Raw genomic sequence first — 55980 nt, 5'->3', positions numbered from 1 at the left:
TTCTTCGCCAATCCTTTCAAACTCTCCAGATCGACGATGGTCAACCTTGTAGCTGTTGTTGATTAATCATGTCGAGGTGATCCATGGATAACTACCACATCACAAAAAAAGAAAACGCTTGGGAGCTTGTCAAAGAGGGCGCGCAACGTGCTTCCAAAACGGCATCTACGAAAGCGGAAATCACTGAAATAGCCAGCGAATTTCTGCAAGGTAAAACGGCCTCTCTGAAAATCCACAAAGAGGATGGGACGATTCAAGAGGAACGTACCTTTCCTCGTGCCGCCGACCCTAGGAAAACAAAAGGCTGAGTCGAATCCAAAAGAATGGGCGGCCGCGAAGAAGACTTTCGATCCTTATCAAGGAAGTCAGTTTTAGCAGCAGTTCGCTTTCCATCCACGCCTGCGCATGTCTAACCACAGGAACTCTTCAATGGTAATTGCATGTCTAGGATGGGGATCCCTGATTTGGAAACCTGGAGCATTACCGCTCGCAAGCAAATGGTTTTTGGATGGGCCCGATTTGCCCATCGAATTTGCGCGAGTCGGTGATGGGGGCGAGCTCGCAACGGCGATCTGCGCGAATGCGCATCCGTGCACCGTTCTCTGGGCAGTGTTGAATGTGAAAAACCTGGAAGAGGCATGCGAGGCCCTGCGTGTCCGAGAGCAAATTCCACAGGACAGGGAAGATGGAATCGGTATTTTTACCACCAGTAGCTCCCCAGTGGGAGTAATCGCCGAATGGGCACTCCTTCACCAATTGGACGCAGTTATCTGGACTTCGCTGCCGCCCAGATTCGAAGACATTGAAGGTTTGATCCCAACTGTTGATGACGCTGTTTCATATCTAGCTGGCTTGAGTGCAGATGCGCAGGAGCACGCGCGGGACTACGTTAGGCAGGTGCCGGCTCAGATCGATACCTCCTATCGAAGGGAAATCAATTCAAGGCTTGGGTGGCATCAATGAGTGCACAAAGCCAAGCTCAAATCGGCGCCATCTTTGATCAGCTGCTGGCTCTGCGAGAGAGCGTCAACCGTCTCCAGCACATGGAGGATGAAAGAGTAGGTACGCTTCGCGGCCACCAGACCGTGGATGTGGACGGCGCTTTCTTATTGGTTTTTCAGAAGCTTCAAGACAACATCGCCAATATGGAGGAGGCTTTAGCCACCATTGCGGAAGCCACAGGCGATGCACCGAAGTTCTAGCGGATCGTCATTGAGGCAAAATCACCTGCCATGACGCTTGTTCCCGCCAGCGCGTTTTCCACTACTTCGACCGAGGGTCACTTCTCACAGCCCTGCCAGATCTTTCTCAGGTGGAGCGTGCTCGTGAATGCCACCAACCTGCGCTGAACGAGCTGCCTCCTTGGCCTCTTTGAGCCTCTGCTCAGCATGCATAGGTGTATCGTCGTCCCATACCCGTGGATAGCCTAAAAGTGAGAGAGCCTCGGCTCGCTCTTCGATGAGCAAGCGCTCGGGATCACGAGTCACTTGGTAGGCTCTTCTTGGTGCGCATGGAATTTAAGTCATTGATGGTTCCGTAAGCATCGGCAGGCTTAGCCCTGCCGGAAGATAAATCTACCGCAATGCATTTAGCCTTATCTGTATATGTTGTAGATGTAGCTGTGGGGGCATTTGTCCAGCTCCTAGCTAGACGGTACAGCTGAAGCCTTAACAATGGATTCCTCCTTAGGAGCCATTGAAGTGGCTTGGTTGACGTGCGCAGTGTGATCAGTACCTCCACTGATATCCGTCATAAAACGTTGTGCATTTTCTACAGAGTAAAAAAGTCCAAATATCATGACAAAGTAAATTCCCATTATTAGTAAAAATGCTTCAGCCAGGGCTGATTTGCAGTTTTTTATGAGATAGATGCATTTCAGACGATTCTTGCGCTTTTGATTTTCTCCATCTAGGGTTTTAAGAAAGGGATCGAGCCCGTCGGCCGCCCCGTCTCTAAATTCTTTAAAGAATGTCTTTATATTTGCGTGTGCAGCAAGATAGAGGAGAAGGAACATGACAAAGCAGATCGCTCCCATAGGAATAGCATCCTTATAATTCTGCTTTAAAATGAGTATTTTGAATTTTCCTCCAGCTATCCAGACCAGTACCATCAGGAAAAACTGAATTGACGTATTACGAAGGAACTCTAGAAAATGCTTGCGCCCCGAGTTTAATATCCACATTTTCAGCTCCATGCTGGTAATTACGAAACTCGTGTATTGAGAGGTAAAGCTGAGGGCCTTGCTTGTTTTTTTTGGCCAAACTCACTCTCGTTTTCTCGGCCGTTGAGCATGTAATAGCACTCCCATAGCACTCGATAGTCAGAGAAAAAGGATTCGAGATCTTTGTGGATTTGCCGCGCCCAAGAGAGGCGGTCAGAGCTTGGCGAGAGAAATGCTATTGTATCGTTAATGGTAGTCCGCAGGTGAAATACGTTGTTTCGGAATTTACGCAAATCATCGTAGTTCTTATTTATGACGCTGTTTAGGGTGTTGCATTTTGAAATCAACTCTTGGTATTCATCAGGTCTTTCCTTATTTAGCAATCTGTGCATATTCAGTTTCTTGTAGCCCTCGCACGTCACGGCTAGGAATCCGAGCCAAGAGCTCATGTATATTCTGAAATTTATTTCATCAGTCCTGCTAAGCTTTTTATTTTTATTCCATTTTTTAATCAGCGCATCGTAGTGTTTTAGCATCAAATTAGCTGCGTAAAAATAGTGTATTTGGAGCGTCAGAACTTTATCCTGTTCTCTATGAGGGAGTAGATCTCCTTCCTCTCGACTGTCAATAATTGAAGTATATTCTAGGGGTTGACTTGCAAGGCGATACAGGGCGGAGTCCAGGGGGATTATTAATTTTTTTTTGATCGAGTCTTGAAAACACTCGTGGAACTCTTCATCTGTTGAGAATCCGTAGGTCTCCTGCCTTTCCTTGGCGAACCGTATAATACGCCAAGCGTCTAGCCCAGAAATTTCTCCATATCTGCCGAAATCGAAATCTACTGTGCCGTTTGGTAAATCCACGCTGCATCCGCATCCATGTTTAAAATAGTTGATGCCGCTATCTAAATTTGAGATGTGCGACAGATCAGTATCCATCCATTCTATTGAGGTACGGGGAAGGGGGATTCCCGATTTCTTAATTGACGTCAAAGCTGTTCGGACAGCTTCTAGGTAATCGCTAATCAAATTGGAAAGTCGTTCGTCCATGATGCCTCGAAATAAAAGTAACTAAGGAAGTAGTAACGCTTGAGAAAGTTTATCGTAGTGCAATAGCTGTCTTTAAGTGATCACAGATCTAATAAAGAATGAGCGAAAAATCTTAGGTGTTCCAGTATTTCTGGACGGTAGTTCGCGCAATTCCGAGCGTTTCCGCGATAGTCCTCTTGTCTAGACCCTGAGCTTTGAGATTTCTGATGGCATCCGCATTTAAGGGCTGCCTAGGCTTCCCTTGGGAGCGCTTGATGAGCTTTCCATCACAGAACTGCTCCTCCACCAACTCCCATCCTCCGGACATCTCGAATTCCCTAATTCGCAAGGCGGTACGCTGCAAAGCTTCCGAAGGGAGTTCGTCACCCTGAGCGGCAATGGCGAGAGTGACTACCGTCAAAAGGTCGAGGCCTAAGTATTCAGCTATCTCGTCCAGTTTCTCCAGTGTCGGCGTCGTCCTAGCCTGCTCAAGCTTTCCTACATTCGTTCTGTGTGTTGCGCCCGCCAGATCCTCGTAACTCAGCCCTTGGTGTGCGCGGGCTCCGCGTAATGCCCCCGCCAGCGCTTCCTTCAAATTCATGAGTTGGATCCCCAAAAGCGAGGATAGAGCCATGGAGAGGACGTTACGATAAACAGCCTATAGTGATATTATCGTGCCATTCGATCAGCTCAACCCGGCTGCGAAGTCAAAACGGTGCTGTGTCAGGAGTGGAGTTTGTCATGCATGAAGGGAGAACCGGCGCATGGCGCGGCAATGACGCGTTCGTTATGTAGGGCTTCATCCGCATGGGTTGCTCTGACCGTTGTTTGAGATTGGCGTTATTTTTAAAGTGAACCAGGGATAGTTGATAATGAAATTTGAGTGCGCAAAGTTTTCTGGAAAAGTTGATAGCATAGGTTTCGCCAGGCCCATGAGAGGTGGTTACAGACTGACGCTAAAAATAGACGGAGAAGTTATTCCAAATTTGGTTGTGCCTAGCAAGTTTTATGAAGAGCTGGAGGTTGGTCAGCAAGTAACTTTGTTCGGGATGTTCAGGAACAGCAAGAAGAAAGAAAAAAATGAAGGAGTGCTGTATGGAATGAAAGCTGAAGGTGGAAGAGCAAAGTTTGCCACTGACATGAGGTTTGGAGTTCCAGCGATACTTGCATTCTATGCATGTCTGGCGTTTTGTTTGATGTTCGTCGTCGGGTGGGCGGCGTCGCTTGCACTCGTAGCCGGGTTCAGCAGTGAATATAATCCTGGCGCAATGATGCATACCACTACGGTCTTCGCCTTCGTTGAGGCATCTTTGGCCGGCTTATTCTTTCTCTGGCGAGCCTGGGTGATTTTCAGTAAGACATCTAATCCTGAGGCTTGGGAAACTATTACGCCCGCCGTACTATCGAGTCGATTCAGTAAGTTTCACAAGTCGTGACGGTCTAGTTATGACGATAGGTGTGCCGCCTAACCTACAAGCTTTTGAAATCTCAGCGCAAGCGGAGCGCGCAGGCGTGCAGGATGAGCGCCCGAAGGGCCGAGACGCGGTTTGCCGTGTCTCGGTTCACGCCAGCCATCCGCCGAAGGCGGCACGCCACAACCACCGTCCAGACATGTCAAAAGGATGCTGAAATGACCTGCGATTTACTCAGCGAGCGTGAAAGAACTAGGAGAAGGGTTCTGTGGGCGCTTGCAAGCCTCCACCCCGGTGATTCAAATGCATCCGACCTCCTTGCCATCCTCAATGGTCTCGATGACCAAGAGCGAAACGACATCCCCTGTAGCGATAAGCCACTCGAACTCATTGAGGTTCGTAAATCTGTCTCGGTAAGGCGTCACAACTCCGGAATCGACATCATCTTGGAGCGCGATATCCCGCAGCCCTGGCGAGAACGCTTTCTGCAAGCGAACATCGGATCGACCAGGTTGATTGATGGGCCGTACGCTTCAGACTGGGATAAATTCCTGACTGAATGGGAGCGTGAGATGCAGCATCTGAAAAATCACCGAGCTGCACAGGCTCCTACCAGCTAGAGCGGCTGGTTCGAGCTATGGCGGCGCAAGCACACCAGTAGGTGATACCGCTGAAAATCGCAGGCCCAAACAGGAGCAGCAAGGTGGAACGGCCTTCTTTTTTCATTGATTTTGAAGCCTCTGGAATAGCGCCTGACAGCTATCCTGTCGAAGTCGCTGTCGTGTCGAGTGAGACCTCCTTCAGCTCGCTTATCAAGCCAGTCCGGTACTGGACGCACTGGTCATTCGATGCGCAAGACATGCATGGTCTCACTCAGGATCATTTGCTTAAGGAAGGTGATACCCCAGACGCTGTAGCGAGAAATATGAATCAGCTGTTTTCAGGCCAAGTGCTTTGCAGCGACTCACCTCAAGACTGTTTTTGGCTCGATATGCTTTTCGAGGCCGCAGATCTGATGCCCACCTTCGAGATGAAGCCTTTGGAGGTTTTTGTGGGCCGGGAGGCTGCCAGTGAAATCTACCGGCGACTGCCGACAGCCAGGCACCACCGAGCTCTAAATGACGCAACTGCTTTGATGAACACCTGCCGTGTTTTTTTCGAAGCTTGAACTATCAGAGGGGGGATACCCGCCCTCAGCTATGCGAAAGCGATGAGTACATTGAGCTTTGTTGAAGCTCAGCTTGTGCGACCGCTCGAACCGAAGGCAGGTGATCACGTGCCTAGTAGGCATGGCAAGCGGAGCGCGCAGGCGTGTGGGATGGATGCCCGAAGGGCCGAGATGCCGGCGTTTGCGTCAAGGCTCGGTTTACGACAGCCCATCCCCGAAGGGGCACGGCCTAACCCCAGTCGCGGGAACAGAGGCCAAGACCATACTGCGAGGATTTTCCGATGGGAATGACAGACGATGACGACACTGTCTACTGCGACGTCCAGATGTCTTTAGCGCAGGGCCGCGAGCTGCTCCAACTGGTTAGCGCATTGAGGGAGTCAAAAGCCCATTCGACTCTCGACAGGGTTTTCGAGCGCATGCAAGACGAGCTCAGCGCATCGATTGATATCGTCGAAAATCCACCGACCTGGGGCCCATGGGGCCGACGCACCATTTAGCACTTGCACCACACTCCATCCAGACTTGCGACAACCCTATCTGAAAGTTTGCGAACGCAGCCACGCTTCCACTTTTTGCCATCGGCCAACCCCGGAAAGCTTTGACCTTCCTGTATCTAGAATCTCAAGCAGTCGCTGTCTCTCCGCACGAGAGGGAAACCAATCATCAATCTCGACGCTGCAGTGGTTGGACTCGCTCAATGCCCATCTCACGATCATGTCCGCAGCGGCTCTGTAGTGATCTGCCATGAACAGACGATAGCCATCCACAGACCAGCCGCGCTCCGCCAGCTCATCGGTCACGTCGATAATGCCAAGGTCACCAAAGTAGGCTCTGGTGTCAGGATAATGGATACCTGCCAACGACACCTTAGCCACCCCCGATTCCCGATCAAAATACGAAAGGAAATGCCATCCCCCTGTGGTGCTTCCATGATGTGGAAAATTGATGGCGGCCTTGCCTGTTATGTAGTTTTCGCGGGATGCGCGTTTGAGGTCAAAGTCGAACAAAGGCTGCTTCATGTAAGTTTCCGTATGGCCGGCGATCACACTGAGTAACAACAGAGCCCATTTTCCGTATTCATTTGTCCAGATTTACTCATATTCCGGCAAAAGTTGTGTCAATGAGCTTTCATCAATGGCGGGTGGAGCTTCACTTGAGGTTCTGATCGGATATCGGGGAATGTGCAATGCCAGTTATTTTGCAGGGCTCAACATGGAAAAAATGGGATCTCCACGTCCACACCCCAGAGTCATTGGTTCATCACTACCCCGGTGAAAAGGAGGCTGCGTGGGAGGCTTTCCTATCTGATCTAGAGGCATTGCCACCCGAGTTCAAAGTCCTAGGAATCAATGACTATCTGTTCGTCGATGGTTACGCCCGCGTTTTGGATGAGCGGCGGAAGGGTCGTCTTGCGAATATTGAGCTTGTTCTTCCTGTCGTGGAGCTACGACTAGATAAGTTTGGCGGAGTTCTAGAGCAAAGCGAGGAGGGATATAGGCCCTCGAATTGGAGTCGTATTAACCTCCATGTCGTTTTCGATCAGGTCGAACCACAGCTCATTCGTGAGCAATTTATGCCTGCCATTTCTCAGGGGTACTCCCTCGTTCCTGGATCCCCTGGCGACCGTTGGGCTGGAGTCATTACTAGGGAAAATCTGATTGAGCTTGGGGAGCGTGTAGTTGCCTCAATGCCAGAGGCTATGCGGGGCAGGGCTCCCTCACCATTAAAGGTCGGCTTCAACAATCTCAATGTTAGCTTTGAAGCTGTTCGGGCAGCTCTCAAGACGCAGCACTTTGATGGCAAGCACATCATTGCGATGGGCAAGAGCGAGTGGGACAGTCTGCGCTGGAATGATCATACGATCGCGGACAAGAAAACGATCATTAACGAAGCAGATCTAGTTTTCACTGCTGCAGCCAATCCCGAGGCTTACGTGAGGGCTCATGATGGGTTAAAGGCTGCTCAGGTCAACGCGCGCCTCCTTGACTGCTCAGATGCGCACTCGCTTAGCACATCGGGTGACAAAGACCGTGTTGGAAACTGTTTCACTTGGATCAAGGCTGACTCCACATTCCAGGGGCTCGTTCAAGCGATCCATGAGTTCGATGATCGCGTGTACGTCGGTGATGCCCCGCCTAAGCGAATGAAGGTTGAACAGAATAGAACCAAATTCATAAGCTCAATAAAAGTGGGGAAGGTCACAGACTCGGGCCTTGCCGAACCATGGTTCGACTTGGACATCCCGCTCAACCCTGATTTGGTGGCAATCATCGGTAACAAGGGCAGTGGTAAAAGCGCTCTATCCGATGTCATCGCGTTGGTTGGCAACACAAAGCACTACGCGAAGTTTTCATTCCTAAAAAACACCCGGTTCCGTAGCCCAAAGCGCAGATTTTCGGAACATTTCTTGGGAACCTTGACTTGGCTAGATGGCTCCGTAATGGAGAAAACCTTGCAGGAAGATCCTGAGCAAAGCAGCGTCGAGCGGGTTAAGTATCTTCCGCAAAGCTACTTAGAAGACTTGTGCAATGAATTGGGTGAGGGTGGATCCACAACGTTTGATGCAGAGCTGCGAAAAATCATTTACTCCCACGTTCCCGAGGAGGAGCGGCTTGGCAAAGCGTCCATGGATGAGCTCTTAGATTTCAAGGTTGCAGAAATTGAGCAGGCTCGTAAAGGCGTTAAAGAAAGCATCAGCAAGATCAATGCAGAAATCATTGAGGCAGAACGCAGATCGACAAATGATTTCTTGAGGTCGCTGCATGAGTTAATGGTGGCCAAGCAGGGAGAAATCGCTGCGCTGGAGGAGGCCAAGCCCCAGCCGGTGCTCGACCCGAGTGCTTCACCTGAAGCTCTGGCTGAGTCGAAGCAAGCCGTTCAGCAAGTTGATGTTCTCGAAGATGAGGTTCGAAAGATTGAGGCTGAGGAGACGGCGCTCAAGAACACGAGAGCTACGGCACTTAAAAGAGAAGCGATCGCCAAGAGAGTCTCCACCGCTCTTACTAATTACCGTAAGCAGCATGCGACCTTCGTTGCTGAACTGAAAGACTTACTCGCCGATCTTGATGCAGAGTTGCCAATTGATTCCTTGGTGCAGTTAAAGGTCGATTCAGGGCCGATTGAAGCCATCGTTGTAGCGGCACAAACGCAGGTAGCTGCGATCGATGCCGATTTGAAAAATGAAGATCAAGGTAGTATTTCGCAGCGAAGATCTCTTACGACGGCCCAGTTGGTTGAGGCCAAGGGCATGCTTGGAGAGGCGCAGCGACTTTATGTTCTCTACAAAGAAAATCTAGCGAATTGGGAGCGCGCCAAGGCAGAACTGATTGGGTCACCTGATAAGTCAGGTAGCCTTTTGCAACTGCAGGCTGAAATAGCATCTTTGGCGCTCTTGCCAGAGCAGCAAGCGAGGCTTCGTGCCGAACGCTCAGAGAAGACTCGTGAGATGCATGGTTTGATTCAGGCAATGGTTGATGAATACGGCAGGCTTTATCTCCCTGTGCAACGATTCGTTAATTCGGATGAGCAGCGAGAGCTCAATTTACCTCTGGATTTTCAAGTTCGGATCGAAGAAAAAGGTTTTTCCGAGCAGCTATTAAGGCGCATCAACCAAAGGGTTAGAGGTTCTTTCATGGGCGTCGACGAGAGCTCCCAGAGGTTGCGTAATCTGCTGCTTGCTTCCAATTTCGAGACCCCGGATGAGGCAGTTGCCTTCGCAGACATGATTGATGATCTGCTTCATTTCGATCGTCGAGAAGGAATACCTGAGAGGGCAATTCTCCTGACCGACCAACTCGCACGAACCGTCACTGCGCAGGATCTTCTGGATTACCTGTACTGCCTGGACTATCTGGCTCCTCGATATTCTTTGACCTACGAAGGGCAGGAAATCGGTCAGCTTTCACCTGGCGAACGTGGGCTGCTGCTTCTGGTTTTTTACCTTTTGGTCGATGAGGATGACATACCGATTGTCATCGACCAGCCCGAAGAGAACCTGGATAACCAGACCATTTTTCGCGTTCTGGTTAAGTGCATCAAGCGAGCTAAAGAACGCCGGCAAGTAATCATGGTGACGCATAACCCTAACCTCGCAGTGGTGTGTGATGCTGAACAGATCATTTATGCGGCATGTGATAAGGCTGCGAGCCGGTTCGATTATGAAGCCGGTGCGATTGAGCACCCTGACATCAAAGCCCGAGTGGTCGAAATTCTTGAAGGTACGGAACCGGCTTTCAAGAACCGGCAGAGTAAGTATCGATTGCAATAGACCAATGGCTTTGCGGAGCATAGCAACGGATGTGCTTATGGTAATGGCCCGGCTTTGAGGGCTTAGCCATGGGTATGCTGATGATATGAGTAGGTATGTTAGGAGCCAAACCTGGCACTCATTACCTGCGACGGCCTATACGAGCTGGGTTTTTTCACTAATGGATTAGCTGATGAAAGCACTTCCTAACTCGATGTTTGAGCTACTCGCCCTGGCGCTGCCTTGGGGGCTTAGCTTCGTCGACCACTATCCCTATCAAGGCTGCGCCGAGGAGGAAGGATGGATTTCCGACGATGGCGCCACCTGGGGGGTGGTCTGCTACAGCCCAGAAGCAAACACTTATTCTAGCTTGGTGGCCAGGCGCAGAATCGATCTCGTTTGGACGGTCATATATGGCGTAGGTGGCTTTGCACTATTCGAGGAAGCTAAAGCTCAAATTACGAGTCGATTGGAAGAGGGAAGGGCTCTTGAACCGGTGCCTCCAAGCACGCCAAGGCGACAACATCTTTTCGCAGGTGCTTCAGAAGATGCTGGCTCACTCTTCCGGTTGCTAAGACGAAAATCAAAAGCTCAGACAGCTTGGGTTTTAGGCCATCTCTACCTTTCGATGCCTAAGCCCGATCAGAACTTCGTAACCGATTTTCGCTCGAGCAATTTCCACACGAGGCTATGGGAGCTTTTACTTCTGGCTTCCTTTCGTGAGCAGGGATGTTTTGTTAGTCAGGATCATCCCTCTCCGGATTTTCATATACGGCGCCGAAGCGGTGATGGAGCCTGGATCGAAGCTGTTACCGCCAACCCACCGGATGCGGATAGGTATGATCATGTTGATAGCCCGCTGGCACCTATTCCAAACGATCCTAGAGATCGGTGCATGGGAGGGGCGGCAGTCCGCTTCCATAAAACATTAAGAAGCAAGATCGATCGGCGATATGACCAGTATTCGCATGTTCAAGGTCAGCCTTTTGCGATAGCCCTGGCGGACTTCCATGCGCCGGGATCGATGATGTGGAGTCGAGAAGCGCTGATCACCTATCTGTACGGCGAATACGCAGAGGTACAAAATCTGGATGGTGTGCAAGCCGCAGTAAGCGTTGCCGTACAGGCGCTTTTGGATAATGAAGGCACCCCTGCGGGCCTATTTCGTTCCGGGGAAAATGACGGCCTCTCCGCAATTGTCTTTAGCAACGGATGTACCATCGCCAAGTTCGGGCGAGTTATGCAGACTATGAGTGGCATCGATTACGGTTTCTCGCGCACCCGCGTCGGCATGATCTTCGACCGGACACCTGGCGTGTTAGAGGGCATTCCATTCTGTCTTGACGTCAGCAGTCGAGAGTACCAGGAGCTTTGGCCCCAACGTTACGAGCCTTGGTCAGCTGAGCTCGAAGTCTTTCACAATCCCTTCGCTACGTACCCTTTCCCTAGAAACGTTTTACCGGAAGCGCAGCATTGGTTTCGAAGGGACGGATCAATTGTCTGTGAAGCTTTTTACGAGACGTCTGTTCTTTGGTCGGAAACTCATGTGACGAACAAAAAGTAAGCTGGCGGGCCAACAAAACGAGCTTGGTTCACCGCCAGATTTTGTCGATCAAATGTCGGTAAGCTTTCAAAACAGACGGAATGGATTGGTGTACTTACTGGCTTTGCGCAGATACCTGGAGGCTAAACGCATCCCTGCACCTAAAAATTTCACTTTTTGAAGCGTCCCCTGCCGATCGTGGAGAAAGTGGAACTGGGCATCCAGCTTTGAAAGTTCGACCAGAAGCAGCTGGCGGCCTTTTTCATCCAAATTGGGGTCAGAAAGCTCATCGTCGATTGCTTTTCGGTAACCACGGTACTCTCTCTTCATCGCCTCAGTTCTCCAAGCTGACGTCACCGGCATGATCAGGCAGAGTAAAGCCGTCCCGTCGAAGGCAGCGGCCACAGCTGTTGTGCTGAGCAAGCCATCGCGCCATAGACCTCCTATTATTAGAAAGGGAATGTTGACGACCAACGCCAGAAAAACTGGTTGGGTCGGGTAGGCTAGCAGTGGATGAAGGCGATACCGTATTTTTCGCATAGAGCTTCCAGGGCTTTGATAGGTGATGAGATATTGGCAGTTGTGACAATGCCTGTCTTGCCAAGTGGGTGCTCAAAAATTCAGAGTCAGGAGCGTAGGCATTGAGGGAGTTTTTACTTTTTATGATCCTGCACTCCTGAAAACATCAGGGTTTACCGAGCTCGCTCACTCAGGTCGCGGCATAGGTAAACATCTTCAAACTTGCGAGGGGCGAACATGACGATTCCGACGCCATGGGGTGCAATTTTCAAAGCGGGAGCATGGTGCTGGCGTCGCGTCACCAGGGCACTGTTTTATAAAACCTATTCCGAGGCCCATCAACGGTGGACGAAACGTAACGGTTTCGGCGCTCGGTGGGAAAAGCTTGGAAAATATGTCGAGTATTCTCTCTATCTAACAAAGCCGACCGACGCTGAACCTCGGGTTTCCAAAGTCGCTTTCCGTGCGGTCGATGCTACGGTAGTGAGATTCGATTGCGTATTTGAGGCTGAGGGCGCAGGACTTCGATATCAAGATGCGATAACCGTACATGAGCTAAATCGCTCGCCGGTCGTTTTCAACCTCACGCGCGTTCCTTCGCAAGATTTCCTATCGCACCTCAAGGGTGATATCCGATTTTCCGTGGAGAGCTACCAATTCCGCAAATGCTCGGTATCACTGGAAGGCAATCAGATACCCGAGTTCGGTTCGCTTACCTCGTATCTCAGTCATAACTGGTTGATAAGTGACACTTGGAATCGCCGGTGGGGCACTTTCTGGAATTGCAATTCGATCACTTACGCGAAGCGAGAAATTGAGATTTATTGGAAATGGGGTTTTGGCAATCGGGGCGGATCTGTTTACACGCCGCGATACAGCAGAACAAATTCAAAGGCACCTTTTTGGTCTTTTGGACGCAGAACGGTGGTTTGGGTAATGTCCAGACCTTGGATCCTAACGATGCAATTCTGGATAGCCATCTGGTCGCGTCAGTTTGTGTTGGATGAGAATGACCGATTGCGGCGTCGATAGTTTTCTGCGTTGGGGGGCGTTACCTTTTCACCAGACCTTTGTATCGTTCTCGAGACTCCAGGATCTGATCCCTGAGCTCTTCAGGATCAATCCTCATGCCACCGCGAGGCGTTACCTGGAGCGATTTCAGACTGTTCGCAGCCTTGATGAATTCCCGTTCCTCTGCCTGAACCCACTCGGGCCGCTTGTCTTTCCAAAATAGCCAACCCATTTGCCCGGCCTCATCTTTGATCGGATGCTCAGCAGTATGTGGGAGCGGTAGCCAATGTCCAAGCAAGAAGGTGAGTCGGATCGCTCTGCAAGCGGAGCGCGCAGACCATGATGGTCGAAGAGCGTAAGGATGGAAGCCCGGAGGGCCGAGACCCAGCGTAGCGGGGCTCGGTTTACGACAGCCGCTCCCGAAGGGATACGCCCGACCGCCTTGATTAAAAGGTTATCTAACAGCTCGTTGATCAAATGACCGAGGCACTAGCCCTGCGCGCAAAGATCGTATGTCCTGCGCAATGCCACCTCGTCGTCAGAAGACACCCGAGCATGGCTAAAGATCGTCGACAGAAACCGTCTCCTTTCGCTGTTGCCAAGCTCAGACCAGATCCTCGCTTGCCCTTGTGCATCAGGAATCGCCAACCGGTCGAGGAGATACTCTTCCAGGCTGTGCAGACGTTGCTGGCCATCAATCAAAATTTCACTGTTTTCGGCCAATGCCCTGCTACCGATCACTGGCTCGTACCAGTCATTCGTGAGGTAGCTCCCCAGATCCCCACCTGACCATACTGCAGAGATGAAGCGAGACTTCTGACCAAGGTTCCACTCCAGCCCGCGCGCCCAGGTTGGAACGGGTATGCCCATAACGAATCGCGCTGCCCACGGAAAATGCTCACGAGCGGAGGAGGGGTCTACGAGATACTTTTCCCAGTTGCCCACTAAGACCTCGAGGGGACAATGACTGACGGTCGTCGGCAGAAGACGCTGCGGCATATGGACGTGCCGGTCTGATGTACCGCCGTCAGAGTAGCGTTTAAAAAAGGAAGTCATGGTTTTCCTGGGTAGCTCAGGTTGGTCGAAGTATTCGGGTAGGTTCGGGCGCATCGCCATGCATCCACCGTTGCAATGATCAGCAGATCCCGGTCTGTGGAGATATCGATCTGGCCGCTGTCGGCCAAAGCCTGCGCATAGCCCTCGGCATAGGCTGCCGCTTTGTTGAATTCGGATGCGCAGGCTGAGGATTCGATGTAGCCGATCAGCCGCTCCCATGTGCGCCGCTGGCGGTTGCCGAAAATCGTGAAGGGGAACGATAAGGCCCGGTTCAGGCGCTGTGCGAAGTCATGTGTAGAGAGGGTCAAAGCCGTCGCTCAAAAAGGGTACTTACCCATCACAAACGGTTGGTTTCGGAAAACCTTGAGCCTGAAGCGATGTTTTTTGAAGAAATACATGTTTGCCCAAATGCTGCAGCTGGGACTGATGTGTTGGAGGACTATCACATCAGGCAAGCGGAGCGCGCAGGCACGAAGATGGATGCCGGGGGGGCAAGATAGCCATTGAAAATGGCTGGCTTGAATCACGACAGCTGGCCCGAAGGGCGTGCCAAACGCCGGTCTACAGCAATAAGCCGTCTGACTGAATTTTGCATGCAGTCAGCATTACTCAAACACCCTATTCCAGTCCCGTTTATTGAGCTCGCTGCATGCATCTGGTGCGCCACCGAATACACGTCCGGATACCTTCGCCATGGTAGCCTCAGTCGTGTATTGAATAGGTGTCCCATCCTCGCCAATCAGCACCCCCTTCGCACCTTTCAACAGCGCATGACCAGCCACGACATCATGAGCGCTAACAGGGTATAGCGAGATACCACAAACCCCGTCTCCTGCGGCAACTTTAGCGAGCCGATATGCAATGGATGGCATGGCGTAAAACTCTGCCGGCGCGCACAGCAGGTTATTGATATCGGGCTTGTCAGCAGCTGCAGCGCTAACCATCACGATGGACGTATCGGAAAGTTTTTGATCAGAGAGGTCGACGACGATGCGATTGTTATTTCTGAGCAGATGATCCATACCCTTTGCCCAGCCGATGCAGTCAGAAACTCCCGAAGGCGTAACAGGGGCGTGCACCACCCCAAGGATAGGCTTGCCGTCATGGAGCAAGCCGACGGATATGGCAGAGCCTGCGAGGCCCCTCAAAAAATCGCTGGTGCCATCGTTAGGGTCGACCACCCAACAGAATGGATATCCAGTAAGAATATGGCCTGTTTCCTCGCCCCACCAATCGCAATCCACGAGGGCCAGCAGTTCGGCCCGGAGCAGGATCTCAATCTCGACATCAATCTCTGCTTTATCTCCTGATCCTCTCCGTCCACCTGGACGTACACATTCCTGTGCCAATAAAACACCCGCTCGCTCTACGGATTCAATCACTTGGTGGAGAATGTGCTGCAGCCAATGATTAGTCATGGGGATCTTTCGAGTTAATTAACAGGGGGAGCTGAGACCTCTAGACGAGCGTACACCTACCTTCTAGCCGGAGCTGCGATTCAAGCCATAGATCGAGGTCGAAATTGCGCATTACTAGGCCTACTGGGGCTTTCCATAGGAGTGCTACAACACCTAGCCGTGTGTGCCGTCGGCTCACGACAATACGGCAAGGTGAGGCGTCTAGTCAGCGAAGCAGAATTCGACTTGCTGGGAGTTGGGCACTGAGCGATTACTTGATGGCTGAATTGAAGGACGTGGCATCGGAGACTTATCACCTGTCGAAATCATCAGCTTTTTGAGAACGCCCTCTTGGGCTAGATTTGCCAACTCCTCTTGGGTACGAAGGAGCAAATCGCCAACGGACTGTCCAGACTCGGCGCAAAGCGTAACTGCCACCAGTGTCAGAGGGTTCAACCTGAGTGGGCCACTCAAAGCCGTGATCATCTCCAACGTGGGGCTCGACTGGGCACGCTCCAATTTTGAGACGTATGTTCGACTGCTGACTTCGGCGAGATTTCTTTGAGTCAGTCCTTTGCCCGCGCGCATCGCTTTAAGCACGGCAGCAAACGCAATTTTGAGCGTCATAAACACGTTCCTGATGAGCCAGTCACATTTAGCGTGGTTACGCTGGTGAAGCCATTCTAGGCACCTGAAGACTAATACGGTATGTCTGCGTTCGATGGAGGTTAGCGATGATTTATGAGAGGGGAGCGGGCCTGCATACAATTATCCAGGCGGGCTACCCATTAGGACTTCAGCTCCCCGCTATGAAGCTGCGAAATGATCTTCTATCGTTTTTTAGGTGGCGGCGGCGGTGGAGGCGGGGCGGCAGGTCTTTGGCTGGTTGTCTGTTTGCTGATGCCGTCATTCACATGAACTCTGCCGCCAGATTGGTTTGTCATGAGATTACCTTTTGGTGGGCGGTGGTGGGGCCTTAGGTGGAGTTGCCGGGCGCTGAGCGAATGGCTTGGGTGGATTTGAATGTCCGCCACTCGGTTTGCGTGGTTGGGGCGATATACCTCTTTCCTCGTACATTTCGACCTCTATTTTTTCGGCGCTTTAGGGGGAGCAGGCGGTGGTGCTGAGGGACGGATGTTAGCTGGTGCAGGAGGATTAACATTCATCCCCTCATTACCAGTTCGTTGTTCAAGCACGTGATGCCTAGGTTTATTTTCGTTGTTCACTTCTGATCTCCTACTCTAGAAATTCGACTAGGTACACATCGCTGTTTGCAATCAAATAACTCTCGATGCCGGGCGTGTCGACCCACTCATTCTCTTCGTTCATCCAGCTCGGCTGTGTAATGAGGAAGTGCCCATCTTTAGGCTCGGTTGGCCATACTGCCGGGTACCCGAATAATCGCCGTCCATCAAGCAGGGTAAGCACTACGCTTTTGCCTTCGCGTTTGCGGAAGGCATAAATCCACTCGGGATACGACGAGCGAGACGTCAAGGTCAACCACCTGCCAAATCTGTACAGGTAGTCGTGGTTCGAAGCGAAGGCTAACAATAGGCCTAGAGATGTCGCCAAGCCTATTCCCCAAACGCCTTCTACTTGAACCGTCCACCGCCCCAGCTGAAAATGATGCTCGCCGATGTAAAACAGCACGGGCTTGATGCCTGACACCAGCATCGTTATCAGCCCAGTGCTGATCAGTGCTTGAACTGTGCGCTCAAACTGCCCGGGCTTTTTAACATCGGCCAACCAATAGAAGATCATGGTAGTCAGAAAGCCAGGAACAAGCGTCTGTACCAATGGGATGATTTTCGTTGCTAGATCTTCCATTGCCTGTCTCTCTTACTTGATTGGGCGGACGCCTGAATCATCCGTTGGCTCAAAGCCGGCGCTCACACCGCTATCGTTCTTAACCATGGCCGGGAGAGGAGGCATGTCATCTCTTATCAAGAGAAAAACTCATCCCCAGGTATCTTTGATAGAAAGAGACCCATCAGAGCATAAAATTTCGGACGCCTTCGACATTTGAGATATCGCATTTGCTTGGGGCCCTTCGGTGGAGGGGGGAGGAGCCACATCTTCATTGAGCCACCGCCTGACTCTGGTGTGCGCAGCACGATGTGGCGGTGATTATCGCGAATGTAGCCATTCGTTATAAATCCTAGATGTAAGCCTGGATAGGAGTAGACCGAGCCTTCGTGAAAGTAGGCGAGTGGACGGCCACAGTATGCATATAAGTGCTCGTCGTCATCTGTATACGCGATCGGCTTGTGTTGCATATCATAGAAATCTAGGCACATGAGGCTCTTCATTGCAGCGATGGGAGAACAGGGCACTTGTGTGCCCCGAGCTCTGTTAAGCAGCCAAATTACTTGGCTGCTTTAGGGCGAATGACGATACGAAACGGCTGACCGTTTGCACGTCGAATCACCTTCCCGGTTTTGGTGGTGATGGTCATGCGATAGATGACCTCACCCTCCTCGTCGGGCTTTTCGAACATCTCAATCTGGGACATAAAATGTCTCCTGCTGAGGTAGGCTCAAACACAGAACTCGCTCCCTTGCGAAAGGAGCCCACAGGGGCTACCATCGCAAAGCTTTCTTCAACGAAGCGCGAGAGACATCTGGAGTCTGTTCAGACGTCTTTTCCCAAAGGCCGGTCAAGGTGCGAACTTGATCGGCTTTTTTGTTTCTGGCTTTCCACCATCTAGTCCAATGCAGGCTCAGAAGCCTCCTCGAAGCGCTAGTGATGAATATGTATCGGTGCCATTTGCATAGCCTATCATCATCATTTTGATGACGTCAACTGCTCATGTGTTATGCTGTGTGAAAGGTGACGGGCTTGACCGACTTTTAGATTCGATGGAGATGACATGATTGATTTGAGCGAGTACAGCCAAGCGCAACGGGAGCGCCTGGTGTACATCGATTTCCGCCTCTACTTCACAGGCGCCGTCTCACGTGCGGATCTCATGGATAGGTTTGGCGTAGGCGCCGCTGCTGCCACCCGTGATTTCGCTCAGTACAAGGATGTTGCTCCACAGAACACGGAGCTCGACACGGTCACGAAGCAGTACGTGATACGCGAAAAATTCTCTCCTTTGATCGCGCACGCATCTGAGCGAGTTCTCACTGCGCTTTCGCAGGGATTTGGCTATGGTCTGGATTCGTATGAAAAGCCGCTGATCCCCCACGAGTCGGTTTCGCTGCTCAGCAAACCTAAGGTAGAAGTTTTAGCGCCCATCACCCGGGCAATACACCTTAAACGTGTCGTAAAAATCAGCTACACATCCGGTTCAGGTCAGTCAGAGCGAACCATCGTACCGTTCGCTATTGGTTGTGACGGTCTTCGCTGGCACGTCCGGGCGTTTGATCGGAAACGTAAAAAGTTTGCAGACTTCGTTCTAACTCGAGTGGGGCATGCTGAGCTTCAGATGGGGGAGAAAGCAGGAGACGAAGAAACGCCGAAACACGACGATCAGTGGAATCGGATGCTTGAGTTACCTATTGTCCCGCATCCCGATAAAGACTCTACAGAGATCGTGAAGCGTGACTACGACATGCTTGATGGCGTGCTCAAACTACGAGTTCGCGCCGCCATGGCTGGATATGTCCTGCAGCAATATCACGTCGATTGCTCCCCTGATCACAGCATCACGGACAAGGCTTACCGGCTATGGCTTAAAGATCCTTTAGCGCTCTATGGAGTTGAGAGCTCCATGTTCGCGCCTGGCTACCAAAGTCCTAATTGACCGATAACCAACGCACTGCTCTATAACTTGATTCCATCCTTAACCGTGCTAGTTGCAGGAGGGGGCTGTGAGTGACATGACTCGCCAGGTTCGTTAGGGCAATTTTCATCGCCGTGTTCAGCCCCTTTCCGTATAAGGCTTAACGGAACGGCAGCTGATAAATTCGCCCAGCCTGTGCCGGCGGCCGATAATCACTAGATTTCTTCATAGGCCTTGCTCTTGCATCTGCACTATCGCCGGCTTGGGCTCAGGGCTAATCATTAAGCGTGCGGAGCGCTCAGCACCAGCGGCTAGCAGTCGTCCAAGCGCCGACCTGATCAAGGAAGTGCAGCTACTTGAGTGGCAATGCGACATCGGTGTGGGTAGCCTAGTGCTATTACCGTCACCTATTGCCCATGTGGGGAAACACGATTGGATCAGGATACCTCCAACCAAGGAATCGAACGCGAAAGGCTTCGTCTCGAAGCTACAAGATTTAGGTCTGAAAGCAGTCACAATCGAACAGTTTTATGGGTAGGCGCTTTTGTTAGCGTGGTTGTAGTTATCATCCCCGCAACGTCTAGCTACCTCAATGAATCAGCTCGTCTGAAGCTTGAAGCTCACCGGCAGGAGGTAGAGCGACAGCAGAAGGCAGATGATCTCAAACTGAAGCAGAGCGAGATCGAGCGCTCTAGAGATGCTACCCGAGTCAAGTTCTTGCAGGATCACATAGACATGATCATGGCAGATGAGCCTGACGCTGAGTTGAGATTGACTGCTTTGGCAAGGCTTGCACTCCCAGCGGATGCGGATGCTTTGATCGCCCAGGTTCGTACGATTAGGCGTGAACTCGCATTACAACGCTCCAGTGCTCAAAAAGTCGATGGAGTTTCTACAACGCAACAGAATGCTGCTGAAGTGGAAAGCTCTGTACCACCATTGGTCGTCACTTCTCGAGCTGTAAGCGCCTCAGGAGATCAGGACTTAGCGCCTGGAATGGCCGAGGGGCGGTCGCATGCACGGAAAGGTGACTACGAGAGCGCATTGCGAAATTTCAACACTGCGGTTGACCGCAATCCTAACGATCCTTTGGCGTGGAATTTCAAAGCGTACTCAGAGTTTCGCACAAACCAGTTAACTACTGCGCTAGCCAGCATAAGCCGTGCTTGGAAGCTCAACCCAAGCGATAACAAAACTCGCCGATGGATCGCAATTAACGCTACAAAGATCCTGTGTGCTCAAGGTCGAGCAAGCGAAGCTGCGACCTTTTTCAATCAGAGTGCATCCGTAGTACCAGAAATCGTTACCGACGTTTATGGAGATGGTGAGTTTCAGTCCACTTGCCAGGCGATATGGCGAGGATAAGACGGAGCAGAAGCGTGCAAGCGCTTACTGTATGTCTGAGTTGAGCTACCGCAGGTAGCTCGAGCGGTATTTCAGTTAGGATGGCACAGCCTCGGCAGCCCATGTTGGGGCTGCACCTGAACTGCTTTGAGACTCTAAATGACCATGCACTCGGACGCCTTCATCGACCTTGATCGCACCTTCTCAAAAATTCCTCTAAATGCTGAGGTGTCCGATGATGTCGACCTGAGTGGTAGGCATCAGAGCCGGGGGGAGCTTCACTGGACAGACTTGCTCGACCATCACCGAGTGATACTGCTATCCGAGGCGGGTTCAGGAAAAACGGCTGAAATCCAAAATGTCACCCGACAGCTTCGGAGCGCAGGAAAAAACGCCTTTTTTCTCCGGATTGAAAATGTCTATCCAGATCTGGAGGACGCTATTGAAGAAGGCACTTTCGATGAGTTTAAGAGCTGGCTTGATTCTGGTACGGAAGGCTGGCTTTTTATGGACTCGGTGGATGAGGCTCGGCTAAAAGATCCTAGAGATTTCGAACGCGCAATCCGAAAACTAGGTCGTTTAACCAAGAGTATTGGAGCCCAAGCGCACATATTCATTACAGGTCGTAGCACAGCCTGGCGCCCTAGTACCGATTTAGCGATTTGCAAAACAGCTTTCGAGTTTGAGGCAAAAGCTCGTCGAGCTGTTCCCATACAAGCTGATGCTCTTGAAGGCGCCGTACAAACGACGGCAACGGAAGTCGAGCCAGATGCTTCGTTTCTCGTAGTAACTCTGGACGATATCCATGACGCCCAGATTGATCGCTTCCTAAACGCCACTGGCGTTCAAGACGTCAAGGCGTTTCTCACCGCAGTTGAGCGTAAAGAAGCCTGGTCGCTAACCACGCGTCCTCTGGATTTTATGGAGCTCGTGGGTTTTTGGCATAAGCACCAGAGAATAGGCACACGCTTAGAGTTGATGAAAAGCAGCATTGACCGCCGCCTTCAAGAGCGCGACCAGAATCGTGCCGAGTTCAGCCCCATTGCTCCAGAGAAACTGCGTGAGGGCGCCCGTCTCATCGCTGCCGCAGCAACGTTTGGTCAGATATCTGTAATCTCAGTTCCTGATGGCGATGCTAGTAAAAAGGGAATTCCTATTCGCGCAGTATTGAGAGATTGGAATGACGCCGACGCAGCCGCCTTGCTCACTCGCCCCATTTTCGAACCTGGCATTTATGGAACGGTTCGGTTCCATCATCGGACTGTCCGAGAGTACCTAACTGCAGAATGGCTCCACGAACTAATTCGAGGTGCAGGCTCGCGAGTCAAGATCGAGAATTTGTTCTTCCGTACACAGTATGGGCTGGAGGTCATCAATCCTTCGATGCGTCCAGTTTTACCTTGGCTAGCCCTGTTGGACGAGAGCATTTGTAGACGGCTAGAAAAGGTTGCTCCGGAGGTATTCTTTGAGGGCGGTGATCCTGGGCAGCTCCCGCTGAGCACACGCCGTAGCGTGTTGCGCAAGGCGTGTGAACATCTGGCGCAGCCGGCTCACAGTTGGACGATGACCGACTATTCAGCCGTACAGCGATTCGCGCACCATGATCTCACTGAAGACATCAAAGAATTGCTGACTCTTTACCGTACCAACGATGATATTGCCTGGTTTCTTTTGAGAATGGTATGGCAGGGAGAGGTAGTGGGGGCACTTACGGAGACTAAGCAATTTGCCCTCAATGCTCAGCACAAACACACTCGTTTGGCTGCAATCCGAGCTGTTACCGACTTGGGTACGGCCCAAGACGTAGCCGATGTGCGCATGGCGCTGCTGGTAGGAAAGTCAAAAGTTAACCGGGAATGGTTAGCTGAGCTGCTTGATGGATTTACGCTCGATACCCAATGGCTGCCTTGGCTGCTACAGGCGATCAAGAGAAGTGCGAAGAAGGAGCGTTATAGCGGTAGGGATACCCTAGCGTTGAAACTTTCCGCCCTTGCTACGGTTTGTTCGCTGGAAAACCTGCCCGCTCTCATTTGCGGGCTCAGAGTGCTTTTAGACAAGCCTCCAATGGAAGATCACGGTTTTAGCGCTATCTCTAAAAAGTACAGCTGGTTAGCTGAGATAGCTGGTACGGCGGTGCTCCGTTTGCTTCAGGTAAGAGACCCGTTTGTGCTTGAAGAGCCGGCCCTCGCGATCCTGAGCAAGCTGGCACAAGCGCATATTTATGACGAGCTCGATACTAGAGAACTCGGAGAAGAACTCCGGGAGATCGTACCTACTTGGCCTGAGCTCGATTACAAGCTTTTTTGGTATGACGTTGTATTAGCTCGTAATGGCCTAGTGCATCGCGGGGAACCTGTGGTTAACGTCTGGCAGCTACTTGGTTTCCGGCCATTCTGGTCGCTAAATCGACAAAACTTCAGCCTCGCCTGCGATGATATCGAAAGTCTCACAAATATGCATGACCGCCTGATGGCGCTCAGTATGGCTTTCAATATTTACACACAGCATGAGGAACCAACTTGTTGGGAGAGTCGGCTTAAGCAGGCAGCCGAGGCCCATGTCGAGCTTCGCGAGAAGCTTGAAATTTTGTTGAACCCACCGGATCGAGAAATTGATAAGTGGGAGGTCAAGCAGGCTCAGTGGAAAGAGGAAGCAGCCCAGCGAAAAGCCGAAGAGACAGAACGTCGTCGCTCTTGGCGAGAAGGTCTCGCAGCCGAAGTGGCCCTGATAAACAGCCCAAATCCAGGCGTGATGACTCGAAGCCAGTCTTACCTAATGGAACGGCTGCTTGACGGCTCATCTTCATCTAATACTTGGAGCAGTGGAAATTGGCAGTCGCTCATACCTGAGTTCGGCTTGCCAGTTGCTCAAATGTTTCGTTCCGGCGCTGTTAATTTCTGGCGTGGCTATTACCCAACTCTACCTTCCGAAGGGGGGGCTCCCAATTCTACCCCCTACCAAGTGATTTTTGGATTGACGGGGCTCGCTATCGAAGCCAGAGAGGAGTCATTGAGCTTCACGCAGATGTCTGCTGATAACGCTGAGTATGCAGCCCGCTATGCGCTGCTTGAGCTGAACGGTTTTCCTGGGTGGTTTCCCAATCTTTTCAGGCTATACCCGAGTGTTATCCGAGAAGTCGTAATGCGCGAAGTCAACTATGAGCTGAATCCGCTACGCTTGGGGTCAGGTGGCAATCGTATTTTACAGAGACTTCGCTGGAGCGGGGACTGGATGTACGCAGAGCTGGTTGCTCCACTCTTAATCCTTTTGGAACAGCAGATCAGCGATCTTGAGTCGCTTCAGCTCGTGCTAAGCATCGTGCAGAACTCATCAGTCCATGATGGCGTCCTGGCAGAGCTTTCCAGAACACGTGCTTTGGAAGAGGCTAATTTGGATATTGCGCCGACTTGGTACGCTGTGTGGATTGGAACAGAGCCGGCGCTTGCTATCCCGGCACTTGCATCTCGCATCGACTCACTGTCCCTAGATGAGGAAAAAGCCAAATTTGCCATGCTTTGCCTGATTGCGATTGTTGGAAATCGCACTTCCAGCCGTTGTAGGCCAAACTACAAAACAGTTGGGCATGCCAAGAGTCTGTATCTGCTTATGCACACTTATATACGTATTGCAGACGACATTGATCGCGCAGGCAAAGGAGTCTATTCCCCGGGGCTTAGGGACGATGCCCAAAGTGCTCGTGATGGCCTATTAGCTCTTATTCGAGAGACGCCAGGGAAGGAAGCATTCCTTGCATTGCAGGAAATCGCACAGGCGCACCCTGCCGAGCCATTACGTCCATGGAGCGCATTTTACGCTTATCAGAAAGCTACAGCCGATTCACAGACGTCACCTTGGGAGCCTGCGAAGGTCGTCGAATTCCATGAGTCGCTGGAAAGCACGCCGTCTACCCATCGTGAACTCTGGAACCTGGCAATCGATCGTCTTCTGGATTTAAAGCATGATTTAGAAGATGCCGACTCCAGCTATGCGGAGATTTTGCTCCTGACCAATCAGGAGACTTCCATTCGGAAGTTCATCGGAAAATGGTTGAGAGATCGCGCAGTAGGAAGGTACGTCGTTCCTCAGGAAGAGCAGCTTGCCGATGACAAGCGCCCGGATTATCGATTCCAGAACAGCCAGACCTACGCGCCCGTACCTGTCGAACTCAAGCTCTCTCAGAACTGGAGCGGCCCCGAGCATTTTGAACGGCTCGAGAACCAGCTCTGCGGCGATTACTTACGCGACGTAAGTTCAAGCTGCGGCATCTTTTTACTGGTGAACCATGGGGGGCAGGTTGCGTGGGACTCCCCCGACAAAGGACGGATTGGATTTGAGGATCTAGTTATCGCATTGCAGGAGCACTGGTTGGCCATTGCGTCGAAATTTCCTAATGTCGAAGACATCAAGGTCATCGGCATAGACCTTACTAAGCGAGGAGGAGTGACCGCGACCAAAGCCATCAAAGCTAATCAGGCGGAGGCTAGCCAGAGAGGCGATGGATGATATGCGGCGGCTGCGGTTCTTGAAATGGAATGTCAAAGGTAGCAGAGATTTTGTAATTTCTCGATTCTGTCGCCTGGAAATTCAGAAGCGATTGCTGGCCTCAGAGGGTAGTTTCGAATCTTTTGGCTCGCGATGGGTGTCGGAATAATCGGGTCAGATATTGATGTCGCCGGCGAAAGTGAGTGAGCTGGCAACGAATTTCTGAGTGCTCGAAAGCGAATCTGATCATCAACCAGGACGCGATCATTTTCCGTGATCATGTTACTCGGTCTGGGTTAACTGAGAGCTAGCCACAGTCTTCGGTAGGATTCTTGTGACCGTCGGTCGGCTGCTTTTTCTGTTGTGCGTCTCACTGATATTTTTCCCCGTGCTCACGGTCGCCACTAGCCAACCGCTTGTAGAGTTACCTAACCTATGGCGGGCTTTGCTGGCGGCCATCAACGAGTCGTGATGAACTGCTTAGCGCTGGCGCTTGACGTCCCCAGTCGGGAGTATGGGAGAGTAGTCGCAACTTTTTTTTGTTGCGTTCCAGTGCGCGCAGGTGCAAGAATCAACTGTAATTAAGGCCAGCTACGCTTAGCTGTCTGATCACTGAGTGAGGAAAATACGATGACTCTGAACCTTGAATTGATTGCCAAAGAGATTGATCTAGGCTTGGTATGATTTGACGCTTGCGTGACACGGCAACTAAGCGCCAACCCAATGGGTGGCGCTTTTTTTTTAAGGACGATAAATGCTTTTCAGATTTGTAAACGCCAACAAGCTCGCTTTGCCTCTGATTTATATTTTTTTCCTAGGATGCTTGGTTGCCGCGCTTGGCTATCTTTTTTATGCCCAAGTCACCTGCCAGGGCTGCTCGGTCTCTTCGATCAATCCGTCGTCCTTTCTGATGCCGATCATCGCGTACCTGAGTATCGGCCTGGTGGGCATCACTATTGGGTTCACTCGCAAAACGGCGAGTGAAAAAAACGCCCTGGAATTCGAAAAGGAAATGTCAGAACTTGGAGAGCACTTCCAGGTTCTATATACGGTTCGTCAGGGTATGCTTCTTCCTGACGGCAATCTTAATCGTCGGAAAGCCGTTGCTTACATGCACGAGCTTTATGCACCTGCGAGTTCCTCGACTGCCGCGCCAGGCGCGACCAAAGCAGAGCCTTCATTCGAAAGCGGGGACGATTCTGCGACACAATTCTTTTTTTACTCAAGTTCGACCACAGACGGTGCGGGCACCAAACGAGCTGAGCATGTCTTTTACACGGGCCGCTCTGCTGCAGCAGGTACGCCAAAATCGTCCAGTGCCGCTAAAAAACCGGCCACTTCCGAAGATGCAGTGAGGGCCTCAGCTTCGGTCATCCTCAACGCAATGGAAGGCTGTGCCAACGCTATCCGCTACGGCATCTATGATGAAGACTTCATTTACAACATCTACGGCAGCCAGTTTATCGACCTCTATGAGCTGACCTATGGTCTGATCAAAGCCCGGCAAATCAAGAAAGCTCGGCTCTGGGTGAATTTTGAGTGGCTCGCTGTGAAGTGGACTCTGCGTCGCAACATTACTGGTGTTATTTCCAAAGAGTCGGTGGAAACCTCTCATATCATCAACCAGTCGCTTGCCGCTCTGAAAGAACACAACAAAATCAGACCAATCACCAAAAAGCTGAAGCAGTTCGAAGCGAAGCTTGAGCGCAGGAAATTTCCAAGGTAAAGAGTGAGTTCAGTTTAGGAAAGGGCTGCGTCATAGTTTTAGAGGTGCCCGATTTCGAGGAGAAGGGCTACGTAAGTGCCTTTCGTCGACCTGCCTATCTTGCCGTCCTGGCAAAAATTTTTTCCCAAACGCGCCTAACGACAGGCTTGATCGGAGAGGGCAAACTCTCTCCATGCATTGGTAGCGCTAGCTCCAGCAATCCACTTTACTGGTATCAATCACTTGGCTGGACGAATCTACATCCCTTAGTGAGGGGCTATGGCCTGCAGGCGCGAGGATTTCGAATCCCCCAGATGAACTCATCGGTAGGGAATCCAAGTTGGTGTAACGGGAGGGCAGGGAGGGGCACTCTCCTTCCGAGGCTGCGCAAGTTCCAGCCAAGTGCTCGCACAGAGGAATTTGGGCTCAGTGGATACTTGAGCATTTTGCGGGCTCACCTCGATGGATTGGTGCTGAGCTTGCGCAGTGCTCGTATTAGCCACAGAAGTCGCGTTGGATGGGAATATCACCCAAATACAGGCTGCTGCGCCTGCAGCCATGAGTAGCCGCTCTACCGTTTTGACGAACCCTTCGTGTTTTTTCGTCCTAGCATCTTTGTAAATCAACCATAGCCGCCAGCCGTAGTCCATCACGCTCTGCTGGTGGTGAGCGCTAGTAATGGAGAGATACCTGAAGAACGCGGATAACAGCTCTCTTATCCGTTTATCGGTCAGCTTCTCAGGGCTCGAGTACATTCCCAGAATGATGTTCTCTTCGTTCATTTTCAGGACTGCTGAACTATATGGCGCCATGAAAACTGTGACAGCTCCCGAAGGAGATTGGTTGAGCCACAATGCTGCGTCTTTTTCGAGGAGAGTTTTGGCAACGCCATGAGGGTGGTCTTCGCTTTTTTCCAACGTATCGAGACCTAGCCGCCGGGTACCACAAGTCAACTGCAATTGGGCAAGATATTGGCCTTCAGGCAAATGCCGGTAAGCGTCTGGAACGACCGGATGCAAATACAAAGAGCCGAAATGACCAGCGAGCGGTGAGTGCTCTATCTCATCGAACACTGACTGGATCCGCTTTACCATTGCTGGCCACATCTGCCGGCGCGCCAAGGACTCGAGATCATCGAGCTTGATACGCTCAGCGTATTTCTCAAAAGCTTTCATGCCAGGATGCTGACGGCGATGAGTGGAAATCGGGCGCGAAGCGTTAGCTTGTGAGTTCATAGGTTCACGCGACCATTATTCAACTTCGACGGTGTAGGGATCGTAATGGCGATGTACGTACTCGCTTCCTTTTTTCCAAACGATTCGACCGATTGCGGCTTCGTTTGAAATCTGTGCGACATACTTAACCTGCTCAATTTTGCCGCCTGCTGCAGCCTTCTTCACCGCGCGAATAATGCGGTTACGAACGTCTTTGATCCCATCCTCGTCGTTAGCAATTTGGCTGAATCGGCCACACCACACAGTATCGACACCACCTAGTTTGACCCATCCCTGTTCCTTGAGGCTGGCGTCGAAGTCATTCCTCTGGGCCGTCGAGGCATTCTTTAAGTCGAGGGACATCATTGCTCTGATCACTGTGCAGACCTTGCGTAAACAGTTGGATTTACCAAGGAATGCCTCTTGCGATCCCTGTGGCGTAAGGCCATCTTCCATCGTTAAGGGTCTCTAAGTCCAGTGTTACAAGCTCATCAGCGACGGTGGTGTGGTATCTGATCCAATCGGCAAGAGTAGCGCGCAGGCATAGCCGTAAAGGCGAGGATGGAAACCCGCAGGGCCGAGACGCAGTCAGGCGGCGTGGTGCATGACAGCCGTACCTTGGGCGCCCCAGTCCCCACGAATACGACTTCCCATTACGGTGAGCTATCATCGGGAGCAAACAGGAGGCTCTATGACTCGAGACACCAAGGACACCGTCTACTGTAATGTCCAGATGCCTATGGCCACGGGGCGAGAGCTTTCTCGGTTGGTGGCTGAGCTACGAGCATCAGGCAGTCATCCTGGACTCGACTCAGTCTTCGAAGAGATACAGTACGAGCTGGATTCGTCGATCGAGTTCGTCGAAGAGCAGCTCCGTGGTGAAGGCGGATTCGGCCGGCGGCCACACTGAGCGGTCTAAGTCGAGACAGCTCACTTTCTACTCCCTAGGCCCAGAATAACCACCTGCATGGCGCCAGCAATGTCAGGTTTCGTACCCGACCCAGGCTAATCCAACCAGCATCAAGATGAAATTGGATGAGCCAAGGATGTCCGTAACATTCGAAATGGCGGACGAATGTGCAGATGGATACCCGCTTATTTTTTCTCTTCGAGGGGCTCTGGAGGGGCAACCATATTAGGGAAGCGCTCAGACATCACAACGTGTACAAAGCGCGGTGCCTCAGAAAAATCCTGATTCGAGAGAAAGGTACTGTCTACTGCCACCACCTTGAAATCCAGAAACTTATCCTCCTTAATCTTAGTGGCCCTTTCCGAGAGATCGTATTCCGCACGAATAAGATCTTTCTGACCCGCCCCTATGTTCCAAAGCTGCTGAAGAGATGTCACATGACTTCGGAACCAAAAACGCACCCAGCGTGATCTGAGAACTTTGCCATCACTATTCTTCGTGGGCTTGAAGTTCCTAGTGGCAAGCATGGCAATAATTACCTCGTGTTCCTGGATATTCTGGTATTTCCAAACCCCATTGTTATCGATATCCCGAAGAGCCGAAGTAAAATCCTTGATATCCGCCGTGCGGACGTATTTTTTGAACTGGTGCCAGTGGTACGTCCAGTTTTGTCAATTTGTAAAACTTTAATTGGGGAAAGCATCTTGGCAATCAGCGCTTCCTCGATAATGGTAATTACTTTTGAGTCGAATTCGCCATTCCAGAGAACTGCAAATCGTTTGTAGTCCGATCGATTTGCGAAAGCCGAGCGACGGGGTGTGTGACTGCGAAGTCGAAAATATCAAGTATTGTGTTTCATCTTGAGCGGAGGTAATTGAGCCTTGGAACTCCATATGCAAGAAGCGCGAGTAAATCATAGGTATTCCAAATCATTGAAAATGAAATCGCCAGCTTGCTTAGCGGGCTGGTGCATGCTCGTTGTATGTGGCGCTGTCTCGTTCTATTACTGAAGTACAGATGGGGTGTTTAGTAAAGTTTTTTTGTCTTGTTCCGGCTGCGTTAAGTTTGTTAACGGTATTCTTAAAGTATCCTGTGATGAGTGTTTTATAGTAGTGCTTTTCGTCAGATTTAAATGTCAGTTCATTGGTAATTAGTGGCTTGTGATATATGGGTGTTTTTTTGTTTTGGGGAGCCTTTCGTTTAAACGGAGGATTGCAGGTGTCGGTTGGAAATAGCTAATTAGGATGTCTGGGGGTATGACTGCTTATGAAGGGTATACATATTATCCTGGGGTGATTTAGCTTCGAAAAGACTGGGCGGTGTATTTGAGGGGGGCGCTTCTGTATCGCTTCGTCGATAGACGTGTCAGCTGCCTCATAGATGTGGTCGGCTTAGGCTAATTGACAGGGCAAAGGTGGTTTCACACGAAGCTTCTGCTAGTGATGTTGGGGCGGTTAATCGACTAAGTCGCGTAGCGCCCTCTGGTGCGTTCAAACGTGGTATCTGCTATGGCAGCTGTGACCTGCATAGCCCAGCGCAGGCTTCAGTCCTGGGCTTTGATGCCTCTGTCGCTCTAGGTGCTAGCTTAAATAGTGGTTTGCATCGAGCCAGACAGGCAGAGCTCAAAGATATAGAATCAAGCGCCTGCTCCTCGGGTTTACATTTTGACTCATTGAGGAGCCATCGAAATTCACTTTTTTGGGCAGCACTGAGAAACCAGGTTTACATTTTCACCTTGATCAAGCCCATTTTTTGGTGGGGTTGACCTGCATTTAAATAATTAAACGATTTTAGAAGCGTGGCATAAGGTTTTAGCCTTGAACTTATTAGGTTTTTTAAGATTTATGCTGGTGCAAATTCAAGTTTATTTTGGGTTTACATTGGTGTCGCGAGATATATTTGGCGGGGGCAAAAGCACCAACCGCGAATACCTCGCCGAGCGCCTGCGCGCCGCAGGTATCGAAGTGTTGCTGACCCGCGAGCCGGGCGGCACGCCGCTGGCCGAGCGCATTCGTGAAGTGCTGCTGGCGCCGGTCGACGAAGTGATGAACGCCGACACCGAACTGTTGCTGGTTTTTGCCGCCCGCGCCCAGCATCTGGCCGAGGTGATTCGCCCGGCGCTGGCACGCGGCGCGGTGGTGTTGTGCGATCGTTTCACCGACTCGACTTACGCCTATCAGGGCGGCGGTCGCGGATTGTCCCTGGAGCGCATCGCCACCCTCGAAACCTTCGTCCAGGGCGACTTGCGCCCGGACCTGACACTGATTTTCGATTTGCCGGTAGAAGTCGGCCTCGCCCGTGCCAGCGCACGCGGTCGGCTGGATCGCTTCGAACTCGAAGGTCGAGCGTTTTTCGATGCAGTGCGCAGTGCCTTTCTCAAGCGCGCTGAAGCCGATCCGGCACGTTATGTACTGGTCGATGCCGCGCAAGCGTTGCCGCAAGTCCAGCAGTCGCTGGATGCGCTGCTCCCACGTTTGCTGGAGCTGACCCGTGGCTGAGGCCTATCCGTGGCAGGACGAGCTCTGGCAGCAAATGGCCGGACGCAAGCAACACGCGCACGCTTATTTGCTGCACGGCCCGGCCGGGATCGGCAAACGCGCCTTGGCTGAGCGGCTGATGGCGCATTTGCTGTGTCAGCGTCCGAGCGCCGCGAATGCCTGCGGCGAGTGCAAATCTTGCCTGCTGCTCAAAGCCGGCAGTCACCCGGACAATTACATCCTCGAACCGGAAGAGGCGGACAAGGCGATCAAAGTCGACCAGGTCCGTGATCTGGTTGGTTTTGTAGTGCAGACCGCGCAGATGGGCGGGCGCAAAGTGGTGTTGATCGAGCCGGTCGAGTCGATGAACGTCAACGCCGCCAACGCCTTGCTGAAAAGTCTCGAAGAGCCGTCCGGCGATACCGTGTTGCTGCTGGTGAGTCACCAGACCAGCCGTCTGCTGCCGACGATCAAGAGTCGCTGTCAGCAGCAAGCCTGTCCGCTGCCGAGCGAGGCGATGAGCCTGGCATGGCTGGCCACCGCGCTGCCGGACTGCTCGCCGGAAGAACGCGTCGAGCTGCTGACCTTGGCCGCCGGTTCGCCGCTGGCCGCGCTGAAGCTGCAAAAACAAGGCGTGCGCGAACAGCGCGGGCTGGTGGTCGAAGGCGTGAAGCAGTTGCTCAAGCAGCAGAAATCGCCGAGCCAATTGGCCGAGGAATGGAAAAGCATTCCGCAATTGCTGTTGTTCGACTGGTTCTGCGATTGGTCGAGCCTGATTCTGCGTTATCAATTGACTCAGGATGAGCAGGGCCTCGGGCTGACCGATATGCGCAAGGTCATTCAATACCTGGCGCAGAAGTCCGGACAAAGCAAAGTGCTGGCGATTCAGGACTGGATTCTGGCCCAGCGGCAGAAAGTCATGAGCAAAGCCAACCTCAACCCGGCGTTGCTGCTGGAGGCGCTGTTGGTGCAATGGGTGTCTTTGCCCGGTCAGAAGTGATTGCAAGTGACTAGACTCTGAGAATCAGCAGTGGAGGTCAGCATGAATGAACCGCTCAATACCGGACCGCGCAACGGCATCCTGTCCCTGACCATCAAGGACAAATCGGTGCTGTACGCCGCCTACATGCCATTTATCAAGAACGGCGGCCTGTTCATCCCGACCAACAAAAGCTACAAGTTGGGCGACGAGGTGTTCATGTTGCTGAACCTGATGGACGAAGCGGAAAAGATTCCGGTCGCCGGTAAAGTCGCCTGGATCACCCCCAAAGGTGCCCAGGGCAACCGCGCTGCCGGGGTTGGCGTGCAGTTCAACGACGGTGACAACACCGCTCGCAGTCGAATCGAAACTCATCTGGCCGGAGCCCTCAAATCCGACCGTCCCACTCATACGATGTAAGTTGCTGCCCTTTATGCTCGTAGATTCCCATTGTCACCTTGATCGCCTCGACCTCGCCGCCCACGACGGTTCCCTTGATGCCGCGCTGGATGCGGCCCGTGAGCGCGGGGTAGGGCACTTTTTGTGCATCGGCGTCAGCGTCGACAACGCCGCCGACGTCAAAGCCCTGGCCGAACGTTATGACGACGTTGATTGCTCGGTCGGCGTGCATCCGCTGGACGTGCAGCCCGGCGCCGCGCCTGCGCTCGACTGGCTGCTGCAGGAACTCAACCACCCGCGCGTGGTAGCTATTGGCGAAACCGGTCTCGATTATCACTACGAGCCGGAAGCGGCGGAGTTGCAGCAGCAATCCTTTCGTCTGCACCTGCAAGCCGCGCAGCAGACCGGCAAACCGGTGATCATCCACACCCGTGGCGCCCGCGCCGATACCTTGAGCCTGCTGCGCGAAGCGGCTTTGCCGCAGGCCGGCGTGTTGCATTGCTTCACCGAAGACTGGGACATGGCCAAGGCTGCGCTGGACATGGGTTACTACATTTCCCTGTCCGGGATTGTCACCTTCCGCAATGCTGATGCTTTGCGCGACGTCGCCAGCAAAGTGCCGGCCGACCGTTTGCTGGTGGAAACCGACTCGCCGTACCTGGCGCCGATCCCGCATCGGGGTAAACCGAACCTGCCGCAATATGTGCGGGAAGTGGCAGAGTTTCTCGCAATGCTGCGCGGTGAGACTTACGAGCGATTTGCCGAACAGACCACTGAAAACTTCAAGCGGCTGTTTCCGTTGGCGCATGTGAAAAGCTGAATCGCAGGCAAAAAAAACCCGGGTTCTGGGGGGTGAATCCGGGTTAAGACCATTAGGAGTAAAACAAAGGTACGCGGTCCGTTGGTACCAATATCGGCGCTGCACTTGGGGGAGATGCCTCGCCGACAGTTCAAGTATTGATCAGTATTGCGCTGGCGCCAGTTTAGCCGCCGTGGTTTTTAAACAAATTTGGAATACGCGCGCTTCGGAAGCGTTCTCATCAACGGCCGGGCCTGCGCGAAATCATCAAGAAACGCAGATATGGTCGGATGATCCGTGCATTTTGGCGCAAGTTAGGCATAATACGCGGCTTCGAATTTTGACCCCTACAGACCTTTTTCTTATGCATAAAGAACCTCGTAAGGTCCGTGAGTTTCGTCGCCGCGAGCAAGAAATTCTCGATACCGCGCTCAAGCTGTTCCTCGACCAGGGTGAAGACAGCGTCACCGTCGAGATGATTGCTGATGCCGTCGGTATCGGCAAAGGCACGATCTACAAGCACTTCAAATCCAAGGCCGAAATCTATCTGCGCCTGATGCTCGATTACGAGCGCGATTTGAATGAGCTGCTGCATTCGGCCGATGTCGACAAGGACAAGGAAGCGCTGTCGCGGGCCTACTTCGAATTCCGCATGCGCGATCCGCAACGTTATCGCCTGTTCGATCGCCTTGAAGAAAAAGTGGTCAAGGGCAATCAGGTGCCGGAGATGGTCGAGGAGCTGCACAAGATCCGTGCCTCGAACTTCGAACGCCTGACCCTGCTGATCAAGGGGCGGATCAGCGAAGGCAAGCTTGAAGATGTGCCGCCGTATTTCCATTACTGCGCATCTTGGGCGCTGGTGCACGGCGCTGTTGCGCTGTATCACTCGCCGTTCTGGAGCAATGTGCTGGAAGATCAGGAAGGCTTCTTCCAGTTCCTGATGGACATCGGCGTGCGCATGGGCAACAAGCGCAAGCGTGACACCGACACGCCAAGCAGCTGAGCCATTCAGCCGGCTGATTGCGCCAATATTTCGTTACAAGGCGCCGTACCGCAGGAATATACTCAGGCTTGGGGATTGCTAAATCTTGATTTGTGAGTCAAGTTTTAGCGGTCCCGAATCTTCTATCGCCGGAGTGCTCATGATCGTTGACCGTCAAGGCAGGCGTTTTCGCAATTTGCGCATCAGCCTGACCTCAGCCTGCAATTACGCCTGTACCTACTGCGTGCCCAACGGCAAGCGGTTGGTGGCTGCGCAGGATGAGTTGTCGGCCGAGGCCATGGCGCGCGGCGTCGCGTATCTGATCGAAGCCGCCGGCATCGAGCGCTTGCGCATCACTGGCGGCGAGCCGCTGGTCAGTCCCAAACTCGAAGCGTTCATGACTGCCGTCGGCAAAATGGGCCTCGAGGACATCAGCCTGACCACCAATGGTCAGTTGTTGGCGAAGAAACTGCCGCTGCTGGTCGATGCCGGGATCCGCCGCATCAACGTTTCCCTCGATACCCTGGACGCCAACGCGTTTCGCAGCATTGCGCGCGGTGGCGATCTGGCGACGGTGCTCGATGGCATGTCGCAAGCTGCGGCCGCCGGGATGAAGATCAAGGTCAACATGGTGCCGTTGCGCGGGCAGAACCTCGATCAGGTGATGCCGTTGCTCGATTACTGCCTGGAACGTGGCTACGAGCTGCGTTTTATCGAGCTGATGCGCATGGGCCACTTGGCCACCGACAACAATGCTTTCCTGCAACAGTTCGTCAGCCTTCAACAATTGCTCAGCCTGATCGGCGAGCGGCATGAATACCTGCAAGCCAATGCGCCGGTCGATGCCACAGCGGTGCGCTACGAGATTCCGGGGCATGGTTTTTTCGGGGTGATTGCCAACGAAAGCGTGCCGTTCTGCCGCACCTGTTCGCGGTTGCGCTTGTCGTCCACCGGTTGGTTGCATGGTTGCCTGTCGTCGAGCAATCGCCACTACGTCGGCGATCTGCTGGACAAGCCGCGTCATCAAGCGTTGCCAGCATTGCAGCGCTTGCTGGTGAAAGCCTTGGGCGACAAGCAGGAAGTGGCGTTCTCCGGCGGCGCAACCATCATGAAAATCATCGGCGGCTGACAGGTCCACTCGCGGGCAAGCCTCGCTCCTACAGGTTGAACGCACACCCTGTAGGAGCGAGGCTTGCCCGCGAATGCGTTCCACAAACGACGACTTTCCCGAGCTGGCGCGGAAGCTGCATTCAACCGCCATTCGCCGGTTTTCCGTCACCGGCTTCTGGAGGATAGGATGCGTAGCCTGGTTTTGCTGCTGGCCGTTTTGGCGCTTGGTGGCTGCATGAATGTCAGCGACATGGGCGAAGGTGTTCGCTATCACATGAGCGACGCGGGGCTGCTGGACCACAGCAACAGCCAGCGCGCGAACAACTTCCGCATTCAGCCGGACTCGTTCATCTACATCGCCCAAGGTGCTTTCGCGCCGCCGGGCAGCGCCTACCCGCGACCTAACGTCGTCGCCGAAGAAGCCTTCAACGGTTTTATCGAATATTTCCCGATGGTCCGCCGCGCCCGCGCCCCCGAAGGCCTCGACGCCGCGATGGGCGAAGCTCGCGCAGTCGGCGCGCATTACCTGCTGTACACGCGCTTCGCCAAGGCTGACGACCGCATCGGCAACTCGGACGAATGGCTCGACCAGGAAGCCGTGGATCGCCTCGGCATCGACAGCGGGATCATTCAGATCATGTTGATCGAGACCAGCACCCAGTATTTGATTGATACTGCACGGATCAAAAGTCGTGGCGGTTTACTGACGTTCCACGACACCAAGCCAGAAGACCTGCTGGGCCCGCCGCTGGAGCAATACGCTCGCAGCCTGTTGGGGCTCAGCGATCACTAAAAGGAGTACGCCATGAGTGAACCGCAAAAAGCCAACGACCTGCTGGGGCAAATCCCCAAGACCAAAGGCCTGCCGCCGGTGCACTTGTGGAACCCCGACTTCTGCGGCGACATCGACATGCGCATCGCCCGCGACGGCACCTGGTATTACCTGGGCACGCCGATCGGGCGCAAGCCGATGGTCAAACTGTTCTCCACCATCATTCGCCGCGACGGCGATGATTATTTCCTGATCACCCCGGTCGAGAAAGTCGGGATCAAAGTCGACGACGCGCCGTTTGTGGCGATTGCCGTCGAGGTCGAAGGCGAGGGCGAAGCGCAGGTGTTGCGCTTCACCACCAACGTCGATGAAACCACCGAGGCGGGGGTTGAACACCCGATCCGCGTGGTGACTGATCCGCTGACCCAGGAGCCCGCGCCTTATGTGCACGTGCGCAGCAACCTCGAAGCGCTGATCCATCGCAACGTGTTTTACCAACTGGTCGAATTGGCGGTCAGCCGCGAAATCGACGGCCAGCGCTGGTTAGGCGTGTGGAGCGGCGGCGAGTTCTTCACCATCGGTCTCGAACCCTGAGCGAATCGAAAAAATGTGGGAGCGAGCTCCCACACTGTTTTTGCGTCGGGCTGAAAAATCAAATTGACACCCAATCGTATGATGATTAGCGTGGGCCACCACAGCGATAGGCTTTGAGGTGTCCATGTCCAGCAGCTTTCACGCGTCGACAGTCGATTGGCTGGGTTGCTGGATTGCTGCCGGCCAGGTGAAGCCCGGCGAAACCATCAAGGTTGAGGCCGACCTCGGCGAGCAGCTCGGGGTCAGCCGCACGGTCATTCGTGAAGCTATAAAAACCCTGGTCGCCAAAGGCCTGCTCGAAGTCGGGCCGAAGGTCGGCACGCGGGTGCTGCCGGTCAAGCGTTGGAATCTGTTTGATCCGCAAGTGGTTGGCTGGCTGTCGCGCAGCGGGCTGCCGGAAAACTTCGTCGACGACTTGCTCGACCTGCGCCGCACCATCGAGCCAATGGCAGTGCGCTGGGCCTGCGAGCGTGCCACGGTCGAACAAGTCCAAGCCATCCTTCAGGCCTACAACGCGCTCGAGCGCGCGGTCGACAGCGACGCCGATTACAACCGCGCCGACCAGCTCTTCCACGAGTGCATCCTCGCCGGCAGCCACAACCAATTCATCGAGCAAATGGTCCCGGCTCTCGGCGCGCTGCTGGCGGTGTCGTTTGAAGTTTCCGCCGCCGATCCGGATGAACTGCGTCGCACATTACCTATCCATAAAGACATGGCCGACGCCATTGCCGCCCGGGATGCCGCGCGGGGTGTGTGGGCCTGCATGACCCTGATCGACAACGCAGATTTGGCGATCAAACGTTTCTACCCGAAAGTCATGGCCGACAAAAAGGCCAGCTGACACCAAAGAACCTTGTGGGAGCCAACTTGCTCGCGATTGGGCCGTAACATTCAATATCAAAATTGCCTGCTAAACCGCCATCGCGAGCAAGCTCGCTCCCACATGCACAGCAAAGGAATTTCCATGAGTTGGACTGCCGTTACCGAACACCGCGCCCAGCTTGGCGAAGGCCCGTTCTGGGATGTGCCGACGCAGGCGCTGTACTGGGTCGACATCGCCGGCAAGCAAGCCTTGCGCCTGATCGGCGCCAACGTGCAGATCTGGCAAATGCCCGAGCACGTGTCCGCGTTCATCCCGTGCGAAAGCGGCGATGCGCTGGTGACCCTGAGCAGCGGCGTCTATCGCCTCGACCTTGATTCGCCCGGCCTCGAACCGCGCCTGACCTTGCTCTGCGTCGCCGACCCGCAACCGGGCAATCGCCCCAACGAAGCCCGTTGCGACGCACAAGGCCGGCTCTGGCTCGGGACCATGCAAAACAACATCGGCGAGAACGGTGAAGACTTGCCGATCGAACGCCGCTCCGGCGGCCTGTTCCGCATCGACCGCGATGCGCGGGTCACGCCGTTGCTGCGCGGCTTGGGCATTCCCAACACCTTGTTGTGGAGCGATGACGAAACCCGGCTGCACTTCGCCGACAGCCTCGACGCCACGCTGTATCAGCATTTCATTCGCAGCGACGGCAGCCTCGAACCCGGCCAGCACTGGTTCGGCCCGCATGAGCGCGGCGGCCCGGACGGTTCGGCGATGGACGCACAAGGCTACCTGTGGAATGCGCGATGGGACGGCAGTTGCCTGCTGAGGATCAGTCCGCAAGGGCAGGTCGACCGGGTGATCGAACTGCCGGTCAGCCGTCCGACCAGTTGCGTGTTCGGCGGCGAAGACCTGCAAACCCTGTACATCACCAGCGCCGCTAGCCCGCTCGATCATCCGCTGGATGGCGCGCTGTTAGCGCTGCGCGTCGATGTTGCGGGAAAAGTCTGTACGAGGTTTGCCGGTTAAATCCCAAAATATGGGATGTAAAATTATATATTGAGATTATTTGGCGGTCGGGTTTATAGTCGGCTCCATTGTTTATTAGCTCTGCTCCAAACCAGATACACGCACTCACACTTAAAAAAACAAAACAGGTGAAGTGATGCAGCGATTTTCAGAACAGGTTTGCGCCCGGACATCGTCAGATGTCCACGTTTTGTCGTGCCTGCAAAAGGCAGTCGTCAACTATGGCTGAGGCGCTCAGCTTGCCACCAGTGCCCGCGCCGCCACTGGGCGAACGGCTGAAAGACAAAGTCGTGCTGCTTACCGGCGCCGCCCAAGGCATCGGCGAAGCCATCGTCGGCGCCTTCGCGTCGCAGCAAGCCAGACTGATCATCAGCGACATTCAGGCCGACAAAGTCGAGCAGGTCGCCGCGCATTGGCGCCAGCAGGGTTTTGACGTGCAAGCGCTCAGCGCTGACGTCTCCAACCAGCAGGATTTGCACGCCATGGCCCGACTGGCGGTCGAGCGTCACGGGCGCATCGACGTGCTGGTCAACTGCGCCGGGGTCAACGTGTTCCGCGATCCGCTGCAAATGAGCGAAGAGGATTGGCGTCGCTGCTTCGCCATCGATCTCGACGGCGCCTGGTTTGGCTGCAAAGCCGTGCTGCCGCAAATGATCGAGCAGGGCGTCGGCAGCATTATCAATATTGCCTCGACCCATTCCAGCCACATCATTCCCGGCTGCTTCCCGTACCCCGTGGCCAAACACGGCTTGCTCGGCCTGACCCGCGCGCTCGGCATCGAATACGCGCCGCAGGGTATTCGCGTCAACGCCATCGCGCCGGGCTACATCGAAACCCAACTTAATGTCGATTACTGGAACGCTTTCGCCGACCCGCACGCCGAGCGTCAGCGCGCCTTTGATTTGCACCCGCCACGGCGCATCGGGCAACCGATGGAAGTGGCGATGACCGCGGTGTTCCTGGCCAGCGATGAAGCGCCGTTCATCAATGCCTCGTGCATCACCATCGATGGTGGTCGTTCGGTCATGTATCACGACTGAACAGGCAGGATCAGGCGGGAAGCTCCGTCCGAAATCCAATCATCATACGATATGACTATTTGCTGGATGTTTTGACCGCTGTACCGATTTTCAAATAACGCTCAAAAAAAATAACAAGGAGTCAGCTTATGAATCGTCGTCGTGGGATCCGTTCCCTGTGCCGTGCCGCTCTGGCGGTTACCGCGGTCAGCCTGAGCAGTACGCTGCTGGCGGCCGAAGAAGTGAAGATCGGGTTTCTGGTCAAACAGGCTGAAGAGCCCTGGTTCCAGACCGAATGGGCCTTCGCCGAAAAGGCCGGCAAGGACAAGGGCTTCACCGTGATCAAAATCGCCGTGCCTGACGGCGAAAAAACCCTCTCCGCCATCGACAGCCTCGCGGCCAACGGCGCCAAAGGCTTCGTCATCTGCCCGCCGGACGTCGGCCTCGGCCCGGCGATTGTTGCCAAAGCCAAAGCCAACGGCTTGAAAGTGATCGCCGTGGATGACCGCTTTGTCGATGCCAGCGGCAAATTCATGGAAGACGTGCCGTACCTCGGCATGGCCGCCTTCGAAGTCGGCCAGAAGCAGGGCGCGGCGATGGCTGCTGAAGCGAAAAAACGCAACTGGGACTGGAAAGAAACCTACGCCGTCATCAACACCTTCAACGAACTCGACACTGGCAAAAAACGCACCGACGGTTCGGTCAAAGCCCTCGAAGACGCAGGCTTCCCGAAAGACCACATTCTCTATGCCGCGCAGAAAACTCTCGACGTGCCGGGCAGCATGGACGCCACCAACTCGGCGTTGGTGAAACTGCCAGGCGCGGCGAAAAACCTGATCATCGGCGGCATGAACGACAACACCGTGCTGGGCGGCGTGCGCGCCACCGAAAGCGCCGGGTTCACTGCGGCCAACGTGATCGGCATCGGCATCAACGGCACTGACGCCATCGGCGAACTGAAAAAGCCTAACAGCGGCTTCTTCGGCTCGATGCTGCCGAGCCCGCACATCGAGGGCTACAACACCGCCGTGATGATGTACGAGTGGGTCACCACCGGCAAAGAGCCGCCGAAATACACCGCCATGGACGACGTGACGCTGATCACGCGCGACAACTTCAAGCAGGAACTGGAAAAAATCGGCCTGTGGAACTGAAGGCCGGTTGATTTCATCGGCGGCCCTGGCGACGGGGCTGCCTGATCTGTGTGATGAGGTGGTTATGCAAGCGCAAACACATCTACAAGAACAACAGGAACAAGAACAAGCACACATCGGCGGCAGCTTGCGCTTCAACGGGATCGGCAAGACTTTTCCCGGAGTGAAAGCGCTCGACGGCATCAGCTTCGTCGCGCATCCGGGGCAAGTGCACGCCTTGATGGGCGAGAACGGCGCCGGCAAATCGACGTTGTTGAAAATCCTCGGCGGTGCGTACATCCCGAGCAGCGGCAACCTGCAGATCGGCGAACAGACGATGGCCTTCAAGTCCACCGCCGACAGCATCGCAAGCGGCGTCGCGGTGATTCACCAGGAGCTGCATCTGGTGCCAGAAATGACCGTCGCCGAGAACCTGTTTCTCGGCCATCTGCCCGCCAGTTTCGGCCTGATCAATCGCAGCACGTTGCGCCAGCAAGCGTTGAATTGCCTGAAAGGTCTGGCTGACGAAATCGATCCGCAAGAGAAGGTCGGGCGCCTGTCGCTCGGCCAGCGCCAATTGGTCGAAATCGCCAAGGCGTTGTCGCGAGGCGCGCATGTAATCGCCTTCGACGAACCGACCAGCAGCCTCTCGGCGCGTGAGATCGATCGTTTGATGGCGATCATCGGGCGTCTGCGCGATGAGGGCAAAGTGGTGCTTTACGTCTCGCATCGCATGGAAGAAGTGTTCCGCATCTGCAACGCGGTGACGGTGTTCAAGGACGGCCGTTTCGTGCGCACGTTCGAGAATATGAGCGAGCTGACTCACGACCAGTTGGTCACCTGCATGGTCGGTCGCGACATTCAGGACATCTACGATTACCGCCCGCGCCAACGCGGCGCCGTGGCGCTGAAAGTCGACGGTCTGCTCGGCCCGGGCCTGCGCGAGCCGGTGAGTTTCGAGGTGCACAAAGGCGAGATTCTCGGGTTGTTCGGTTTGGTCGGGGCAGGGCGCACCGAGCTGTTTCGCATGCTCAGTGGCCTGACCCGCAACACTGGCGGACGCCTGGAATTGCGCGGCCACGAACTGAAGTTGCGCTCGCCTCGCGATGCGATTGCCGCGGGGATTCTGCTGTGCCCGGAAGATCGCAAGAAGGAGGGCATCATGCCGCTCTCCAGCGTCGCCGAGAACATCAACATCAGTGCGCGCGGCGCGCATTCGACCTTCGGTTGCCTGTTGCGCGGCTTGTGGGAGAAGGGCAACGCCGACAAGCAGATCGCCGCGCTGAAAGTGAAAACGCCGAGTGCGGCGCAGAAGATCATGTACCTGTCCGGCGGCAATCAGCAGAAGGCCATTCTCGGTCGCTGGTTGTCGATGCCGATGAAAGTCCTGCTGCTCGACGAACCCACGCGCGGCATCGATATCGGCGCCAAAGCCGAGATTTACCAGATCATCCACAACCTCGCCGCCAGCGGCATCGCGGTGATTGTGGTGTCCAGCGACTTGATGGAAGTCATGGGCATTTCCGACCGCATTCTGGTGCTGTGCGAAGGCGCGATGCGCGGCGAACTGTCCCGCGACGAGGCCAATGAATCCAACCTGCTGCAACTGGCTTTGCCGCGCCAACGCGCTGACGGCGTGGCGAACTGAGAGGTGACTATGATGACAACCCAAAACAACGCGCTGCCAACCGAGCGCAAACCCCTGGACATGCGCCGTTTCCTCGACGATTGGGTCATGCTGCTGGCGGCCATCGGCATCTTCGTTGCCTGTACGTTGCTGATCGATAACTTTCTGTCGCCGCTGAACATGCGCGGTCTGGGCCTGGCGATTTCCACCACCGGTATCGCCGCGTGCACCATGTTGTATTGCCTGGCGTCCGGGCACTTCGACTTGTCGGTGGGCTCGGTGATTGCCTGCGCCGGCGTGGTCGCGGCGGTGGTTATGCGCGACACCGACAGCGTGTTCCTTGGCGTCGGGGCCGCGCTGTTGATGGGCCTGATCGTCGGGCTGATCAACGGCATCGTCATCGCCAAGTTACGCGTGAATGCGCTGATCACCACGCTGGCGACGATGCAGATCGTCCGTGGCCTGGCCTATATTTTTGCCAACGGCAAAGCGGTCGGCGTTTCGCAGGAGCAGTTCTTCGTGTTCGGCAACGGCCAGTTGTTCGGCGTGCCGGTGCCGATCCTGATCACCATCGTCTGCTTTCTGTTTTTCGGCTGGCTGCTGAACTACACGACTTACGGGCGCAACACCATGGCCATCGGCGGCAATCAGGAAGCGGCGCTGCTGGCCGGGGTAAACGTCGACCGCACGAAGATCATCATCTTCGCCGTGCACGGTTTGATTGGTGCGCTGGCCGGGGTGATCCTCGCGTCGCGCATGACCTCCGGGCAGCCGATGATCGGCCAGGGTTTTGAGCTGACGGTAATCTCCGCGTGCGTGCTGGGCGGGGTGTCGCTGAGCGGCGGGATCGGAATGATTCGGCACGTGATTGCCGGGGTGCTGATTCTGGCGATCATCGAGAACGCGATGAACCTGAAGAACATCGATACGTTTTATCAGTACGTGATTCGCGGTTCGATTCTGTTATTGGCGGTGGTGATTGACCGACTGAAACAACGCTGAGATCAAGAGCCCCCTCACCCCAACCCTCTCCCCAAAGGGGAGAGGGGGAAAGGGAGCAGATCTTCAAGCCTTTCAAGCCTGAGCCCGACTCAGGCTTTTGCCATTCAAGTCTGGAGTTCAACTCGGACTTTCACGTCGCAGTAAATCCACCAATCACCACGGTCAGCCCCCTCTACCCCTTGGGGAGAGGGTTGGGGTGAGGGGCGGATTCACCTGACACCCCACCCAATCGAAAGTCACCTCCTGTCACCTCCCCGAAATATCCCTTGCTCGTCCGGCCCTGTTTCGGTTATCACTTTGTACATGATTAGACAGGTCCGATTTGACAAGAAACAACGGGTGGTCGACGAGCTTATCCGGCGCATCGAAAGCGGCCTCATGGAGGACGGTTTCCTGTTGCCCGGCGAGCACCAGTTGGCTCAAGAATTCCAGGTCAGCCGCGGCACGCTGCGTGAAGCGCTGGCCGAACTGAAGCGACGCAATTACATCGCCACGCAAAGCGGCGTCGGCTCCATCGTCACGTTTGACGGCGTCGTCCTCGACCAACGCAGCGGTTGGGCGCAAGCGCTGGCGGACAGCGGGGCGCTGGTCAACACCGAGGTGCTGCGGCTCGAAGCGGTCGATCGTCCTGACTTGCTGTCGCGCTTCGGCAGCGAAAAATTCATCACCCTCGACCGCCGTCGCCGCGCCAACGACGGCACACTGGTCTCGCTCGAACGCTCGCTGATGCCTGCCACCGGAGCGCTGGAAAGCCTGCCGCGCGTCGGTCTGATCGACAACTCGCTGACCATCACCCTGGCCGCCTACGGCTACATCGGCGAACGCGGCGATCAGTGGATCGGCGCCGAACCGCTGAGCGCCGACGACGCCGAACTGCTCGGTCGCGCGCCCGGCACGGTATTTCTCAAAGCCCTGCGCACCACATACGACCGCCAGGGCCGGTTCATGGAACAGGTCGAAAGCTTGCTCGACCCGGTGCACTTTCGTCTGCACCTGCAATTTGGAGAATCAAAATGACTGCGCTCAATCGTGCCTTGGGCGCGTTCTATGGTCTGGCGTTGGGCGACGCCCTGGGCATGCCCACGCAATCGCTGAGCCGCGCCGAGATCAAAGCGCGTTTCGGCGAGATCACCGACCTGGAAGATGCCGGCCCCGACCAACCGATTGCCGCCAATATGCCCAAAGGCTCGATCACCGATGACACCGAACAGGCGATTCTGGTCGGTCAGTTGCTGATCGAAGGCGAGGGCCGGATCGAACCGGCAGTGCTCGCGCAACGCCTGATCGAATGGGAAGCGGAGATGCAGGCCAAGGGCTCGCAGGATCTGCTCGGGCCTTCGACCAAACGCGCCATCGAGATGATTCTCGCCGGCCATTCGCCGGAAGAATCCGGGCGCTACGGCACCACCAACGGCGCGGCGATGCGCATTACCCCGGTCGGCATCGCGGCGGATGTCGCCGATCCGCAACGCTTTATTCAAGCCGTGGTGCAGGCCTGCCAGGTTACGCACAACACCACGCTGGGGATTTCCAGCGCGGCGGCGGTGGCGGCGGTGGTGTCGGCCGGTGTCAATGGCATGGACCTCGGCGAGGCGTTGAACCTGGGCATGCAAATCGCCCAACAAGCGGAAAGCCACGGCCACTGGGTCGCGGGCGGCAAAATTGCCTCGCGGATCAGTTGGGCGCGGACCATCAGCATCGACAGCGACAAAGCCTTGCTCGCCGATTTGCTCTACGACGTGATCGGCACTTCGGTGGCTTCGCAGGAGTCGGTGGTGGTCTCGTTTGCGCTGGCGCAGCAAGTGGCGATCGGAGAAATGAATGCCTTCGAAGCGCTGTGCATGGCCGCGAGCCTGGGCGGCGACACCGACACCATCGCCGCTATTCTCGGCGCCATGCTCGGGGCCTGCCTGGGTCTGGAGAGCTGGCCGGTGGCGTTGATCGACAAGGTCAAAAGCGTCAATGGCCTGGAGCTACAACCGTTGGTGCAGGGGCTGTTGGCCTTGCGTTGACTGGGCGGGCCTCATCGCGAGCAAGCTCGCTCCCACACTGGATCTGCAAACGACACAAATCCCCTGTAGGAGTGAGCCTGCTCGCGATAGCCGCACCGCCTACCTGAATTTTCACCCGCAACGGAACGCACCCATTCGGCCAGGACGGCCGGGATGTCATCGCGTCTTCGAAAATGCCTACAACCACAAAAATGGCAACAGGAGCATCCTTCATGAGTTCAACCAACGCCGGGCAAAGCGCCGGGCAACTGGAAACCCGCGGCATCGAACCGGTGCCCGAAAGTGAGTGCAACGGGCATCCGCTGCAACTGTTCTGGGTCTGGTTTGCCGCCAACATCTCGATTCTCGGTTTGCCGCTGGGCGCCACGCTGGTTGCGTTTCGCGGCTTGGCGATCTGGCAGGCGATCATCGTCGCGATCCTCGGCGCCGCCGGCTCGTTCGCCGTGGTCGGGATCATTTCCATCGCTGGCCGCCGTGGCCGCGCGCCGAGCCTGACCCTGTCGCGGGCAATCTTCGGCGTGCGCGGCAACATCGGCCCGACCGTGGTTTCGCTGATGTCGCGCCTCGGTTGGGAAACCGTCAACACCACCACCGCCGCGTTCGTGTTGCTGTCGTTGTGCTCGATCCTGTTCGGCTCGCCGGTTGAAGCGAAAAGCGCGCCGGTGCTGACGCTGATCTTCATCGCAATCTTTGTGTTGCTGACCTTGTCGGTTTCCGGCCTCGGCCACGCGACGCTGCTGGTGATCCAGAAGTGGGCGACTTACGTGTTCGGCGCGCTGAACATTCTGGTCGGTGGTTTTCTCTGCGCGACCATCGACTGGAGCGCAGTATTCAACGCCACCCCAGCGCCACTGAGCGCGATGATCATCGGCGTCGGCACCATGGCTGCCGGCACCGGCATCGGTTGGGCGAATGCTGGCGCGGACATGTCGCGTTACCAGCACAAGAGCGTCAAAGCCGTGCGCCTGGTTGCTTCGGCGGCGTTCGGCGCGGGGATTCCACTGGTGTTGCTGATCACCCTCGGCGGCTTGCTCTCGGTCGGCAACAACGACTTGGCGCAAGCCACTGACCCGATCATCGCGATCCGCGACATGCTGCCGACCTGGATGGCCGTGCCGTACCTGATCACCGCGTTCGGCGGGTTGCTGCTGTCGAACAACCTGTCGGTGTACTCGGCCGGCCTGACCACGCTGACCCTCGGTTTGAAGGTGCCGCGCGTGTACGCGGTGGTGGTCGACATCGTGGCGATTTTCGCCGGTTCGATCTACTTCATGCTGATCGCCGACAGCTTCTACGGCCCGTTCATTACCTTCATTTCGCTGCTGGCGGTGCCGATCACCGCGTGGGTCGGGATCTTCGTCGTCGACCTGATTCACCGTCATTACTACAGTCCGACCGACTTGCTGGACGTCAGTCCGAGCAGCGCTTATTGGTATCGCGGCGGCATCGAGTGGCGGGCGTTCGGCGCGTGGGCAGTGGCAATTGTGCTGGGTTTCAGTTTCACCACCATTGGCACCACCGCTGAAAACATCTGGTTTCGCGGCTTCCTGTCCGACTCATGGCTGGGGCATAACGGTCTCGGCTGGGTGGTGACGTTTTTGGTCGCCGGCGGGATCTATTTTGTACTCGGCGGGGCCAGGGATCGTCGCGCTGCATTGAACGAGAATGCTCATGCCTAAACTGTTGCACACCGGCCAGGTCATTATCGATCTGGTCATGGCCGTGGATAAATTGCCCCAGGCCGGCGGCGATGTGTTGGCGCAATCCGCCAGTTTCGAGGCCGGTGGCGGTTTTAATGTGATGGCCGCCGCACAGCGTAACGGCTTGCCGGTGGTTTACCTCGGCAGGCATGGCACCGGGCGTTTCGGCGATCTGGCGCGCGAGGCGATGCAGGTTGAAGGTATTCAGATCGGCATCGCCGAGAAAGCCGAGCGCGACACTGGTTTGTGTGTCGCGGTCACTGATGCTTCGGCGGAGCGCAGTTTCATTTCCTACATCGGCGCCGAGGGCGAGCTGAGCGCTGAGGATTTGGCCAATGTTGCCGCCGAGGCGGGCGATTACGTGTATGTCAGCGGCTACAGCTTGCTCCACGTCGGCAAAGCGCAGGCGTTGGTCGACTGGGTACTGAGCTTGCCGAAGGCGATCAAGGTGATTTTTGATCCGGGCCCGCTGGTGGCCTCGCCGGATGAGCCGCTGATGAATGCGCTGCTGCCGCGCATTGATCTGTGGACCAGCAACGCTGTCGAGGCGCTGCGTTTTACTGGCGCTGCGGACATCGCCGAAGCCTTGACGCGCTTGGCGCAGCATCTACCGGCCGAGGTGTTGATGGTGGTGCGCGATGGGCCGCAGGGTTGCTGGATCAGGCAAAGTGGCGAACCTCAGCATGTGCCGGGGTTCAAGGTTGAAGCGGTGGACAGCAATGGCGCCGGGGATGCGCACGCCGGGGTGTTTGTTGCCGGACTGGCGCTAGGCCTGCCGGCGCTCGAAGCGGCACGCCGGGCGAATGCGGCTGCGGCGCTGGCGGTGACGCGCTGGGGGCCGGCGACGGCGCCGGGGGCGGTTGAGGTGGATGCGCTGATCCGCGAGGCGGGCGCCGACTGAGCGGACGCCATCGCGGGCAAGCCTTGCTCCTACAGGGATTTGCGGTGCGCGCGCGGCAGATTTGGATTGAGGCCATTTGCTATCCCGTAGGAAAATTCGCACAATGCGCGCCCCCAGGATGGGGACGCATCTGAGCCTGTCAGGCCATTTCTTACACTCAAGGAGCGAGTTCCCGTTGCAAATCTCCCCTGTAAGTCCCCCCTGTAGCCCCTAAATACCCCCCGGCAAGCCATGCATGGCCCGCCGCGTTTTTTTATGGAAGAGAAGTTTTTATGGAACAGAAAGTGAATTTGCGGACGATGTTTGCCGCGACGCTGGTCGCCGCTTCGGTGTTGCTTGCCGGTTGCGGAGATAAAAAGCCTGAAGCAACCGCCAGTGCCGAGCCAAGCCAAAGTGCCGCCGAGCAGTTGCAAATCGAAAAGTACAATCTGTACGTCGAAGTGGCCAACAGCCTGACCACGTCGTTCTCCGAAGCGCAGGAAAACTACCTGACCGGGCAAATGCCGCTGCTGGAAGGCAAGGAAGCGCCGACGTCGATGCGAATCGAGAACGACATCTGGGTTGACCGCTCGGCGAAAAACCTCGACACCGCGCTGGCCATCGACACCCCGATTGTCGAAATCGATGCCGCTGCCAAAGACTTTTCCGCTGCGCTGAAAACTCTGTCGCCGTTGAGCCATGAGCTGAACAACTACGCCGACTCCAAAGGCTATCTGGCTGACAACGGCGACAAGGCGCGTGCGTTGAGCAAGGATTACCTGGCGGCGCTGACGTTGGTCGCGCAGAAGGAGCAGGCGTTCTACAAAGGTTTGGGCGATCGTGATCAGGCACTGACCAAGGAAGCGTTCGAAAAAGCGCCGAAGGACAGCGCTGAGTACTACCGCGCCGGGATGATCTATTACGGCAAGGTCAACAGCTCCGACGCCAGCGAGTTGTTTGCCACACCGAACGACGCCAAGGCTCTGGAAGCTTTCGAGAAGTCGCTGGCGCAAGTGGCTGAAACCGCTGACGGCTGGAACAAGAAAATCACTGAGCAGTCGGCCAAGTCCGGCAAGAGCTGCAGCGGCGGCATGCTGGAAATCAACGATTTCATCGGCCAGTCGCGTTCGCTGATCAAAGACGTCAAGGATGGCAAGTATCAGGGTGAAGAAACCCAGATGGCGCGCATGACGCACTCGACGATTCGCGATGCGGCGATGCGCTACAACAGTAAGTATTCGAAAGTGATCGACCGGTTTAATTACCCGTTGTGCTGAGGGTTAAACCTTTAGCTTCGAGGTGTCAGGGCTGACGCCTTCGCGGGCAAGCCTCGCTCCTACAGGGGTTATGCGTTATGCAATCCGCATGCGCACGATCTCTGTAGGAGCGAGGCTTGCCCGCGAAGGGGACATCAAAACCTACGAAAAAATCGCAGCCCCGCAGGGCTGCGATTCTCGATCAAGCGATTTAGCTGTCCAGCTTGCGCGCCGCTTCGACGCCCGCAGCACTCAATTTGATCGGCAGGTTCAGCGAATGCTCGCCGGCCTCATTGCACGTGACATGGCCGTGATGGATCAGCCCGCGATCCTGCAGCGCGGCGAGGGCGCTGGCCACGACTTTTTCCCCCCGGTAATTGTCCAGAACCTCCTTGCCCAAACCACTTGGGTGAGCGTGCAGCAGGCGGGTCAATACTTCTTTTTCCAGGTTTTTATCGACGTTCATGGATACCTCTTCATGGATGTGGATAGGGTGTGGCTTTGAAACAAGGTGTGGCTATAAAACAGGGTGTGGCTATAAAACAGGGTGTGGCTATGTATCAAGTGTTGCGGCGCTCGCGTCGGCGAACTATTTGCCGGCACCTTCCGAGCCCGAACCACCGGTAGTGGTTTTCGAACTGGTGCCAGTGCCGGCGTTATCGGATGCACCGGTCTCCGGCATGCCTGCTCCGCCCTGGCGGCCAGTGTCGCTGCCTTTCAGACGCGGGTCGGTGCCGGTGGCAGGTGGCATGCTGCTGTCAACGCCGGAGCCGTCAGTGTTCAAGCCTGGCGCAGTTTGCAGCGCAGGGGCCTTGGGTTTCTCGACCGGGTCGGTCGGGCCGGTGCCGGAAGTAGCGGTGGCGGCGAACGCGCCGGTGGACAGCAGGGTAGCGAGAGCGAGGGTAGTCAGCCTGGACATGATCATGGTGTCGTCTCCTGATTATTCGAGTCCTTACCTGATGTTGGTCCGCCCCGGTTTTCGATTGGTGCCTGATGAGCGACGAACGGTAGGTTGTGTGCGCGTTGAAAACAGCCTCAGCCAACGCCGATTTCTTCCTTGAATAACTCCATGAAACCCTTGAGTCGCTGGTGCCGAAGCTGCGCCAGATGTTGCCCGGTGGGCGTCTGGAACCCGTCCGCCAGGTGCAGCAGTTTTGTCTGGAAATGATCGAGGCAAAAGCGCTTGTCGTCGTAGTCCCGTGCCTTGGCCTCGGGGTCGACGGGGTCGTACAGCGCGCTGCCCATGCGCCCGGCGGTGTAGAACGTTCTGGCCACGCCAAGCATGCCGAGGGAGTCGAGGCGGTCGGCATCCTGGACGATTTTTGCTTCGAGGGTGGTCGGCGTGATGTTGGCGGAAAAGCTGTGCGCTTCGATGGCATGGTTGACTGCGCTGATTTCCGCGGCTGGCCAGTTCAGGGCGGTGAGCAGGGCGGTGGCTTTCTCCGCCGCCAGCCGGGACGCCCGCGAGCGCAGCGGCGAATTCTTCTCGACCGCCACGCAGTCATGCAGCAACGTCGCGGCCAGCATCACCGCCAAATCCCCACCTTCCTGCGCCTGAATGAGGCGCACGTTGTGCCACACGCGCTGCAAGTGCGACAGGTCATGCGCGCCGTCCTCGCCGGGTTCCAGCGCGTGGGGCAGCAGCGTGTCGGCAAGCGATTGCAGTGGGGCGAAAGCGGTGTCAGTCATGAAATCCTTTCCGGAATTGAAAGCGCAGTGACAGCGAGCGAGCTTGCTCGCGCAGCGTCGCACATGGCGACCGGTTTTATGCAACGTGGTATTTCAATTACCACCGCGTCGCCCATCATACGACTGCAGCGCCGTCGATCTGGAAAGCTCCCTCGCCACCGCTGAATGGGCGCCTTAATATGGCGTTTTCCTCTGCAGACAAGGCATGTCCATGACGATCGAAATCCGCCCGGCAACCCCCAGCGATGCACCGCAAATTCTCGGTTTCATCACTGAGCTGGCCGACTACGAACGTGCCCGCCACGAAGTCATCGCCAGCGTCGCCGACATCCAGCGCAGCCTGTTCGGCGAAGGCGCCACCGCTCACGGACTGATCTGCCTGCGCGATGGCTTGCCAATCGGTTTTGCGGTGTTTTTCTTCAGCTATTCAACCTGGCTCGGCAGCAATTGCCTGTACCTCGAAGATCTCTACATCACCCCGGAGCAACGTGGCGGCGGCGCCGGCAAAACCCTCCTGCGCCACCTCGCGAAAATCGCCTGCGCCAACGACTGCGGGCGTTTCGAGTGGAGCGTGCTGGACTGGAACAAACCGGCAATCGAATTCTACAAATCCCTCGGTGCGCAGCCTCAGGAAGAGTGGGTGCGCTATCGGATGGATGGGGCGGTACTGCGCGAGTTTGCCCAAGGTTGATCGGAAAACTGCCCTGATCCCGAAGCAAGCCATCCCACTATGTGGGAGTGTTAATTACATATTGAGATTTCTCCCGTAGAGGGTTTATAGTCCAGCGCACTCACTGCCAATAAACAGAACAGGTGAAGCGATGCTGGCGCAATTGATCGCGCTCGATTGGGGGACAACCTCATTACGTGCTTACAAACTCGGTGCGGGTGGCCAGGTGCTGGAACAGCGGTCGCTGTCGTCCGGGATCATGCAGTTGCCACGCAACCCGCGAATCATCAACGGTCGGCAATGCGCCGACGGTTTTGAACTGGCCTTCGACGAGGCTTGCGGTGATTGGCTCGACGCTCAAGCCGATTTGCCGGTGATTGCCTGTGGCATGGTCGGCAGCGCACAGGGTTGGCGTGAAGCGGCCTACAGCGACACGCCGGCAAACGTCGCCAATCTCGGAAATTCCCTACAAATCGTTCGCAGTCTTCGCGGTGTCGATGTGCACATCGTGCCGGGCGTGATTCAGCGTTCGCGGCTGCCGAATGTGATGCGTGGCGAAGAAACCCAGGTCCTCGGTGTGTTGCAGACTTTGCCGGGCGAGGCGGGCAACGACTTGTTGATCGGCCTGCCGGGCAGTCACTCGAAATGGGTGGAAGTCGCCGACGGTTGCATCGTGCATTTCGATACCTTCATGACCGGCGAAATCTTCGCCGTGCTCAGCGAACACAGCATTCTCGGGCGCACCCAGCAACAGGGCGCCTCGTTCGACGGCGTCGCGTTTGATCGCGGCGTGCAAACGGCGTTGTCGACGGACGGCGAGATCGGCCCGTTGTCGACGCTGTTCAGCGCACGCAGCCTGGGCCTGACCGGTGAACTCAGTGCCACCGCGCAAGCGGATTACCTGTCCGGGCTGTTGATCGGCCATGAACTCTCGGCGCTGGCCAATGTGCAACGGCGCCGGCGCAACAGCGTGCATCTGCCGTCGATCATCCTGATTGGCAACTCCCAACTCTGTGCCCGCTACAGCCGTGCCCTTGATGCCTGTGGTTTTGCCCGCGTGACGCTGGCCGAACAAGCCACCGAACGGGGTTTGTGGCAGTTGGCGGTCGCGGCCGGACTGATCAAAAACACCCCATCGCGTTAAACCTGACTGGAGGTCTGAGATGCTCAAGCAAGCCCTGGCGCAAAACGGCCTGATCGCAATTTTGCGCGGCCTGCGCCCTGAAGAGGCAGCCGCTATCGGCAACGTCCTTTATTCCGCCGGATTTCGCGTCATTGAGGTGCCGCTAAATTCCCCTGAGCCGTACGAAAGTATCCGCATCCTGCGCAGTACCTTGCCCGCCGATTGCCTGATCGGCGCGGGTACGGTGCTGACGCTGGAGCAAGTCGAGCAAGTGAAAGCGGCGGGCGGCCAAGTGATCGTCATGCCGCACAGCGATCCCAAGGTGTTGCGCGCGGCAAAAGCGGCGGGGCTGTTTCTGTCGCCGGGTGTGGCGACGCCGACCGAAGCCTTCGCCGCACTCGCCGAAGGCGCGGACGTGTTGAAGATGTTCCCCGCCGAGCAAATGGGCCCGGCCGTGGTGAAAGCCTGGCTCGCGGTGCTGCCGGCCGGGACCATTCTGGCGCCGGTTGGCGGCATCACGCCGGACAACATGCAGGTGTTTATCGACGCCGGGGTCAAAGGCTTCGGCCTCGGGTCAGGATTGTTCAAACCGGGCATGAGCGCCGAGCAAGTGGCGGCCAATGCCAAGGCCTACGTCGCGGCATGGAAAGCCCTGAGCTGAGAAGTTTTCGCGCCGAACGCGCTACCTCTAATAAAAGCTGCATTTACAAAAGAGAGCAGAGATGAAAATCACCAAACTCACGACCTTCATCGTCCCGCCGCGCTGGTGCTTCCTCAAGATCGAAACCGACGAGGGCGTGACCGGTTGGGGCGAGCCCGTGGTCGAGGGCCGCGCCCACACCGTCGCGGCTGCCGTCGAGGAATTGTCCGACTACCTGATCGGCAAAGACCCACGCAACATCGAAGACATCTGGACTGTGCTTTATCGCGGCGGTTTCTACCGTGGCGGCGCGATCCATATGAGCGCATTGGCCGGCATCGACCAGGCGTTGTGGGACATCAAGGGCAAGGCGTTGGGTGTGTCGGTCAGCGACTTGCTCGGTGGCCAGGTGCGCGACAAGATTCGCGTGTATTCATGGATCGGCGGCGACCGTCCGGCCGACACCGCGCGCGCAGCCAAGGAAGCGGTCGAGCGTGGTTTCACTGCGGTGAAAATGAACGGCACCGAAGAGCTGCAATTTCTCGATTCCTTCGAGAAAGTCTACCTCGCGCTGGCCAACGTAGCCGCCGTGCGTGATGCGGTCGGGCCGAACGTCGGCATCGGCGTCGACTTCCATGGCCGGGTGCACAAACCCATGGCCAAGGTGCTGATGAAGGAGCTCGACCCGTACAAACTGATGTTCATCGAAGAGCCGGTGCTCAGCGAAAACTACGAAGCGCTGAAAGAACTGGCGCCGCTGACCAGCACGCCGATTGCCTTGGGCGAGCGCTTGTTCTCGCGCTGGGATTTCAAGCGTGTGCTGAGCGAAGGTTACGTCGACATCATCCAGCCCGATGCGTCGCACGCTGGCGGCATCACCGAAACCCGCAAGATCGCCAACATGGCCGAAGCCTACGACGTGGCGCTGGCGCTGCACTGCCCGTTGGGCCCGATTGCGCTGGCGGCGTGCCTGCAACTGGACGCGGTTTGCTACAACGCGTTCATTCAGGAACAGAGCCTGGGCATTCACTACAACGAGAGCAATGACCTGCTCGATTACGTGAAAGATCCGCGGGTGTTCGATTACGACAAAGGCTTCGTGAAGATTCCGAACGGACCGGGGTTGGGCATCGAGATCAACGAGGAATACGTGATCGAACGCGCAGCCGTCGGCCACCGCTGGCGCAACCCGATCTGGCGCCATGCCGATGGCAGCTTTGCCGAATGGTGAGGTCTGTCTGACCCAACACCACCCCTGTAGGAGCGAGGCTTGCCCGCGAAGGTCACGCCTCGGTCTACCTGACTTTCCTCGGCGTTAGTGCTGACGCCTTCGCGGGCAAGCCTCGCTCCTACAGGAGGTATTGCGCCCCATTGACCTCAATAAACATAAGAAGAGGCATCCCTCATGCAACCGCAAACCCTCACCGGGCAGGCGTCGTTGGTGACGCCCAGCCGCAAGCGTTTTTTCATCATGGTGCTGCTGTTCATCACCGTGGTGATCAACTACCTCGACCGCAGCAACCTGTCGATTGCCGCCCCGGCGCTGACCAGCGAACTGGGCATCGACCCGATCCACGTCGGCCTGATCTTCTCCGCATTCGGCTGGACCTACGCCGCCATGCAAATCCCCGGCGGCTGGCTGGTGGATCGCGTGCCGCCGCGCATTCTCTACAGCGTCGCCTTGCTGCTCTGGTCGATTGCCACGGTGATGCTCGGTTTCGCCGGCAGTTTCATCGCGTTGTTCGTGCTGCGCATGGCGGTCGGCGCGCTGGAAGCCCCGGCGTATCCAATCAACAGCCGCGTAGTCACCACCTGGTTCCCCGAGCACGAGCGCGCCACGGCCATCGGCTTCTACACCTCCGGGCAGTTTGTCGGGCTGGCGTTCCTGACGCCGGTACTCGCCTGGCTGCAGCATGAATTCGGCTGGCACATGGTGTTCGTCAGCACCGGCGTAGTCGGCATTATCTGGGCGGTGATCTGGTACGCGGTGTATCGCGAACCGCGGGATTTCAAGGGCGCCAACGACGCCGAAATCGACTTGATCCGCGAGGGCGGCGGCTTGGTCGATATCCAGGCTGACACCGCAAAAGCCAAGGCAAAATTCAGCTGGATCGACCTCGGCATCGTCCTCAGCAAACGCAAACTGTGGGGTATTTACCTCGGCCAGTTCTGCCTCAACTCGACGTTGTGGTTCTTCCTCACATGGTTCCCGACCTACCTGGTGAAATACCGCGGCATGGACTTCATCAAGTCCGGCCTGCTGGCCTCGTTGCCGTTTCTCGCGGCGTTCGTCGGTGTGCTGTGTTCCGGGTTCTTTTCCGATTTCCTGATTCGTCGCGGTTATACGGTGG

General features: G+C 55.4%; 56 protein-coding genes (1 of these 56 running past the window's edge). 38 read left to right on the top strand and 18 right to left on the bottom strand.

Going from position 1 to position 55980, the window contains the following annotated elements:
- The first annotated feature begins 83 nt into the window (after positions 1-83).
- The 3 genes from FBY12_RS24500 to FBY12_RS24490 all read left to right on the top strand — a co-directional run bounded on the left by FBY12_RS24500 (position 84) and on the right by FBY12_RS24490 (position 1202).
- Positions 84-308, top strand: a complete 225-nt coding sequence (locus FBY12_RS24500) for a DUF2188 domain-containing protein (RefSeq protein WP_042559198.1) — start codon at positions 84-86, stop codon at positions 306-308.
- A gap of 121 nt (positions 309-429) precedes the next feature.
- On the top strand, positions 430-963 hold the full coding sequence (locus FBY12_RS24495; protein ID WP_145256676.1) for a hypothetical protein: 534 nt from the start codon (positions 430-432) through the stop codon (positions 961-963).
- Positions 960-1202 carry a hypothetical protein gene (locus FBY12_RS24490; RefSeq protein WP_145256673.1) on the top strand — a complete coding sequence of 81 codons (243 nt, stop codon included), beginning with the start codon at positions 960-962 and terminating at the stop codon, positions 1200-1202. The genes FBY12_RS24495 and FBY12_RS24490 overlap by 4 nt, the downstream gene beginning before the upstream one ends.
- A 440-nt stretch (positions 1203-1642) precedes the next feature.
- On the opposite strand, the gene FBY12_RS24480 is transcribed toward FBY12_RS24490, so the two are convergent.
- The 3 genes from FBY12_RS24480 to FBY12_RS24470 all read right to left on the bottom strand — a co-directional run bounded on the left by FBY12_RS24480 (position 1643) and on the right by FBY12_RS24470 (position 3790).
- Positions 1643-2182: a hypothetical protein gene (locus FBY12_RS24480; RefSeq protein WP_145256670.1), complete on the bottom strand. Its 540-nt coding sequence runs from the start codon at positions 2180-2182 to the stop codon at positions 1643-1645.
- A gap of 20 nt (positions 2183-2202) precedes the next feature.
- Entirely contained in the window at positions 2203-3210 is a 1008-nt protein-coding gene (locus FBY12_RS24475; protein ID WP_145256668.1) for a hypothetical protein, read from the bottom strand.
- Positions 3211-3322: 112 nt separating this feature from the next.
- A complete protein-coding gene (locus tag FBY12_RS24470; protein WP_145256665.1) occupies positions 3323-3790 on the bottom strand; it encodes a helix-turn-helix domain-containing protein in 468 nt (155 codons plus the stop codon).
- A 271-nt stretch (positions 3791-4061) separates the two neighbouring features.
- Here FBY12_RS24470 and FBY12_RS24465 point away from each other — a divergent pair, with 271 nt between their 5' ends.
- From FBY12_RS24465 to FBY12_RS27970, 4 genes are all read left to right on the top strand, one after another.
- Positions 4062-4625, top strand: coding sequence for a hypothetical protein (locus FBY12_RS24465; protein WP_145256662.1), 564 nt, complete (start codon positions 4062-4064; stop codon positions 4623-4625).
- 194 nt (positions 4626-4819) lie between these two features.
- A complete protein-coding gene (locus FBY12_RS24460; protein WP_145256660.1) occupies positions 4820-5221 on the top strand; it encodes a hypothetical protein in 402 nt (133 codons plus the stop codon).
- 83 nt (positions 5222-5304) lie between these two features.
- Entirely contained in the window at positions 5305-5769 is a 465-nt protein-coding gene (locus tag FBY12_RS24455) for a hypothetical protein (RefSeq protein WP_145256657.1), read from the top strand.
- Between the two features lie 281 nt (positions 5770-6050).
- Positions 6051-6269, top strand: a complete 219-nt coding sequence (locus tag FBY12_RS27970) for a hypothetical protein (RefSeq protein WP_145256654.1) — start codon at positions 6051-6053, stop codon at positions 6267-6269.
- A 36-nt stretch (positions 6270-6305) separates the two neighbouring features.
- On the opposite strand, the gene FBY12_RS24445 is transcribed toward FBY12_RS27970, so the two are convergent.
- Positions 6306-6791 carry a hypothetical protein gene (locus FBY12_RS24445; RefSeq protein WP_145256651.1) on the bottom strand — a complete coding sequence of 162 codons (486 nt, stop codon included), beginning with the start codon at positions 6789-6791 and terminating at the stop codon, positions 6306-6308.
- 167 nt (positions 6792-6958) lie between these two features.
- Here FBY12_RS24445 and FBY12_RS24440 point away from each other — a divergent pair, with 167 nt between their 5' ends.
- Both FBY12_RS24440 and FBY12_RS24435 read left to right on the top strand, forming a co-directional pair.
- Positions 6959-10039: a TrlF family AAA-like ATPase gene (locus FBY12_RS24440; RefSeq protein WP_145256648.1), complete on the top strand. Its 3081-nt coding sequence runs from the start codon at positions 6959-6961 to the stop codon at positions 10037-10039.
- A 172-nt stretch (positions 10040-10211) separates the two neighbouring features.
- A complete protein-coding gene (locus FBY12_RS24435; protein ID WP_145256644.1) occupies positions 10212-11582 on the top strand; it encodes a hypothetical protein in 1371 nt (456 codons plus the stop codon).
- 66 nt (positions 11583-11648) lie between these two features.
- Here FBY12_RS24435 and FBY12_RS24430 read toward each other — a convergent pair whose 3' ends face one another.
- The 8 genes from FBY12_RS24430 to FBY12_RS27710 all read right to left on the bottom strand — a co-directional run bounded on the left by FBY12_RS24430 (position 11649) and on the right by FBY12_RS27710 (position 18056).
- Positions 11649-12101, bottom strand: a complete 453-nt coding sequence (locus FBY12_RS24430; protein ID WP_145256642.1) for a hypothetical protein — start codon at positions 12099-12101, stop codon at positions 11649-11651.
- 1479 nt (positions 12102-13580) lie between these two features.
- Positions 13581-14147 carry a DUF262 domain-containing protein gene (locus tag FBY12_RS24415; RefSeq protein WP_256663353.1) on the bottom strand — a complete coding sequence of 189 codons (567 nt, stop codon included), beginning with the start codon at positions 14145-14147 and terminating at the stop codon, positions 13581-13583.
- Complete coding sequence (locus tag FBY12_RS24410; protein WP_145256636.1) at positions 14144-14455, bottom strand: hypothetical protein; 312 nt, start codon at positions 14453-14455, stop codon at positions 14144-14146. Before FBY12_RS24410 ends, FBY12_RS24415 begins: the two co-directional genes overlap by 4 nt.
- Before the next feature lie 297 nt (positions 14456-14752).
- Complete coding sequence (locus FBY12_RS24405) at positions 14753-15565, bottom strand: inositol monophosphatase family protein (protein WP_145256633.1); 813 nt, start codon at positions 15563-15565, stop codon at positions 14753-14755.
- Positions 15566-15766: 201 nt separating this feature from the next.
- On the bottom strand, positions 15767-16171 hold the full coding sequence (locus tag FBY12_RS24400; RefSeq protein WP_145256630.1) for a helix-turn-helix domain-containing protein: 405 nt from the start codon (positions 16169-16171) through the stop codon (positions 15767-15769).
- Positions 16172-16780: 609 nt separating this feature from the next.
- Positions 16781-17371 carry a DUF6338 family protein gene (locus FBY12_RS24395; protein WP_145256627.1) on the bottom strand — a complete coding sequence of 197 codons (591 nt, stop codon included), beginning with the start codon at positions 17369-17371 and terminating at the stop codon, positions 16781-16783.
- A gap of 116 nt (positions 17372-17487) precedes the next feature.
- The gene (locus FBY12_RS28240; RefSeq protein ID WP_371927556.1) at positions 17488-17820 is read right to left on the bottom strand and encodes a 4-fold beta flower protein; all 333 of its coding nucleotides are present in this window, start codon (positions 17818-17820) and stop codon (positions 17488-17490) included.
- 89 nt (positions 17821-17909) lie between these two features.
- Positions 17910-18056 carry a hypothetical protein gene (locus FBY12_RS27710; RefSeq protein ID WP_010220512.1) on the bottom strand — a complete coding sequence of 49 codons (147 nt, stop codon included), beginning with the start codon at positions 18054-18056 and terminating at the stop codon, positions 17910-17912.
- 357 nt (positions 18057-18413) lie between these two features.
- Here FBY12_RS27710 and FBY12_RS24390 point away from each other — a divergent pair, with 357 nt between their 5' ends.
- From FBY12_RS24390 to FBY12_RS24375, 4 genes are all read left to right on the top strand, one after another.
- On the top strand, positions 18414-19292 hold the full coding sequence (locus FBY12_RS24390) for a YafY family protein (protein ID WP_053486344.1): 879 nt from the start codon (positions 18414-18416) through the stop codon (positions 19290-19292).
- Positions 19293-19703: 411 nt separating this feature from the next.
- Positions 19704-20636 carry a M48 family metallopeptidase gene (locus FBY12_RS24385; RefSeq protein WP_145256625.1) on the top strand — a complete coding sequence of 311 codons (933 nt, stop codon included), beginning with the start codon at positions 19704-19706 and terminating at the stop codon, positions 20634-20636.
- 138 nt (positions 20637-20774) lie between these two features.
- Positions 20775-25118, top strand: coding sequence for an NACHT domain-containing NTPase (locus FBY12_RS24380; protein WP_145256622.1), 4344 nt, complete (start codon positions 20775-20777; stop codon positions 25116-25118).
- 733 nt (positions 25119-25851) lie between these two features.
- Entirely contained in the window at positions 25852-26823 is a 972-nt protein-coding gene (locus FBY12_RS24375; protein WP_145256619.1) for a DUF4760 domain-containing protein, read from the top strand.
- 299 nt (positions 26824-27122) lie between these two features.
- Here FBY12_RS24375 and FBY12_RS24370 read toward each other — a convergent pair whose 3' ends face one another.
- Positions 27123-28037, bottom strand: a complete 915-nt coding sequence (locus FBY12_RS24370) for a hypothetical protein (protein WP_145256616.1) — start codon at positions 28035-28037, stop codon at positions 27123-27125.
- Between the two features lie 15 nt (positions 28038-28052).
- Complete coding sequence (locus tag FBY12_RS24365; RefSeq protein WP_145256613.1) at positions 28053-28472, bottom strand: hypothetical protein; 420 nt, start codon at positions 28470-28472, stop codon at positions 28053-28055.
- A 235-nt stretch (positions 28473-28707) separates the two neighbouring features.
- On the opposite strand from FBY12_RS24365, the gene FBY12_RS27965 reads away from it, so the two are divergent.
- Positions 28708-28926, top strand: coding sequence for a hypothetical protein (locus FBY12_RS27965; protein WP_145256610.1), 219 nt, complete (start codon positions 28708-28710; stop codon positions 28924-28926).
- A 185-nt stretch (positions 28927-29111) separates the two neighbouring features.
- Here FBY12_RS27965 and FBY12_RS24355 read toward each other — a convergent pair whose 3' ends face one another.
- The gene (locus tag FBY12_RS24355) at positions 29112-29453 is read right to left on the bottom strand and encodes a hypothetical protein (protein WP_145256607.1); all 342 of its coding nucleotides are present in this window, start codon (positions 29451-29453) and stop codon (positions 29112-29114) included.
- A 1356-nt stretch (positions 29454-30809) separates the two neighbouring features.
- Here FBY12_RS24355 and tmk point away from each other — a divergent pair.
- The 19 genes from tmk to FBY12_RS24255 all read left to right on the top strand — a co-directional run bounded on the left by tmk (position 30810) and on the right by FBY12_RS24255 (position 49528).
- Positions 30810-31424: a dTMP kinase gene (gene tmk / locus FBY12_RS24350; protein WP_256663352.1), complete on the top strand. Its 615-nt coding sequence runs from the start codon at positions 30810-30812 to the stop codon at positions 31422-31424.
- On the top strand, positions 31417-32403 hold the full coding sequence (locus FBY12_RS24345) for a DNA polymerase III subunit delta' (RefSeq protein ID WP_145256605.1): 987 nt from the start codon (positions 31417-31419) through the stop codon (positions 32401-32403). Before tmk ends, FBY12_RS24345 begins: the two co-directional genes overlap by 8 nt.
- Before the next feature lie 42 nt (positions 32404-32445).
- Positions 32446-32802 (top strand): PilZ domain-containing protein, encoded by a 357-nt coding sequence (locus FBY12_RS24340; protein ID WP_092279280.1) that lies wholly within the window; start codon positions 32446-32448, stop codon positions 32800-32802.
- Between the two features lie 13 nt (positions 32803-32815).
- Positions 32816-33601 (top strand): TatD family hydrolase, encoded by a 786-nt coding sequence (locus tag FBY12_RS24335; RefSeq protein WP_145256603.1) that lies wholly within the window; start codon positions 32816-32818, stop codon positions 33599-33601.
- Between the two features lie 343 nt (positions 33602-33944).
- The gene (locus FBY12_RS24330) at positions 33945-34583 is read left to right on the top strand and encodes a TetR/AcrR family transcriptional regulator (protein ID WP_008152317.1); all 639 of its coding nucleotides are present in this window, start codon (positions 33945-33947) and stop codon (positions 34581-34583) included.
- A 139-nt stretch (positions 34584-34722) separates the two neighbouring features.
- Positions 34723-35691 (top strand): GTP 3',8-cyclase MoaA, encoded by a 969-nt coding sequence (locus FBY12_RS24325; RefSeq protein ID WP_121731972.1) that lies wholly within the window; start codon positions 34723-34725, stop codon positions 35689-35691.
- A 168-nt stretch (positions 35692-35859) separates the two neighbouring features.
- On the top strand, positions 35860-36465 hold the full coding sequence (locus FBY12_RS24320) for a DUF4823 domain-containing protein (RefSeq protein ID WP_092279286.1): 606 nt from the start codon (positions 35860-35862) through the stop codon (positions 36463-36465).
- 12 nt (positions 36466-36477) lie between these two features.
- On the top strand, positions 36478-37038 hold the full coding sequence (locus FBY12_RS24315) for a DUF1285 domain-containing protein (protein WP_145256601.1): 561 nt from the start codon (positions 36478-36480) through the stop codon (positions 37036-37038).
- Between the two features lie 124 nt (positions 37039-37162).
- On the top strand, positions 37163-37879 hold the full coding sequence (locus tag FBY12_RS24310; RefSeq protein WP_145256598.1) for a FadR/GntR family transcriptional regulator: 717 nt from the start codon (positions 37163-37165) through the stop codon (positions 37877-37879).
- A 123-nt stretch (positions 37880-38002) separates the two neighbouring features.
- Complete coding sequence (locus FBY12_RS24305) at positions 38003-38878, top strand: SMP-30/gluconolactonase/LRE family protein (RefSeq protein WP_145256596.1); 876 nt, start codon at positions 38003-38005, stop codon at positions 38876-38878.
- Between the two features lie 221 nt (positions 38879-39099).
- The gene (locus tag FBY12_RS24300; protein WP_145256595.1) at positions 39100-39918 is read left to right on the top strand and encodes an SDR family oxidoreductase; all 819 of its coding nucleotides are present in this window, start codon (positions 39100-39102) and stop codon (positions 39916-39918) included.
- Positions 39919-40046: 128 nt separating this feature from the next.
- Positions 40047-41051: a substrate-binding domain-containing protein gene (locus FBY12_RS24295; RefSeq protein WP_145256592.1), complete on the top strand. Its 1005-nt coding sequence runs from the start codon at positions 40047-40049 to the stop codon at positions 41049-41051.
- A 64-nt stretch (positions 41052-41115) separates the two neighbouring features.
- Positions 41116-42678: an L-arabinose ABC transporter ATP-binding protein AraG gene (araG, locus tag FBY12_RS24290; RefSeq protein WP_145256590.1), complete on the top strand. Its 1563-nt coding sequence runs from the start codon at positions 41116-41118 to the stop codon at positions 42676-42678.
- A 12-nt stretch (positions 42679-42690) separates the two neighbouring features.
- On the top strand, positions 42691-43659 hold the full coding sequence (gene araH, locus FBY12_RS24285) for an L-arabinose ABC transporter permease AraH (RefSeq protein WP_092281686.1): 969 nt from the start codon (positions 42691-42693) through the stop codon (positions 43657-43659).
- A gap of 303 nt (positions 43660-43962) precedes the next feature.
- Complete coding sequence (locus FBY12_RS24280; RefSeq protein WP_121732021.1) at positions 43963-44676, top strand: GntR family transcriptional regulator; 714 nt, start codon at positions 43963-43965, stop codon at positions 44674-44676.
- Positions 44673-45671, top strand: coding sequence for an ADP-ribosylglycohydrolase family protein (locus tag FBY12_RS24275; protein WP_145256587.1), 999 nt, complete (start codon positions 44673-44675; stop codon positions 45669-45671). The genes FBY12_RS24280 and FBY12_RS24275 overlap by 4 nt, the downstream gene beginning before the upstream one ends.
- Positions 45672-45883: 212 nt before the next feature.
- Positions 45884-47350: a cytosine permease gene (locus tag FBY12_RS24265; protein WP_145256582.1), complete on the top strand. Its 1467-nt coding sequence runs from the start codon at positions 45884-45886 to the stop codon at positions 47348-47350.
- Positions 47343-48272 (top strand): PfkB family carbohydrate kinase, encoded by a 930-nt coding sequence (locus FBY12_RS24260; protein WP_145256579.1) that lies wholly within the window; start codon positions 47343-47345, stop codon positions 48270-48272. Before FBY12_RS24265 ends, FBY12_RS24260 begins: the two co-directional genes overlap by 8 nt.
- 272 nt (positions 48273-48544) lie before the next feature.
- Positions 48545-49528, top strand: a complete 984-nt coding sequence (locus FBY12_RS24255) for a DUF3829 domain-containing protein (RefSeq protein WP_178111805.1) — start codon at positions 48545-48547, stop codon at positions 49526-49528.
- 190 nt (positions 49529-49718) lie between these two features.
- On the opposite strand, the gene FBY12_RS24250 is transcribed toward FBY12_RS24255, so the two are convergent.
- From FBY12_RS24250 to FBY12_RS24240, 3 genes are all read right to left on the bottom strand, one after another.
- Complete coding sequence (locus FBY12_RS24250) at positions 49719-49973, bottom strand: hypothetical protein (RefSeq protein WP_092279308.1); 255 nt, start codon at positions 49971-49973, stop codon at positions 49719-49721.
- Between the two features lie 123 nt (positions 49974-50096).
- Entirely contained in the window at positions 50097-50432 is a 336-nt protein-coding gene (locus FBY12_RS24245) for a hypothetical protein (RefSeq protein WP_121732027.1), read from the bottom strand.
- Positions 50433-50542: 110 nt separating this feature from the next.
- A complete protein-coding gene (locus FBY12_RS24240) occupies positions 50543-51196 on the bottom strand; it encodes an HD domain-containing protein (protein ID WP_145256576.1) in 654 nt (217 codons plus the stop codon).
- Positions 51197-51407: 211 nt separating this feature from the next.
- Here FBY12_RS24240 and FBY12_RS24235 point away from each other — a divergent pair, with 211 nt between their 5' ends.
- The 5 genes from FBY12_RS24235 to FBY12_RS24215 all read left to right on the top strand — a co-directional run.
- On the top strand, positions 51408-51887 hold the full coding sequence (locus FBY12_RS24235) for a GNAT family N-acetyltransferase (RefSeq protein ID WP_145256573.1): 480 nt from the start codon (positions 51408-51410) through the stop codon (positions 51885-51887).
- 130 nt (positions 51888-52017) lie between these two features.
- Positions 52018-53010 carry a 2-dehydro-3-deoxygalactonokinase gene (locus FBY12_RS24230; protein ID WP_145256570.1) on the top strand — a complete coding sequence of 331 codons (993 nt, stop codon included), beginning with the start codon at positions 52018-52020 and terminating at the stop codon, positions 53008-53010.
- Between the two features lie 19 nt (positions 53011-53029).
- Positions 53030-53650, top strand: coding sequence for a 2-dehydro-3-deoxy-6-phosphogalactonate aldolase (locus FBY12_RS24225; RefSeq protein ID WP_145256567.1), 621 nt, complete (start codon positions 53030-53032; stop codon positions 53648-53650).
- 61 nt (positions 53651-53711) lie between these two features.
- Entirely contained in the window at positions 53712-54860 is a 1149-nt protein-coding gene (dgoD, locus tag FBY12_RS24220; protein ID WP_145256564.1) for a galactonate dehydratase, read from the top strand.
- 174 nt (positions 54861-55034) lie between these two features.
- Positions 55035-55980: the 5' portion of an MFS transporter gene (locus tag FBY12_RS24215; RefSeq protein WP_145256562.1), read on the top strand. 365 nt of this gene lie beyond the right edge of the window; 946 of the gene's 1311 nt are visible here — the first part of the coding sequence; it begins with the start codon at positions 55035-55037; the stop codon falls past the right edge of the window.

The sequence above is a fragment of the Pseudomonas sp. SJZ131 genome, from assembly GCF_007828705.1.
GTDB lineage: Bacteria > Pseudomonadota > Gammaproteobacteria > Pseudomonadales > Pseudomonadaceae > Aquipseudomonas > Aquipseudomonas prosekii.
The sequence above is the reverse complement of the archived record's forward strand: the minus strand, read 5'-3'. Positions and strand labels throughout refer to the sequence as shown.

What these genes read in the sequence shown, in the direction of transcription:
- FBY12_RS24500 (WP_042559198.1), top strand. Translation starts at nt 84, where the DNA reads ATGGATAACTACCACATCACAAAAAAAGAAAACGCTTGGGAGCTTGTC.
- FBY12_RS24495 (WP_145256676.1), top strand. Translation starts at nt 430, where the DNA reads ATGGTAATTGCATGTCTAGGATGGGGATCCCTGATTTGGAAACCTGGA.
- FBY12_RS24490 (WP_145256673.1), top strand. Translation starts at nt 960, where the DNA reads ATGAGTGCACAAAGCCAAGCTCAAATCGGCGCCATCTTTGATCAGCTG.
- FBY12_RS24480 (WP_145256670.1), bottom strand. Translation starts at nt 2,182, where the DNA reads ATGTGGATATTAAACTCGGGGCGCAAGCATTTTCTAGAGTTCCTTCGT.
- FBY12_RS24475 (WP_145256668.1), bottom strand. Translation starts at nt 3,210, where the DNA reads ATGGACGAACGACTTTCCAATTTGATTAGCGATTACCTAGAAGCTGTC.
- FBY12_RS24470 (WP_145256665.1), bottom strand. Translation starts at nt 3,790, where the DNA reads ATGAATTTGAAGGAAGCGCTGGCGGGGGCATTACGCGGAGCCCGCGCA.
- FBY12_RS24465 (WP_145256662.1), top strand. Translation starts at nt 4,062, where the DNA reads ATGAAATTTGAGTGCGCAAAGTTTTCTGGAAAAGTTGATAGCATAGGT.
- FBY12_RS24460 (WP_145256660.1), top strand. Translation starts at nt 4,820, where the DNA reads ATGACCTGCGATTTACTCAGCGAGCGTGAAAGAACTAGGAGAAGGGTT.
- FBY12_RS27970 (WP_145256654.1), top strand. Translation starts at nt 6,051, where the DNA reads ATGGGAATGACAGACGATGACGACACTGTCTACTGCGACGTCCAGATG.
- FBY12_RS24445 (WP_145256651.1), bottom strand. Translation starts at nt 6,791, where the DNA reads ATGAAGCAGCCTTTGTTCGACTTTGACCTCAAACGCGCATCCCGCGAA.
- FBY12_RS24440 (WP_145256648.1), top strand. Translation starts at nt 6,959, where the DNA reads ATGCCAGTTATTTTGCAGGGCTCAACATGGAAAAAATGGGATCTCCAC.
- FBY12_RS24435 (WP_145256644.1), top strand. Translation starts at nt 10,212, where the DNA reads ATGAAAGCACTTCCTAACTCGATGTTTGAGCTACTCGCCCTGGCGCTG.
- FBY12_RS24430 (WP_145256642.1), bottom strand. Translation starts at nt 12,101, where the DNA reads ATGCGAAAAATACGGTATCGCCTTCATCCACTGCTAGCCTACCCGACC.
- FBY12_RS24415 (WP_256663353.1), bottom strand. Translation starts at nt 14,147, where the DNA reads ATGACTTCCTTTTTTAAACGCTACTCTGACGGCGGTACATCAGACCGG.
- FBY12_RS24405 (WP_145256633.1), bottom strand. Translation starts at nt 15,565, where the DNA reads ATGACTAATCATTGGCTGCAGCACATTCTCCACCAAGTGATTGAATCC.
- FBY12_RS24400 (WP_145256630.1), bottom strand. Translation starts at nt 16,171, where the DNA reads ATGACGCTCAAAATTGCGTTTGCTGCCGTGCTTAAAGCGATGCGCGCG.
- FBY12_RS24395 (WP_145256627.1), bottom strand. Translation starts at nt 17,371, where the DNA reads ATGGAAGATCTAGCAACGAAAATCATCCCATTGGTACAGACGCTTGTT.
- FBY12_RS28240 (WP_371927556.1), bottom strand. Translation starts at nt 17,820, where the DNA reads ATGCAACACAAGCCGATCGCGTATACAGATGACGACGAGCACTTATAT.
- FBY12_RS27710 (WP_010220512.1), bottom strand. Translation starts at nt 18,056, where the DNA reads ATGTCCCAGATTGAGATGTTCGAAAAGCCCGACGAGGAGGGTGAGGTC.
- FBY12_RS24390 (WP_053486344.1), top strand. Translation starts at nt 18,414, where the DNA reads ATGATTGATTTGAGCGAGTACAGCCAAGCGCAACGGGAGCGCCTGGTG.
- FBY12_RS24380 (WP_145256622.1), top strand. Translation starts at nt 20,775, where the DNA reads ATGACCATGCACTCGGACGCCTTCATCGACCTTGATCGCACCTTCTCA.
- FBY12_RS24375 (WP_145256619.1), top strand. Translation starts at nt 25,852, where the DNA reads ATGCTTTTCAGATTTGTAAACGCCAACAAGCTCGCTTTGCCTCTGATT.
- FBY12_RS24370 (WP_145256616.1), bottom strand. Translation starts at nt 28,037, where the DNA reads ATGAACTCACAAGCTAACGCTTCGCGCCCGATTTCCACTCATCGCCGT.
- FBY12_RS24365 (WP_145256613.1), bottom strand. Translation starts at nt 28,472, where the DNA reads ATGGAAGATGGCCTTACGCCACAGGGATCGCAAGAGGCATTCCTTGGT.
- FBY12_RS27965 (WP_145256610.1), top strand. Translation starts at nt 28,708, where the DNA reads ATGACTCGAGACACCAAGGACACCGTCTACTGTAATGTCCAGATGCCT.
- FBY12_RS24355 (WP_145256607.1), bottom strand. Translation starts at nt 29,453, where the DNA reads ATGCTTGCCACTAGGAACTTCAAGCCCACGAAGAATAGTGATGGCAAA.
- FBY12_RS24340 (WP_092279280.1), top strand. Translation starts at nt 32,446, where the DNA reads ATGAATGAACCGCTCAATACCGGACCGCGCAACGGCATCCTGTCCCTG.
- FBY12_RS24335 (WP_145256603.1), top strand. Translation starts at nt 32,816, where the DNA reads ATGCTCGTAGATTCCCATTGTCACCTTGATCGCCTCGACCTCGCCGCC.
- FBY12_RS24330 (WP_008152317.1), top strand. Translation starts at nt 33,945, where the DNA reads ATGCATAAAGAACCTCGTAAGGTCCGTGAGTTTCGTCGCCGCGAGCAA.
- FBY12_RS24325 (WP_121731972.1), top strand. Translation starts at nt 34,723, where the DNA reads ATGATCGTTGACCGTCAAGGCAGGCGTTTTCGCAATTTGCGCATCAGC.
- FBY12_RS24320 (WP_092279286.1), top strand. Translation starts at nt 35,860, where the DNA reads ATGCGTAGCCTGGTTTTGCTGCTGGCCGTTTTGGCGCTTGGTGGCTGC.
- FBY12_RS24315 (WP_145256601.1), top strand. Translation starts at nt 36,478, where the DNA reads ATGAGTGAACCGCAAAAAGCCAACGACCTGCTGGGGCAAATCCCCAAG.
- FBY12_RS24310 (WP_145256598.1), top strand. Translation starts at nt 37,163, where the DNA reads ATGTCCAGCAGCTTTCACGCGTCGACAGTCGATTGGCTGGGTTGCTGG.
- FBY12_RS24305 (WP_145256596.1), top strand. Translation starts at nt 38,003, where the DNA reads ATGAGTTGGACTGCCGTTACCGAACACCGCGCCCAGCTTGGCGAAGGC.
- FBY12_RS24300 (WP_145256595.1), top strand. Translation starts at nt 39,100, where the DNA reads ATGGCTGAGGCGCTCAGCTTGCCACCAGTGCCCGCGCCGCCACTGGGC.
- FBY12_RS24295 (WP_145256592.1), top strand. Translation starts at nt 40,047, where the DNA reads ATGAATCGTCGTCGTGGGATCCGTTCCCTGTGCCGTGCCGCTCTGGCG.
- araG (WP_145256590.1), top strand. Translation starts at nt 41,116, where the DNA reads ATGCAAGCGCAAACACATCTACAAGAACAACAGGAACAAGAACAAGCA.
- araH (WP_092281686.1), top strand. Translation starts at nt 42,691, where the DNA reads ATGACAACCCAAAACAACGCGCTGCCAACCGAGCGCAAACCCCTGGAC.
- FBY12_RS24280 (WP_121732021.1), top strand. Translation starts at nt 43,963, where the DNA reads ATGATTAGACAGGTCCGATTTGACAAGAAACAACGGGTGGTCGACGAG.
- FBY12_RS24275 (WP_145256587.1), top strand. Translation starts at nt 44,673, where the DNA reads ATGACTGCGCTCAATCGTGCCTTGGGCGCGTTCTATGGTCTGGCGTTG.
- FBY12_RS24265 (WP_145256582.1), top strand. Translation starts at nt 45,884, where the DNA reads ATGAGTTCAACCAACGCCGGGCAAAGCGCCGGGCAACTGGAAACCCGC.
- FBY12_RS24260 (WP_145256579.1), top strand. Translation starts at nt 47,343, where the DNA reads ATGCCTAAACTGTTGCACACCGGCCAGGTCATTATCGATCTGGTCATG.
- FBY12_RS24255 (WP_178111805.1), top strand. Translation starts at nt 48,545, where the DNA reads ATGGAACAGAAAGTGAATTTGCGGACGATGTTTGCCGCGACGCTGGTC.
- FBY12_RS24250 (WP_092279308.1), bottom strand. Translation starts at nt 49,973, where the DNA reads ATGAACGTCGATAAAAACCTGGAAAAAGAAGTATTGACCCGCCTGCTG.
- FBY12_RS24245 (WP_121732027.1), bottom strand. Translation starts at nt 50,432, where the DNA reads ATGATCATGTCCAGGCTGACTACCCTCGCTCTCGCTACCCTGCTGTCC.
- FBY12_RS24240 (WP_145256576.1), bottom strand. Translation starts at nt 51,196, where the DNA reads ATGACTGACACCGCTTTCGCCCCACTGCAATCGCTTGCCGACACGCTG.
- FBY12_RS24235 (WP_145256573.1), top strand. Translation starts at nt 51,408, where the DNA reads ATGACGATCGAAATCCGCCCGGCAACCCCCAGCGATGCACCGCAAATT.
- FBY12_RS24230 (WP_145256570.1), top strand. Translation starts at nt 52,018, where the DNA reads ATGCTGGCGCAATTGATCGCGCTCGATTGGGGGACAACCTCATTACGT.
- FBY12_RS24225 (WP_145256567.1), top strand. Translation starts at nt 53,030, where the DNA reads ATGCTCAAGCAAGCCCTGGCGCAAAACGGCCTGATCGCAATTTTGCGC.
- dgoD (WP_145256564.1), top strand. Translation starts at nt 53,712, where the DNA reads ATGAAAATCACCAAACTCACGACCTTCATCGTCCCGCCGCGCTGGTGC.